Origin of the sequence: Paenibacillus sp. FSL H7-0690 (assembly GCF_037980415.1) — a bacterium.
Lineage (GTDB): Bacteria > Bacillota > Bacilli > Paenibacillales > Paenibacillaceae > Paenibacillus_AQ > Paenibacillus_AQ odorifer.
Genome location: NZ_CP150281.1, coordinates 3,806,317 through 3,863,987 on the forward strand (window position 1 = coordinate 3,806,317; position 57,671 = coordinate 3,863,987).

The 57,671-nt window shown below is 43.9% G+C and carries 49 protein-coding genes and 1 pseudogene (2 of these 50 only partly in view); 9 read left to right on the top strand and 41 right to left on the bottom strand.

All coding sequences use genetic code 11. The annotated features are described in order from the left end of the window. The 6 genes from MHI32_RS16760 to MHI32_RS16785 form a co-directional block, all read right to left on the bottom strand. Positions 1 to 44 carry the start of a DUF350 domain-containing protein gene (locus MHI32_RS16760; RefSeq protein ID WP_036687618.1) on the bottom strand. The gene continues 361 nt to the left of window position 1, outside the view, so the window shows 44 of its 405 coding nt (coding positions 1-44); it begins with the start codon at positions 42 to 44; its stop codon lies off the left edge, out of view. Positions 45 to 167: 123 nt separating this feature from the next. Then, positions 168 to 836, bottom strand: a complete 669-nt coding sequence (locus MHI32_RS16765) for a PspA/IM30 family protein (protein ID WP_036687619.1) — start codon at positions 834 to 836, stop codon at positions 168 to 170. Positions 837 to 906: 70 nt separating this feature from the next. Next, positions 907 to 1,245: a hypothetical protein gene (locus MHI32_RS16770; protein WP_076279329.1), complete on the bottom strand. Its 339-nt coding sequence runs from the start codon at positions 1,243 to 1,245 to the stop codon at positions 907 to 909. Positions 1,246 to 1,269: 24 nt separating this feature from the next. Then, a complete protein-coding gene (locus MHI32_RS16775) occupies positions 1,270 to 2,202 on the bottom strand; it encodes a dihydroorotate dehydrogenase (RefSeq protein ID WP_076098788.1) in 933 nt (310 codons plus the stop codon). Continuing rightward, positions 2,195 to 2,899 (bottom strand): dihydroorotate dehydrogenase electron transfer subunit, encoded by a 705-nt coding sequence (locus MHI32_RS16780; RefSeq protein ID WP_076098787.1) that lies wholly within the window; start codon positions 2,897 to 2,899, stop codon positions 2,195 to 2,197. The genes MHI32_RS16775 and MHI32_RS16780 overlap by 8 nt, the downstream gene beginning before the upstream one ends. 87 nt (positions 2,900 to 2,986) lie before the next feature. Continuing rightward, the gene (locus MHI32_RS16785) at positions 2,987 to 4,021 is read right to left on the bottom strand and encodes an NADH:flavin oxidoreductase/NADH oxidase (RefSeq protein WP_340010322.1); all 1,035 of its coding nucleotides are present in this window, start codon (positions 4,019 to 4,021) and stop codon (positions 2,987 to 2,989) included. A gap of 187 nt (positions 4,022 to 4,208) precedes the next feature. Here MHI32_RS16785 and MHI32_RS16790 point away from each other — a divergent pair, with 187 nt between their 5' ends. Then, positions 4,209 to 5,090 carry a polysaccharide deacetylase family protein gene (locus MHI32_RS16790; protein ID WP_076130048.1) on the top strand — a complete coding sequence of 294 codons (882 nt, stop codon included), beginning with the start codon at positions 4,209 to 4,211 and terminating at the stop codon, positions 5,088 to 5,090. A gap of 100 nt (positions 5,091 to 5,190) precedes the next feature. Here the strand turns inward: MHI32_RS16790 and MHI32_RS16795 are convergent, their stop codons facing one another. Then, positions 5,191 to 5,847, bottom strand: coding sequence for a 3D domain-containing protein (locus MHI32_RS16795; RefSeq protein ID WP_076130047.1), 657 nt, complete (start codon positions 5,845 to 5,847; stop codon positions 5,191 to 5,193). A 400-nt stretch (positions 5,848 to 6,247) separates the two neighbouring features. Here MHI32_RS16795 and ppk1 point away from each other — a divergent pair, with 400 nt between their 5' ends. Continuing rightward, positions 6,248 to 8,362, top strand: coding sequence for a polyphosphate kinase 1 (gene ppk1, locus MHI32_RS16800; RefSeq protein ID WP_076130046.1), 2,115 nt, complete (start codon positions 6,248 to 6,250; stop codon positions 8,360 to 8,362). Here the strand turns inward: ppk1 and MHI32_RS16805 are convergent. The 5 genes and pseudogenes from MHI32_RS16805 to glgB form a co-directional block, all read right to left on the bottom strand. Continuing rightward, positions 8,310 to 9,839: a Ppx/GppA phosphatase family protein gene (locus tag MHI32_RS16805; protein WP_076130045.1), complete on the bottom strand. Its 1,530-nt coding sequence runs from the start codon at positions 9,837 to 9,839 to the stop codon at positions 8,310 to 8,312. The two genes, ppk1 and MHI32_RS16805, sit on opposite strands and share 53 nt — an antisense overlap. Before the next feature lie 162 nt (positions 9,840 to 10,001). Continuing rightward, positions 10,002 to 10,724, bottom strand: coding sequence for an amino acid ABC transporter ATP-binding protein (locus MHI32_RS16810; protein ID WP_076130044.1), 723 nt, complete (start codon positions 10,722 to 10,724; stop codon positions 10,002 to 10,004). Next, positions 10,711 to 12,174 (bottom strand): annotated as a pseudogene (locus MHI32_RS16815) (ABC transporter permease subunit); the annotation flags it as partial. The gene MHI32_RS16810 and the pseudogene MHI32_RS16815, both read right to left, overlap by 14 nt. A 452-nt stretch (positions 12,175 to 12,626) precedes the next feature. Continuing rightward, complete coding sequence (gene glgA, locus MHI32_RS16820; protein WP_076308327.1) at positions 12,627 to 14,051, bottom strand: glycogen synthase GlgA; 1,425 nt, start codon at positions 14,049 to 14,051, stop codon at positions 12,627 to 12,629. 47 nt (positions 14,052 to 14,098) lie between these two features. Further along, positions 14,099 to 16,036 carry a 1,4-alpha-glucan branching protein GlgB gene (gene glgB / locus MHI32_RS16825; RefSeq protein WP_076302596.1) on the bottom strand — a complete coding sequence of 646 codons (1,938 nt, stop codon included), beginning with the start codon at positions 16,034 to 16,036 and terminating at the stop codon, positions 14,099 to 14,101. 216 nt (positions 16,037 to 16,252) lie between these two features. Here glgB and MHI32_RS16830 point away from each other — a divergent pair, with 216 nt between their 5' ends. After that, positions 16,253 to 17,476: a glucose-1-phosphate adenylyltransferase gene (locus MHI32_RS16830; protein WP_076130041.1), complete on the top strand. Its 1,224-nt coding sequence runs from the start codon at positions 16,253 to 16,255 to the stop codon at positions 17,474 to 17,476. A 100-nt stretch (positions 17,477 to 17,576) separates the two neighbouring features. Here MHI32_RS16830 and MHI32_RS16835 read toward each other — a convergent pair whose 3' ends face one another. The 6 genes from MHI32_RS16835 to MHI32_RS16860 form a co-directional block, all read right to left on the bottom strand. Beyond that, positions 17,577 to 18,635 carry a GNAT family N-acetyltransferase gene (locus MHI32_RS16835; RefSeq protein ID WP_081387749.1) on the bottom strand — a complete coding sequence of 353 codons (1,059 nt, stop codon included), beginning with the start codon at positions 18,633 to 18,635 and terminating at the stop codon, positions 17,577 to 17,579. 6 nt (positions 18,636 to 18,641) lie between these two features. After that, positions 18,642 to 20,108, bottom strand: a complete 1,467-nt coding sequence (locus MHI32_RS16840) for a HAMP domain-containing sensor histidine kinase (RefSeq protein WP_051491526.1) — start codon at positions 20,106 to 20,108, stop codon at positions 18,642 to 18,644. Continuing rightward, entirely contained in the window at positions 20,105 to 20,803 is a 699-nt protein-coding gene (locus tag MHI32_RS16845; RefSeq protein WP_036687642.1) for a response regulator transcription factor, read from the bottom strand. Before MHI32_RS16845 ends, MHI32_RS16840 begins: the two co-directional genes overlap by 4 nt. Continuing rightward, the gene (locus MHI32_RS16850) at positions 20,796 to 22,076 is read right to left on the bottom strand and encodes a hypothetical protein (RefSeq protein ID WP_248548717.1); all 1,281 of its coding nucleotides are present in this window, start codon (positions 22,074 to 22,076) and stop codon (positions 20,796 to 20,798) included. The genes MHI32_RS16845 and MHI32_RS16850 overlap by 8 nt, the downstream gene beginning before the upstream one ends. Before the next feature lie 34 nt (positions 22,077 to 22,110). Continuing rightward, positions 22,111 to 22,836: an ATP-binding cassette domain-containing protein gene (locus MHI32_RS16855; protein WP_339168107.1), complete on the bottom strand. Its 726-nt coding sequence runs from the start codon at positions 22,834 to 22,836 to the stop codon at positions 22,111 to 22,113. Between the two features lie 90 nt (positions 22,837 to 22,926). After that, positions 22,927 to 24,081 (bottom strand): MFS transporter, encoded by a 1,155-nt coding sequence (locus MHI32_RS16860; RefSeq protein WP_076130060.1) that lies wholly within the window; start codon positions 24,079 to 24,081, stop codon positions 22,927 to 22,929. A 159-nt stretch (positions 24,082 to 24,240) separates the two neighbouring features. Here MHI32_RS16860 and MHI32_RS16865 point away from each other — a divergent pair, with 159 nt between their 5' ends. The 3 genes from MHI32_RS16865 (at position 24,241) to MHI32_RS16875 (ending at position 26,757) form a co-directional block, all read left to right on the top strand. Further along, complete coding sequence (locus MHI32_RS16865) at positions 24,241 to 25,158, top strand: helix-turn-helix domain-containing protein (protein WP_076213494.1); 918 nt, start codon at positions 24,241 to 24,243, stop codon at positions 25,156 to 25,158. A 36-nt stretch (positions 25,159 to 25,194) separates the two neighbouring features. Beyond that, positions 25,195 to 25,941 carry an HAD hydrolase-like protein gene (locus tag MHI32_RS16870; protein WP_076281727.1) on the top strand — a complete coding sequence of 249 codons (747 nt, stop codon included), beginning with the start codon at positions 25,195 to 25,197 and terminating at the stop codon, positions 25,939 to 25,941. Positions 25,942 to 26,049: 108 nt separating this feature from the next. After that, the gene (locus MHI32_RS16875; RefSeq protein ID WP_036687653.1) at positions 26,050 to 26,757 is read left to right on the top strand and encodes a DsbA family protein; all 708 of its coding nucleotides are present in this window, start codon (positions 26,050 to 26,052) and stop codon (positions 26,755 to 26,757) included. A gap of 142 nt (positions 26,758 to 26,899) precedes the next feature. Here the strand turns inward: MHI32_RS16875 and MHI32_RS16880 are convergent, their stop codons facing one another. The 13 genes from MHI32_RS16880 to MHI32_RS16940 form a co-directional block, all read right to left on the bottom strand. Then, a complete protein-coding gene (locus MHI32_RS16880) occupies positions 26,900 to 27,856 on the bottom strand; it encodes an ABC transporter ATP-binding protein (protein WP_076130038.1) in 957 nt (318 codons plus the stop codon). Then, positions 27,846 to 28,832: an ABC transporter ATP-binding protein gene (locus MHI32_RS16885; RefSeq protein ID WP_036687658.1), complete on the bottom strand. Its 987-nt coding sequence runs from the start codon at positions 28,830 to 28,832 to the stop codon at positions 27,846 to 27,848. Before MHI32_RS16885 ends, MHI32_RS16880 begins: the two co-directional genes overlap by 11 nt. A 1-nt stretch (position 28,833) precedes the next feature. Further along, positions 28,834 to 29,736 carry an ABC transporter permease gene (locus MHI32_RS16890; RefSeq protein ID WP_081383373.1) on the bottom strand — a complete coding sequence of 301 codons (903 nt, stop codon included), beginning with the start codon at positions 29,734 to 29,736 and terminating at the stop codon, positions 28,834 to 28,836. Positions 29,737 to 29,772: 36 nt separating this feature from the next. Further along, positions 29,773 to 30,735 (bottom strand): ABC transporter permease, encoded by a 963-nt coding sequence (locus tag MHI32_RS16895; protein ID WP_036687660.1) that lies wholly within the window; start codon positions 30,733 to 30,735, stop codon positions 29,773 to 29,775. Positions 30,736 to 30,810: 75 nt separating this feature from the next. Beyond that, entirely contained in the window at positions 30,811 to 32,952 is a 2,142-nt protein-coding gene (locus MHI32_RS16900) for a peptide ABC transporter substrate-binding protein (RefSeq protein ID WP_076302598.1), read from the bottom strand. Positions 32,953 to 33,501: 549 nt separating this feature from the next. Further along, on the bottom strand, positions 33,502 to 34,368 hold the full coding sequence (locus tag MHI32_RS16905) for an SDR family oxidoreductase (RefSeq protein ID WP_312148827.1): 867 nt from the start codon (positions 34,366 to 34,368) through the stop codon (positions 33,502 to 33,504). Between the two features lie 2 nt (positions 34,369 to 34,370). Next, a complete protein-coding gene (locus MHI32_RS16910; protein ID WP_248548720.1) occupies positions 34,371 to 34,874 on the bottom strand; it encodes a hypothetical protein in 504 nt (167 codons plus the stop codon). A gap of 116 nt (positions 34,875 to 34,990) precedes the next feature. Continuing rightward, complete coding sequence (locus MHI32_RS16915) at positions 34,991 to 35,551, bottom strand: MarR family transcriptional regulator (RefSeq protein WP_076279322.1); 561 nt, start codon at positions 35,549 to 35,551, stop codon at positions 34,991 to 34,993. Positions 35,552 to 35,751: 200 nt separating this feature from the next. Beyond that, on the bottom strand, positions 35,752 to 36,618 hold the full coding sequence (locus MHI32_RS16920; protein ID WP_076218224.1) for a GNAT family N-acetyltransferase: 867 nt from the start codon (positions 36,616 to 36,618) through the stop codon (positions 35,752 to 35,754). 499 nt (positions 36,619 to 37,117) lie between these two features. Then, the gene (locus MHI32_RS16925; RefSeq protein WP_076130033.1) at positions 37,118 to 38,110 is read right to left on the bottom strand and encodes a helix-turn-helix transcriptional regulator; all 993 of its coding nucleotides are present in this window, start codon (positions 38,108 to 38,110) and stop codon (positions 37,118 to 37,120) included. Between the two features lie 524 nt (positions 38,111 to 38,634). Beyond that, positions 38,635 to 39,090, bottom strand: coding sequence for a DinB family protein (locus tag MHI32_RS16930; protein ID WP_076130032.1), 456 nt, complete (start codon positions 39,088 to 39,090; stop codon positions 38,635 to 38,637). Positions 39,091 to 39,247: 157 nt separating this feature from the next. Next, positions 39,248 to 39,736, bottom strand: a complete 489-nt coding sequence (locus MHI32_RS16935; RefSeq protein WP_076130031.1) for a YfbM family protein — start codon at positions 39,734 to 39,736, stop codon at positions 39,248 to 39,250. A gap of 510 nt (positions 39,737 to 40,246) precedes the next feature. Continuing rightward, positions 40,247 to 42,502 carry a DNA topoisomerase 3 gene (locus MHI32_RS16940; protein ID WP_339168121.1) on the bottom strand — a complete coding sequence of 752 codons (2,256 nt, stop codon included), beginning with the start codon at positions 42,500 to 42,502 and terminating at the stop codon, positions 40,247 to 40,249. Positions 42,503 to 42,666: 164 nt separating this feature from the next. On the opposite strand from MHI32_RS16940, the gene MHI32_RS16945 reads away from it, so the two are divergent. Beyond that, positions 42,667 to 43,530: a pentapeptide repeat-containing protein gene (locus MHI32_RS16945; RefSeq protein WP_339168123.1), complete on the top strand. Its 864-nt coding sequence runs from the start codon at positions 42,667 to 42,669 to the stop codon at positions 43,528 to 43,530. Positions 43,531 to 43,545: 15 nt separating this feature from the next. On the opposite strand, the gene MHI32_RS16950 is transcribed toward MHI32_RS16945, so the two are convergent. The 9 genes from MHI32_RS16950 to pdhA all read right to left on the bottom strand — a co-directional run bounded on the left by MHI32_RS16950 (position 43,546) and on the right by pdhA (position 55,431). Next, a complete protein-coding gene (locus MHI32_RS16950) occupies positions 43,546 to 45,258 on the bottom strand; it encodes a proline--tRNA ligase (RefSeq protein WP_340010328.1) in 1,713 nt (570 codons plus the stop codon). 399 nt (positions 45,259 to 45,657) lie between these two features. Further along, positions 45,658 to 47,145, bottom strand: coding sequence for a glutamate synthase subunit beta (locus MHI32_RS16955; RefSeq protein ID WP_076130028.1), 1,488 nt, complete (start codon positions 47,143 to 47,145; stop codon positions 45,658 to 45,660). A gap of 235 nt (positions 47,146 to 47,380) precedes the next feature. Further along, entirely contained in the window at positions 47,381 to 47,872 is a 492-nt protein-coding gene (locus MHI32_RS16960) for a dihydrofolate reductase (protein WP_076130027.1), read from the bottom strand. A gap of 81 nt (positions 47,873 to 47,953) precedes the next feature. Then, positions 47,954 to 48,934, bottom strand: coding sequence for a thymidylate synthase (locus MHI32_RS16965; RefSeq protein ID WP_076190191.1), 981 nt, complete (start codon positions 48,932 to 48,934; stop codon positions 47,954 to 47,956). A 141-nt stretch (positions 48,935 to 49,075) separates the two neighbouring features. Further along, positions 49,076 to 50,050: a S66 peptidase family protein gene (locus tag MHI32_RS16970; RefSeq protein ID WP_076130025.1), complete on the bottom strand. Its 975-nt coding sequence runs from the start codon at positions 50,048 to 50,050 to the stop codon at positions 49,076 to 49,078. Positions 50,051 to 50,202: 152 nt separating this feature from the next. Further along, entirely contained in the window at positions 50,203 to 51,615 is a 1,413-nt protein-coding gene (gene lpdA / locus MHI32_RS16975) for a dihydrolipoyl dehydrogenase (protein WP_036687684.1), read from the bottom strand. Between the two features lie 2 nt (positions 51,616 to 51,617). Beyond that, on the bottom strand, positions 51,618 to 53,264 hold the full coding sequence (locus MHI32_RS16980) for a 2-oxo acid dehydrogenase subunit E2 (RefSeq protein WP_076184428.1): 1,647 nt from the start codon (positions 53,262 to 53,264) through the stop codon (positions 51,618 to 51,620). A 106-nt stretch (positions 53,265 to 53,370) separates the two neighbouring features. Next, positions 53,371 to 54,348 (bottom strand): alpha-ketoacid dehydrogenase subunit beta, encoded by a 978-nt coding sequence (locus MHI32_RS16985; RefSeq protein WP_038571553.1) that lies wholly within the window; start codon positions 54,346 to 54,348, stop codon positions 53,371 to 53,373. 15 nt (positions 54,349 to 54,363) lie between these two features. Next, a complete protein-coding gene (gene pdhA / locus MHI32_RS16990; RefSeq protein ID WP_038571556.1) occupies positions 54,364 to 55,431 on the bottom strand; it encodes a pyruvate dehydrogenase (acetyl-transferring) E1 component subunit alpha in 1,068 nt (355 codons plus the stop codon). A 265-nt stretch (positions 55,432 to 55,696) separates the two neighbouring features. On the opposite strand from pdhA, the gene MHI32_RS16995 reads away from it, so the two are divergent. Next, positions 55,697 to 56,428, top strand: a complete 732-nt coding sequence (locus MHI32_RS16995; protein ID WP_076190189.1) for an alpha/beta hydrolase-fold protein — start codon at positions 55,697 to 55,699, stop codon at positions 56,426 to 56,428. 137 nt (positions 56,429 to 56,565) lie between these two features. Here MHI32_RS16995 and MHI32_RS17000 read toward each other — a convergent pair whose 3' ends face one another. Next, entirely contained in the window at positions 56,566 to 57,030 is a 465-nt protein-coding gene (locus MHI32_RS17000) for a low molecular weight protein-tyrosine-phosphatase (protein ID WP_076184504.1), read from the bottom strand. A 165-nt stretch (positions 57,031 to 57,195) separates the two neighbouring features. Here MHI32_RS17000 and MHI32_RS17005 point away from each other — a divergent pair, with 165 nt between their 5' ends. Then, a protein-coding gene (locus tag MHI32_RS17005; RefSeq protein ID WP_036687693.1) for a thiamine diphosphokinase crosses the window boundary here: on the top strand, positions 57,196 to 57,671 show its 5' portion. The gene runs 166 nt beyond the window's last position; the window shows 476 of its 642 coding nt (coding positions 1-476); the start codon lies at positions 57,196 to 57,198; its stop codon lies beyond the right edge, outside the window.

Here is a 57,671-nt window from a genome sequence, read left to right on the forward strand (position 1 = left end):
CTCACCGTCCACACGACCATGGACACCAGAATATGGAGATCCATTCTATAGCCCCCGCTTAATCATTTTGCATGCCTTTCATAAGCATAGATAAAGCGAAGAAGAAACGAATTTCTGTCTCCCCTTCGCCTGTGAACACCAGCCGTGAACCGGCTAAAGATCAAATGTTATTGCTTCTCGTATTGTTTCATCAGAGCCGCCAGTTCATCTTCAACCGCTTGATCTTTGTTCAGCTTCTCGAATTCATCATCCAGAGATTTATTGCCTGAACTCATCTCATTGCTGGCTTCAGCCTGAGCTTCTGCTTGCAGCATTTTATCTTCCATACGTTTGAGTCCTGCAGACGCTGAATCGGAACTAAATCCGCTCATTGCCTTGTTGATCTCGGTTTGAGCTTTGGCAGCATTATAACGTGCAACCAATGTCTCACGTTTGTTCTTCATTTGGGTAAGCTGTTTGCGCATCTCTTCAAGCTTGCCACGAAGGTTATCCGCAGAGGCTTTGTTCTGATCAAAGCTGGCTTTGTATTCTACCAGTTTAGCTTCAGCAGCATTTTTCTCTTCCAGAGCGCGGCGAGCAAGGTCAACATTACCCGCTTGAGCTGCTGCATGAGCCTGTTGGGTACGTTTGTTAACAAGCGCTTCTTGTTCTTCATACAGCTGTTTGAATTTCTTCTCAATGGCGATTTGCGCCGCTACAGCTTTTTCTGCATCTTCTAAATCTTCGGTCATATCACGAATGTATTGATCTGTCATTTTAATCGGGTCTTCTGCTTTGTCAATAATCGCGTTCACATTAGACATGGTTAAATCGCGCAATCTTTTAAATATAGACATGGTTTCATTCCTCCAAAAGATAATTTAATTCCTCACATGCTATCTTTTACGTAGAATTGCCACTACCGTTTCATATTTGTTGCGCTAAATATTGATTTACTTTTAAATTCACAATTTCCACGACTTCCATAATACCTTCTTTCGTGAGATTGTCGTAATGAATCCCCATCACTACTGTGACCGTCTTGTTCAGCGCTTCAGCTACTCTGATCGCAATGGGCTCGCTTATCGTGTGCTCTTTATGATGAGGAACCGCTGAAGTCAGTACTTTAACCTGCTCCCCCTCCAGATAAGCAGTACTCGTCGCACCAATATGCCGAACCCCTCCACTAATTAAGAGCAAGAGATCACATCCGACAGCCGTCGCCTTCAGCTCAATATCCTCAGGATCAATCTGGTTAGTAGTCATTAGTATTCCCCTCACTACTTCACTTTATATAATGCCCCGTATTTCCTCTAGTGATTGAATATTTTCTTCAACCATAAATTGCTCAAGCTCTGCAACTAGCTGACTACCTGCACGCAAGTTCATAAAATTATAAGTTCCCACTTGGATAACTGCAGCACCTGCCATAATAAACTCGATGATATCCGTTGCTGAAGTGATGCCACCCATTCCGATCACGGGAATCGTTACGTTTTGTGCGACTTGATGCACCATACGCAGAGCGACAGGCTTAATCGCAGGTCCAGACAATCCAGCATATAAGTTATTGAATACACTGCTTCTGCGCCGGACATCAATCTTCATTCCTGAGATAGTGTTGATGAGCGAGACAGCGTCTGCACCCTCCTCCTGACACATTTGTGCCATTTCAACGATATTTTCGGCTCCCGGCGACAGCTTTACAGCGAGGGGCAGTTTAGTTGCGCGTCTAACAGCCTGTACTACTTTTTGAGCTTCTGAAGTTTGGATCCCAAACGCAATGCCGCCCTCTTTAACATTTGGACAAGAAATATTCAATTCAATCATGTCTACTGCTGTCTTACCTGCACTCGCACGAGCATCTGCATCCCGCTGAATCATCTCAGCTCCAAGAACATAATCTTCAAGTGTGCCTCCACCCAGGTTGACCAAACGAGCGGTGTCGAGTGTTTCCCAATAAGGGCATTCTTTATCTAAAAATGCAGCTACACCCGGATTCTCGAGTCCCACACTATTCAGCATACCAGAAGCTGTCTCGTATACACGAGTGCCGGGATTCCCCGCTTTCGGATTGAGGGTTAACCCCTTGCCAGAGATTCCGCCCAGCAGAGACACATCATACAGCTTGCCATATTCACGGCCAAAACCAAACGTTCCAGAGGCCATTATAATTGGATTTTTAAAATGAACGCCAGCAATTGTTGTGTTCAACTTAGTCATGGAAAAGCACCTCCTCAGAAAGAAACACAGGTCCGTCTGCACAGGCCTTCTTTTGACCATCACGGCAGGATACACTGCAGACCAGACAGGCTCCAATCCCACAAGCCATTCGGTTCTCTAGAGAAAGGTATACTTTCGTTCTACTGCCTGCTTCTTCAGCAGCAATGCCTTTACGTTGAGCAGCTTTAAGCATAGGGTGTGGGCCGCAGACAAAGACATGATCATATTGGCTGAAATCCACACTATCCAAAATTAAACCGCCAACATCGACTACAAGTTCACTTGCAAGTGGGCGAAACGCTTCTGTCCGGTAAGCTTCACGGCTAAAGCCCAAAAAAATATCACTCCCCGGAAGCTGCTTCGCACAATAATATAGCGGTGCAATTCCGATCCCACCACCAATGAGCGCAACCTTCCCTTCGACCTGTGGAAATCCATTTCCAAAAGGGCCCTCAAGCTCTACCGAATCACCTGAACCCAGTCGTGAGAATATCTCCGTACCTTCCCCAACTACGTGATACAGAAATTCAACACTATCCTCGTGTACTTCATGTATACTTAAGGGTCTGGATAGGATGGGGTAAGCTCCCCATGCCCGTAACATGTAGAATTGACCCATTGCTCCGCCACTATTCGTCTCTACCTTAAGGTGATACACACCATCTGTCAGCCGTTCGTTACTTAGAACCGTCCCCACGTTATCAAGCTCCTTCAAATTTTATCTTTATTAAGATTGCCTTAGAAGGAGCATAAAATCTGTGACAAACTTCACACCGAAAATGGTCTAGCCTCTTTTCCAAATCCCACGTTCATAAGGTTTAGGTACATCATGTACGCCACCAAGCGCTTCTTCAGCATGTAAAGCCCAATAAGGATCACTTAACATCCCACGGCCAATAGCTACAAGCTCCGCCCTTTTTTCTGCAATGATGGACTGTGCCTCAGAATAGGCTTCAAGCCGTCCTACCGCAATTACTGGCACTTGTAATCCACTGCGAATATATTCTGCCAGATCTGCTTGGTAGGCTGGGCCCGCATTAGGTCCACCATTAGAGCCAATGGGACCTTCACCACCTGAAGACACATGGAACATATCCACTCCAGCATCTTTATATCGGCGGCAAAACGCCAGGGCATAGTCAGCATCATATCCACCATCAACATATTCTTTCGCGGAAACCCTCATGATCAAGGGCATATCTACTGGCACTACTTCTCGGATTGCTGTAACTACTTGTACTCCAAAAAGTGCTGGATCTTGTCCATATTCATCCAATCTGATGTTGGTCAGAGGTGAATGAAACTGGTGAATTAAGTAGCCATGCGCACCATGAATCTCCACAGTATCAAATCCTGCCTCCACAGCTCTACGAGCGGCAGCACGAAAGGCTTCTATCATCTCAAGGATGCCTTCCTTAGAAAGCGCCTGTGGCTGCTTAGAACGAGCATCAAATGGAATTGCAGAAGGGGCAACCGGCGGTTCAGCATCGACTGCTTTACGTCCAGCATGACCTAGTTGAATGGCTATTTTTGCCCCATAGGCATGTACACTATCTGTGAGCTTACGATAAGCCTCTATATGTGTATCACTCCAAATCCCTGTATCCCGGTTCGTTATTCTACCGTCCGGATGGACTCCAGTCATCTCAACAATAATTAGACCAGTACCTCCAATAGCACGGCTTACATAATGAACAAAATGCCAATCATTGGGAATGCCATCCTCTTTATCCACCGAATACTGGCACATAGGCGGCATAACAATACGATTTTTCAGCGTTAAACCCTTCAATTCATAAGGTGCAAACAATTCTGACATCCTTGTCCCCATCCTTCCACCTGTCTATAATTGGCCCGGGAATATCCCGTTCTATTTAGTATACACGCATTAGGGTGTGCAAGAAATCTTTACCAGAGCCCTTGAAGAAACGGCATAAATTCATCCTTCAATGGAGATAACAATGAAGAATATGGTGATGATCAGGTAGTAAAGGAGGCATATGGGGATGTATGATCAACGGAGAGTCCAGAAACTGCTAGTAGTATTAGGATCAATCATTGTCCTGCTATTTCCAACCTCTTCAGCAGAGGTTGCTTCAGCCCCAGCTCAGAGTCAGAAACCCTCGCAGGATCAAATTAAAAGCACGCAAACCACTGACGAAGACAAGGCGATATCTGCGGGAACTTCTACTACAAATAATTCAACGAGCAGCAACAATAAGAACACTAAGGGCTTGTCTCTGAGTCAGCTATTACACAAATATCCCGAGACCTTTAAGACCAGCGGTCCTCGGAATAAAGTCATCGCCTTAACTTTTGATGATGTGCCTGACCCAAGGTTTACACCCCAATTGCTAGATGTTCTTAAGAAATATCATGTCAAAGCTACCTTCTTCGTGGTGGGAAGCCGAGCTGAGAAACATCCCGCTCTAGTGAAGAGGATGATTAGAGAAGGACATGCTATTGGAAATCACTCTTATGATCATCCTCAGTTTGTGAAGCTAAAGATGCATGATTTCAGATCACAGATCATTGAGACCGAGAACATTATTCAAACCTTAGCCGGATATAAACCACGCTTGATTCGTCCACCCTATGGAGATATCTCTGAGCAACAGTTGAGATGGGCAAAAAATCATGGTTATAAGCTTGTAAATTGGAATGTGGATTCGTTGGACTGGAAGGGACTTTCCAAAACTCAAGTTAGAAATAACATCTTAGCTAATGCTGGAAAAGGAGCAATTATCCTTCAGCATGGTGGAGGTGGGCCGGGTAGTGATCTTCGCGGAACGATTCAGGCTTTACCTGAGGTAATCACGATTATGCGTAAACGTGGCTATTCTTTTGTTACCGTTCCTCAATTGCTGCAGGTCTCTAAAAATAAATAAACAAGAAACGGAGGCAGCCGCTAAGGACTCCCTCCGTTTCTTGTTTAACCTTTTTAACCCATTTCATATCTTTATAATAAATCTCTATATTTTTATCTAGCTATTTAACAATGTATAATTGTACATATTGATAACCAAAATCGGCTACAAAGCTTTGGCTGCCTGGGATAAAGATATCGATCCGGTTACCTTTAATGGCACTTCCCATATCGGTTGCAGTAGCCAGAAAAGCTTCTTTAGGCAATCCTGCGTGTGAATGTCCGGTAACCAATACTTTTGTTCCGAGAGGAATTACACTTGGATCAACTGCGATGGTTCCTAGCTTGAGTGGGTTCCCGAAATAATCAACGGCACCCCAGCCTCCATTCTCACTAGCCGCTGAGGAATAAGCAGAAGCCTTAACTTGTATCGATTTCTCGTAGTTAAAGGACTTGCCCCATGCTTCAACTGTTTTTGATTCTGGAGTAACATTCAGGCTTGGTGTAAGCACTGGAGTTTCTGTCGTAGCCACAGACTCTGCTTGCATTTTACTTGGGATCGTTATTTTAAGTCCATCGTAAATATTAAGAGCAGCAACGTTTGGATTAGCTTTCATTAAATCATTAACACCGACATTGTATTGCTGAGACAGAGTATAGAAAGTATTGCCTTCCTTTGCAATATGAACGCTGTCTGCAAAAGCAGGAGCGGTGTGCAGCAATGCACTAATTCCCATAACTGCAGCAAGGGTTTTAATGGTTCTGAACTTGTTCTTCATAAATGCCTCCTCTTTAGATGGGCGTAAGCGGTATGACTTCCGTATACGCTCGTGTACATTTCCTGTACTTATGTACATCTTGTGTGATGTCCTGATGTATTGTTGTCATTTGTAAAACTGACAGGACTTAATATATCACAATTTTGTAACCTATGCGTATGTAATTGTTACCATTCTGAAATAACATGTTTAATTATTGTCTTTTGTCCATTAAGAAGTTAACGTAATTTTGATTATGTTAACTAAATAGCGACAATCACATCCTATTATATAAGATAATTAAATAATATTCTTTGAGATTTTACATAGATTTAACATTTCGTGCCTCATCCAATAGTAAAATGATAGAATATGATAAATAGATTTGAGATATAGACATCGAAGCATATTTGGAGGTCCCATGAATACAGAAGAGATTAAAAACAATCAGAGCAGTCCAGCCACTGCTTACCTCAATAGGGATTTGAGCTGGATCGAATTTAACCGCCGCGTACTCAAGGAGGCGCAGGACCCTGATAACCCTTTAATGGAACGTGCCAGATTTCTGGCGATCGTCTCGAGCAATCTGGATGAATTCATAAGCGTTCGTGTGGCGGGAATTCAGGATCAGATCCGGGCGGGCTATACTAAAAAAGATTTCACAGGCTACACCCCTTCCGGGCTGTATAAACGCCTCATCAAACGCGTAACCAAAATCATTGCCGATCAATACCGGACGTTCCGTGATATTTCGCGGAGTTTGCATAAAGAAGGCATCGTATTTGTGGATTATGAGGATCTTACCCATGCCCAAGAGCAGTCCATAGAACAGTATTACCGGGATATCATCTATCCTGTACTAACGCCAATGGCTGTTGATCAGAGCCGGCCGTTTCCACTCGTGCACAGCCAGTTTATCTACCTAGCTGTTGTTCTTACTCGTAAGAATGGTCTTGAGGAGGAGCCTTATTTTGCTATCCTGCAAATTCCTTCGAATCTGCCAAGATGTATCCCTCTTCCCCACCGCTCTAATAGTAAGAAAAGACAATTTGTATTTATTGAAGATGTGATCCGCCATCACATTCAAACCTTATTCAGCGGTTACGAACCTGTTGCGGTTAGTGAGTTTCGTTTGACTCGTAACTCAGATCTTACGATCGATGAGGAAGGTGCAGAGGATCTGCTGGAAGAGATCGAAAAAGAGCTGCGCAAGCGTCGTCGCGGGGTGCCAGCCCGTTTGGAAGTACAAAAAGGTATCCATCCCTATGCTCTTGAGCAGCTGCAAGCGGAATTTGAGCTGGAGGACTTCGTATTTGAAATTGAAGGTCCGCTTGATCTAGGCTTTCTTCGTAATTTTGCCGGAAGCTTAAAAGGTTTTGGTTACATGAACTATCCACCTATTGAGCCGGTTTATCCTGCTGAATTTCAAGAAAACGAGGATTTCTTCGAGGTGCTGCGTGAACGGGATGTATTAGTCTACCACCCTTACGAGTCTTTTGATGCAATGACAGACTTTATCATTCAAGCTTCAGAGGATGAGCAAGTGATGGCGATTAAAATGACCTTATACCGTGTCAGTGGAAATTCTCCACTTATTACTGCACTAGCCAATGCTGCAGAGTCTGGTAAGCAAGTTACAGTGGTTGTAGAGTTAAAAGCTCGATTTGATGAGGAACGGAACATCGCTTGGGCACGCCAGCTTGAAAAATCAGGCTGTCATGTCGTTTATGGTCTGATCGGACTCAAAACGCATGCCAAAGTGACCTTGATTGTCCGCCAGGAAGGCCCTGAACTGCGCCGTTACGTGCATGTAGGCACAGGAAACTATAATGACAGTACAGCCAAGGCCTACACGGATCTCAGTCTATTCACCGCCCAAAGCGATATCGGACTGGACGCTTCTGAGCTGTTTAATCAAATGACTGGATATTCGGCTAATTTTGACTGGCATTCCTTCATTGTTGCACCGACGAATATGAGCTTATCCTTGCAAAAGCTAATGATGCGTGAAGCTGAACATGCACGGGCAGGCAGACCCGCTCGCATAATCGCCAAGATGAACTCGCTCTCTAATCAGCAAGTGATAGACGATTTATATAGCGCAGCCCAAGCCGGTGTCTCCATTGACTTAATCGTGCGAGGGGTTTGCTGCCTACGTCCGGGAATAGAGGGCTTAAGCGAAAACATTACCGTACGCAGTATTGTAGACCGTTTTCTGGAGCACTCCCGGATCTATTATTTCGAAAATGGCGGCAAACCTGAGGTGTATTTATCCAGTGCCGACTGGATGACTAGAAACCTAACCCGCCGGATTGAGCTGATGTGTCCTGTCAGAGACAGCGGCATCCGTAAACAGATCGTCAAAATTCTAGAGTTGTCTCTAAAAGATAATGTTAAAGCCAGCTTCTTGCAGGCTAATGGATATTACGAACAACCAGACGACAAAAAGGCCCCTTTCCGGAGCCAGTTTGCTGCGATGGATGTTACACGTTGGAAGGGAAGCCGAGTTTTACCTTCACCGCCCAAGCATTCTTAAATGCTTTTATCGCGTTCTCAATGTCCTCTAGGCCAATTAGCAGTGACGATGCGCCCTCTAAGTCCAGATGAAGCGTATTGCCGTGCAGATTGGCCTTCAGGCCGCTTACAATTCCAATCTCCGTGCTGTCCAGCGCAATGCTAAGCTGGACAAGCGATCCGAGCTTATGAATCCACTCTTCGTCGGATGGCAGCAAAATGTCCTTATGTTGTTGGGACAATTTCTGCTTCCGGCTTTTTGTGCTGTATGAGGCAATCATAGCGCAAAGAATAAGCTGACGGTGGGTAAGTCCACGAATTGGTGAATTCATCAACCAATACAAAGTATGTCTTTTGGATTGGTAATAGTTAATATTCGTTCCCGTACGATGCAGCATGATGGACACGTAAATTAACATCTCGTGCTCTGCTCTATTCGATTCATCTTTAAATGCGTCAAACAGGCTGAGTGCTAGCTTGTTGATATGATCTAAATACCGTTTAGAAGTATGAATATCAAAGCGAATGATCGTGTTTAAGCTATATTCCAATGCACTATCACGCACTGGCTGCTCCGGCTCCAGCAGATCATGCAGCAAGCCTTCTCTGAGCCCTTCCCCGCTGATTACCGCCTCACTCGCCCCAATATACTGATACACCGTATGGAAAATAATCAACCCGGATACAATGATATCCGCCCGACTCTTAGATAATCCATCTAAATCCTTACGTTTTTCGTAAGGCATTGAAGGTAGGGTGTTCATAAAGTGCTCGATCGTCTCACTGGTCATCGTATAGCCATGGGAGTTAGGCAATGAGTATGCTCGTGTCTTCTGATCCAGCTTCCCTAAGGAACGAACCGTCCCTCCTAAACCGAATAAAGGAAGCCCAGCTTTGGCATTTAGCCAATCATGCTCAACCAGTCTGCCGAGAACAAAAGTCTGCAGCTTGTGAATCTGCTCATCGCTCCAATTCCCACCTTGGCCAAACATTAGGTTGGTATTTACTGCCCCGAACGGGAAAGAAATGCTGTGTTGATAACGCCGCTCACAAAAAAGAGTGATTTCAGTACTCCCGCCACCAATATCAATGACATAACCATCCTCTACATTAAAGGCATTAATAACACCCAAGAAGCCATAGTATGCCTCCTGGTGGCCACTGATCACCTCAATCGGAATGGAAGAGGATTGTGACAAAAAGCTTATTATTTCACTTGAGTTAGCCGCATTACGAATGGCTGCCGTTGCACCCGCCCGAATGGTTTCCACTGCAAAAGCGTTGCAGATTTCCTTAAACTGCCGCAAGACCGGAACAATCGTTTCCATGTCCTTTTGTTCCAGTCTATTCTCCTTCGTAATCTTCTCACTAAGGCGAGCGGAGTACTTACACTCCTTGATGATCTTATAGCCTCCTTCGCGCGTTGTATCATAAATTACAAGACGAATGGAGTTCGAACCAATATCAATAATGCCTATCCGGCGTAGATCATCTCTCATTATGTATGTACTCCTTTTCCTGTTGATTGACTGACCATCTATTATACATGGTTTACATAAATAAATGAACTCAGCCCCCAGCGATATATTCCCACATTACCCTCAGGACCCTATAACAAAACGGCCACTGGATACTTGTCCAGGGCCGTTTTGACGAATTCTTTATAATACTTTACTTAAAAAATCCTTAGTCCGAGCATGTGTAGGATTACCAAATACTTGTTCAGGAGTACCCTGTTCAACGATGAACCCGCCATCCATAAACAGAATGCGGTCACCCACTTCACGGGCAAAGCCCATCTCATGTGTAACAATAACCATTGTCATTCCGTCTTCGGCAAGCTTTTTCATAACCTCAAGTACCTCTCCTACCATTTCCGGATCAAGCGCTGAGGTAGGCTCATCAAAAAGCATCACATGGGGCTGCATGGCTAATGCACGAGCAATCGCGATCCGCTGCTTTTGTCCACCGGACAATTGAGCTGGATAAACATCCTTTTTATCTTCAAGCCCTACAGTCTTGAGGAGCTCCATTGCGAATTTATCGGCCACAGCCTGCTGCTGTTTTCTTACTTTAATCGGTGCGAGCGTAATGTTTTGCAGAACGGTTTTGTGCGGAAAAAGGTTGAACTGCTGAAAAACCATCCCCATCTTCTCACGCGTTGCATTGATATCATGCTTCTTTGAGGTGATCGATTCCCCTTCAAAAGTGATCTCTCCACCTGTAGGCTGCTCCAATAAATTCAAGCAGCGCAGAAAGGTACTTTTTCCCGAACCACTGGGCCCGATTACAACGACAACTTCACCCTTTTTAATCTCCAAATCGATTCCCTTGAGAATCTCCAGCTTTCCGTAATGCTTCTGCAGGTTCTTAACGGCGATCATCGGTATTCAGCCTCCTTTCGAGTCTACCTAGGATCTTGGAAAGCGTAAATGTTAGAACAAAATACATAAATGCAGCAATCACGAGTGGTGTCATGCCATCATACGAAATCGTTGTAACTGTACGAGCTTGAAACATCAAATCCGTTACTCCGATAAATGAAATAATCGATGATTCCTTGATAATGGTAATGAACTCATTACCGATTGCCGGAAGTACACTTTTAAGTGCCTGAGGAAGTACAATATGACGCATGGTCATCCCTTGTTTCATTCCAAGTGAACGTGCGGCCTCCGTTTGTCCACGATCGACACCCTGAATCCCGGCACGAAAAATTTCTGCCAGATAAGCAGAACTGTTAATGGAGAGTGTAATCGCCCCGGACTGAATCGGAGTAAACTCAATCCCAAACGTCGCCAGCCCGTAATGGATGAGAAACAATTGCACAAGCATTGGAGTGCCCCGCAAAAATTCAACCCAAGCTGTGGCTAAGAAACGTAACACTCTCCATTTTGACATGCGTAGTAGAGAGACGATAATCCCAAGAATGAAGCCAAATAATACACCAAGAACAGCAAGTAGCAAGGTATATTGTAGTCCAGTCAAGAAAAGATCACGATAATCATAAGCCATTCTAAATAAAGTAATATCCAATATCTTATCCTCCTATCTCCAAAAAAATAGAAAATAGCAAAGTTCCGCTATTTTCTGTAATACACATACATTTTACTTCAGCAGACCTAAAACAATATACATTCCTTACTTCGTGCTTTCAGCAAGCTCGCTGGCAGCCGCTACATATTCATCAATCTTACCTTCTGATTCTAGACGTTTAAGTGTAGCATTTACTTTATCCAGAAGCTCTGTATTGCCTTTTTTAATCCCAATTGCGTATCCATCATCTTCTACTTCAGGCTTAGCATCGGTAATTACAAGACCCGCTAAATTCTTAACAAAAGATTTGGCTACAGGTCCTTCAATAATTGCTGTATCGATACGATTAGATTGCAATTGCAGAACGATCTCGGAGATTTTACCAAGAGAGGTGATCTTTGCGCCTTCAATCTCTTTGGCGATTTCTTCTTGAATAGAGCCTGTCTGTACACCAATTTTGGTACCCTTCACCGCATCCATAGTGGCGTATTTATCTTTATCTGCTTCGCGCACTACAATAGCTTGCTCTGCTTTGTAATAAATATCTGAAAGTTCAACCGCTTTTTTGCGTTCTTCAGTCGGGCTAAGGCCGGAAATTACCATATCTACGCGTCCACTGGACAATTCGTTAAGCAGTGAATCAAAAGGCAGATCCTTAACTTCAAGCTCAGCGCCCATGTCGGCAGCAATTTCCTTAGCGATGTCGATATCAAAACCTACGATGGTATCTTTTCCGTCCACTACTTTATGGAATTCGTACGGAGGAAAATCTGCACTTGTTCCCATAATCAGCTTTTTAGTAACTGCACCGGAATTTGCATTACCACTAGCAGCGGTATCATTATCATTTTTATTTTGACCGCAGCCTGAGAGCAGACCTACCGCTAATACCATTCCTAAACTAAGTTTACCCCATTTGTTCATTTCTATATCTCCCCTATTCATATGAAAAAATCTAAGTTGACCCAATGACTGACTTATTATAAATCAGAACGCATGAATATGCAAAGGCATAATTGTGACAATAACTTCCTTTTAATGGATTTCTATGAGGGGAATTCTATAATACGCAGTTAAAAAATCACTTTTATTCACGTTGAAGCTAAATTTATACATTTTTACTATCCCCTATACTAGCTAAATCATTCGACTGTTTATTCCTAATTTCATAAAAAAAGGACTGCTCCCAGAGTATTTACCATACTCCCAGGTGCAATCCCTTATTAACCCATTACAGAATTCGTTAAACTTTATTTGGTTATATCATCGTAGATATCCATGTACTGCTGAGCGGATACATTCCAGCTATAATCTCCCGCGAAAGCATTTTTTGTGATCTTTTTCCAATGTTCAGGCTGCTTGTAAAAAGAAAGCGCCCGGCGCAGCGTAAACATCATATCGTGTGCATTATAATTGCTGAACGTAAAGCCATTGCCTTCACCGGTTTCTTCATTATAAGCATGCACAGTATCATTTAGGCCACCTGTCTCACGGACAACGGGTATGCTACCATACCGTAAAGCGAGCAGCTGACTGATGCCACAGGGCTCAAACTTAGACGGCATAAGGAAGATATCGCTGGCAGCATATATTTTTCGTGAGAGTGCATCATTAAATAAGATCTGTGAAGACAGCTTGGTCGGATACCGCCATGCCGCTTCCTTGAACCAACGCTCGTAGGATTCATCACCTGTTCCAAGCAGCACAAATTGAATATCCTCGTGATATAGCAGCTCATCCAGCACTCGGGTAAGCAGATCTAAACCTTTGGAGTCCACGAGACGCGTGACCATGGCTACCATTGGGATATTAGCATCCACAGGTAATCCCAGCTCTTCCTGCAAGGCTACTTTGTTCTCCGTCTTCTTGGTCAAATTAGAACGATAACGGGTAACAAGGCTCGAATCTGTCGCTGGATTATAACTTTTAGTATCAATGCCATTCACAATCCCACTTAAAACATCTGACCGTGCGTTCAACAAACCATCCAGGCCGTAACCATAATAAGGTGTGCGAATTTCTTCTGAATAAGTCGGACTGACGGTCGTGACCCGATCACTGAATACAATCCCGCCTTTTAAGAAATTCACATTACCATAGTACTCCACACTACCAAAATAGCTGCTATCCAGACCTAACAGCTCTCCAAGTACCTCATAAGGAAACACTCCCTGATACAACAGGTTATGTATTGTAAATACACTCCGCATTTCACTGTAAAATGGATTGTGGCGATAATGCCCCTGTAGCAGCATTGGAATTACGGCCGCGTGCCAATCATGGCAATGCAGTACATCAGGCTGGAAATCAATGGCTGGCAGACACTCCAGCACTGCACGATTATAGAACGCAAACCGTTCACCATCGTCCATATAACCATAAATTCCATCACGGCCAAAATAATACTCGTTGTCGATAAAATAAACGGGGATACCCTCATAGATAATGCGTTCAATTCCACAGTATTGTTTTCGCCAGCCAATTGGAACATACACTTCCGTTAAATGCTCCATTTGAGCGGTGAACTTGTCAGGAATCCCACGATATTTAGGCAAAATCACTCGTACATCTACCCCGGCAGCCTTCAGCGCTTTAGGTAATGCTCCAATGACATCGGCCAAACCACCCGTTTTGACAAAAGGATGGGCTTCAGCTGCGGCAAATAAAACTTTCATGATTATTTCCCCCTTAAACTGTACGGATTCTCTATTCGTACTTAGATCTATAACTCTTTTGCCTCTTTATTCTTACCCATTCGTGACGTTTTTTTAAACACCAGGAAGCTAAGGGGCGGAAGAGTCAGCTCTATGCTGTTCACCTGATTGTGCCATTCCAGCTTAACGCTCTTTTGAGGGACATTGTGCAATCCGGAGCCACCATACTCTACATTTTCTGAGCTAAAGAGCTCTTCATAAGTCCCGGCCCGTGGCACGCCTATACGATAATTGTGCCGTTCTGCCGGTTGAAAATTGATGACTATAAGCAGCGTATCTCCTGGTTTCTTCCCTCGGCGTATATACGAAATCACACTTTGATCATTGTCATCCGCATCAATCCACTGATAACCCTCTTGAGAATGATCCAGCTCCCACAACGCTTTTTCGGAGCGATACAGTTTATTAAGTGCAGCCGTGTAGGCAAGCATACGACGATGGCTCTCATAATCCAAAAGCAGCCAGTCCAGCTGCTCCTGATCCTTCCACTCGATAAACTGACCGAATTCCCCACCCATAAACAGAAGCTTTTTACCGGGATGAGAGATCTGATATCCCAGCAGCTGCCTGAGGCCTGCGAACTTTTGTTCATAAGCACCCGGCATTTTGTCTAACAAAGACTTCTTGCCGTGAACAACTTCATCATGCGATAGCGGCAATGCGTAATTTTCGGCATAAGCATAACATATTGGGAACGTAAGTAAATTATGATGATAAGGGCGCCCACCAAAATCATGTTCTATGTAGCCTAGCGTATCATTCATCCAACCCATATTCCATTTGTAATTGAAGCCAAGGCCCCCTTCATGCACTGGTGCAGTAACCCCCGGCCAAGCACTGGACTCCTCAGCCATCATCAATGCTTTTGGGAAATAATGAAAGATAGCCTTGTTCAGATTCTGGATAAATTTGATGGCCTCCAGATTCTCCAATCCACCATTAACATTCCGCCGATATTGATGATCCCGCTTTTCGAAATCTAATCGAAGCATACTCGTAACCGCATCTACACGCATTCCGTCGATATGATAATACTCGAACCAAAACAGCGCATTAGAAATAAGAAATGAAGAAATCTCCGGCTTACTGAAATCAAACGAAAGTGTCCCCCAGCCTGGTTTTTCAGCTAACATTGGATCGGCATATTCATAAAGTGGCGCTCCATCAAACATACGTAATCCGTGTGCGTCTTTGGCAAAGTGAGCGGGAACCCAATCTAAAATCACACCGATACCTGCCTGATGCAGCTGATCGATCAAATACATCAACTCATGGGGTTCGCCATAACGGCTGGTTGCCGCAAAATACCCCGTCCCTTGATAACCCCAGGATAGATCATATGGATGTTCTGCCAACGGCATAAATTCCACGTGTGTATAGTTCATCTCCACCAAATAAGGAATTAACAGCTCGCTCATTTCCCGGTAGGTATAGAACTCACCATCCTCTTTTTGACGCCAGGTACCGAAGTGCATTTCATAAATGTTCATTGGCTGTTGATATGGAGCTTTGCTTTTCCTACGCCATGCTGCATCTCCCCAGCGGTAGCCATCCAGTTCTGTTACTACCGAAGCCGTTGCCGGTCGAACCTCAGCTTTGAAAGCAAAAGGATCCGCTTTAAGGAAACTTGATCCATCTGAGGCAAGAATCCTGTATTTGTAAAAAGTTCCCGGCTGTATTCCCGGAAAAAAACGACTCCAAAATCCTGAATCGGGTATCTTATATAACGAGTCCACGCCCTGTGTTCCGTCCCAATCATTATGATCACCAGCTAGTCCTACATATGTCGCATGAGGAGCCCACACGGTAAAGCGCACACCGGTAACGCCTTCTTCAGCGGCAGTGTGTGCACCCAGCATAGAATAGCTGCGATAATTGGTGCCCTCATGGAACAGATAGATATCAGCAGCTGACGGAAGGGTCTCGATTTTTGCTTTTTCAGCCAATTCTACACCACCTTTTTCAATGTGCTTGTACCTATTACCTTACCCGAATATTACCATTTTGAAAATGTTTTGATGTTAAAAGAAAAGATTTTCTGATAAAGAAATATTAATTGTAATTTTTCTGTTTACAAAGCAATATATTTCACCTATGTCGTTTCAAGCGCTTGTCGTAAGTTTATATTACAAGCATTGACAAAATAATGGGAGGGATAACAAATGAACAACAAAAAAGATTGTATCGCCATGTTATTGGCAGGAGGGGAAGGCCGCAGATTGGCTCCCTTGACTTCCAGTATGGCTAAGCCTGCAGTCCCTTTCGGTGGACAGTATAAAATTATTGATTTCCCGCTAAGTAACTGTGTAAATTCGAACATTGATACAGTAGGTGTTCTGACACAATACGAAGCTGACTCTTTGCATAATCATATCGGTGAAGGTGAGCCTTGGGGCTTAGTTAGTCAAAAGGATAAAGGTGTCACACTGCTTCCTTCAGGTGTTGAAGGCAGAGACAGTTATACAGGGACTGCTGATGCGATTTATAAAAACATTGACTTTATTGATAGCCGCAACCCAGAACATGTGCTCATTCTATCCGGTGACCATATTTACCATATGAATTACCGTAAGATGCTGAATTATCATATTGAAAAAGGAGCAAAAGCAACCATCTCCGTAATGGAGGTTCCTTGGGATGAGGCTAGTCGTTTTGGAGTAATGAACGTAAACGATGATCTGAAAATTTCCGAATTTGCGGAAAAACCTAAAGTACCAAAAAGTAATCTTGCTTCAATGGGTATCTACCTGTTCGAGTGGGCTTATCTGAAGGAGCACTTGTTGCGGGATGCAGCTAATCCTAATTCCAGTCATGACTTTGGTAAAGACGTAATTCCTACCATGCTGGATCAGAACGATGATTTATTCGCTTACCGTTTCAAGGGTTACTGGAGAGATGTAGGTACAGTCGGCAGTCTCTGGGAAGCACATATGGACCTTCTGCAAAAAGACAATGGCATGAAGTTAGACAAGACTCATTGGCCTATGTATAGTCGGGTTCGCCGGACTAAGCTTGCAGTTCATAAACCACGTGTACAGAACCCAGCAACGGACTCTCTCGTGAATGAATCCTGCTCCCAAGAAGGTAGTCTACAACGTTCTGTAGTCTTTAATGGGGTAGAAATCGGTAAGATGAGCCAGATCAAACAAAGTGTTATTATGCCTGGAGTTCGCATTGGCCGTGGAGTGCTGATTGAGAATGCCATTATTGGTGAAGGGGCAATCATTAAGGATGGAGCAGTCATCAAGGGAAGCATAAATAATATCGTTGTCGTTGGACCACATGAGACTGTGGCTGCCAAGCCGGCGGTCCGAAACCAACCTTCCCGTCTGTTTCAGGATGTGTATGAGAAGACAGGACGTTTGCGTGAAGTTCTTCCTTCATAACAACCATTATATAGAAAAATACTTTATATAAAAAGGGGCTGTTGTCCTGGTCGATCATGACCAGAGCAACAGCCCCTTCGGTTGTAAAGAATTAGTGATTTTATGAATTACGGCTAGCCGTCCATTCTCTGTCTAATATGCTCATTTCCACACAATCTACATATTGCTCACCGAATAAAGCAGACTCACGTTGAACACCCTCCCGCTTAAAGCCAACAGCTTCATAAGCTTTCAGGGCAGCCGTATTGAAATCGAAAGCACCCAGAGACAGACGATGCAGGTCCAGACCATCAAATCCGATTCGAAGCATTTCTTGCATCATACGTTTGCCAATGCCTTTACCTTGAAACTCAGGATCTACCACTACCCTGCCGATACGTGCAGAACGATTAACCCGGTCAATGACTGAAAAGCTAATATGGCCCACTACCTGCTGCGTAGCTTCTTGAATTGCACAGAAGATAAGGCGATCGGATAAGCCTGGATGATTAGCATCCTTTAAGTATTTAACAAGCTGCTCATCATCTAAAGGATAAGTTAACGAAGGTCCTGCCCACTGCTTCAGATACTCTGGAGAAACACTCCAGCGCTTTAAGTGTTCAAAATCAGATTCCGATATAAACCTTAGGATCAGACGGTCTGACTCAGCACCTTCCTCAAAATGTTCATATAAGTTCACTAAACGACCATTTCCCATATCGTTAGTGCCCATGTAGTGAAAACCCATGCTCTGATAATAACGATTAAGCTTAATGTTATGTGCCACAGTGTCAAACCTAAGACTCTTACAGCCTAGATCTTTGGCTAGAACTACTGCATATTTAAGCATTTGCTGTCCAAGTCCTCGGCCGCGGTGGGAGTCTTTCACAGCCAATCGGTGCAAATAAGCGTAGGACTCATCATTTTTACGGCCCCAGTACTGTGGATCACTGAATTGCAACGTGAACATGCCAACTACAGCCCCATCGTCAAGGGCTAAATAAACATGTCTGTCAGCGAAATATCCTGCAATATCGGTCTCATTAAATTGTCCGGGTGTCCATTGGTTAATCCCGTTACGCTCCATCCATCCTGCCGCTTCTTGCAACAGCCTCAAGATGTCGTTAACCCGATCAGGCTCTCCACGAACTATACGGATCGAATTCTTCGTTATCCCCATCTCAGGTCACGTCTCCCAATCATCTAATTCAGGAAAGGTAGCTGTAATTTGAGTTACCTCATCTGAGTTAACTTCCGGCTGTGGTTCAGTAAGAGGCAAGATGACGGTTACTTCCGTTCCCTTTCCAAGCTCACTTGCCATATCAAGTGTCCCATTATGAAGTTCTACAATCTGCTGTGAGATCGCTAACCCCAAGCCTGTTCCTCCATTAAGTGCATCCACTTGAAAGAAACGGTCCTTAACTCTGGAGATATGCGCTTCACTAATCCCTATCCCGCTGTCTCGTACCATAATCGCTGTTTCTGTAGCAGACAGCCTCTTTGCTGACAATTCAATACTGGAATCTTCATGTGAGAATTTTACTGCATTGTCTACCAAGTTCAAGAATACCTGTTTTAATCGATTGGCATCCCCTTTAACAAAGATCGCGTCTTCACATTCCAGCAGCAGATGAATTCGTTTCTTTTCCGCTTTAGCCCAAACATTCAGTATGGTCTCTTGTAGCAGCACCTTTACATCTACAACCCCAATCGACAGCTTCATTTGGTTCTGCTGCAGCTTAGAAAAGTCGAGAATTTCCTCCACCAGCCCAATCAGACGTTCACTTTCTTTGGAGATGATGCTGACTCCAAGTTTTGTCTCCTCCGGATCATACCCACCGGAAACCAAGGTTTCGCTCCAGCCCTTGATACTTGTAAGAGGTGTCCGCAGCTCGTGAGAAATGGACGAGATAAAATCATCCTTGATCTGATTACTGCGTACAATCTCCTGAGCCATATAATTCAGCGTTGAAGCCAAATCACCAATCTCAAATTTATAGTCTCCCTTAATCCGTACGTTGAATCTCCCCTTGGCCATCTGGGCTGAAACTGCCGTAATATTATTCAGCGGCTTCACAATCGAATTGGCCAATCCGAAGCTAAACCCAACAACTACAGCCATAACAGCTGCAGCAATAGCAGTAGACAATAAGGTAAGATTAAGCAAATCATTATTGATTTCTTCTAGTGAAGTAATATACCTTAGGACATACTTATCCTGTCCATGAATCTGCAGCATTTTGGAAACCGCCATTACGCTCTCATTCGTGCCTGCCTGACGCCCTACCCAGCGTCCAACGCTGCCGCCAACGGCTTCTGGTACATCACTGGTCGTAATGGTCCGATCCGGCTGAAAGCCAGTGGAACTAGTGATGATATCCCCATTTAGCGATAAGATTTCCAGCTCCGTCTTGCTCAATGAGAACCTCTCCAGTACTTCTTGTAGCAGATAGATGCTATTATCGCTGGGTATCATGTTCTTTTGAAAAAACGACTCTGAAACAGAAATGTGATTTTTAATCTTGCTGTATACACTGTCATAATAATATGTTCTGATGGCCAGCAGGAAGATAACTTCTACGAGGAGAAGCGCCAAAAAAACTACAAGAATGTAGTGCAGAACAATCTGTCTGCGCATCCCCTTCTTAATCATTGTCCTTGGCCTTTCCATCTATATCCGTGCCCCCATACAGTCTGCAAAAATTCCGGCTCCGAAGGATTGTTCTCAATCTTCTGGCGTAAGCGCCGGATATTTACATCTACAATTTTGGGATCACCCATATACTCCTTGCCCCACACATGATCCAACAGAAGATCGCGGCTAAGTGGAGTGTTTTCTTTTTCAAGAAAGAATTGAATCAGAGAGAACTCCGTAGGCGTCAGTTCAATGGCTACATTATCACGTTTGAATTGTTTGGTAATAAGATCCAAGCTGAAAGGCCCCGAATGAAAAGAAACCTTGGCCGACTGTTCACGATGCACATTTACTCGGCGCAGCAAAGATTGAATACGCGCAATTAGCTCCGTTGGGCTAAATGGCTTACTAACATGATCATCTGCACCTACGGACAAAGCGTAAACTTTATCCTGCTCCTGAACCTTGGCGGTAAGAAAAATAATTCCCAAGCGTTCATTAGTCTCCCTAATCCGTCTACAAACTTCAAATCCATCAATGCCGGGAACCATAACATCCAATAACGCAATATCAATATCAGGTATAGTGGTTAATTTATGCAATGCTTCATTCCCGTCAGCAGCCTCCAGCACTTCGAAACCATTACGCTTCAAATTAATGACTATGAAACTGCGAATGGACTCTTCATCTTCCAATATCAGAACTTTACTCATCTATTCCCTTCCTTTCAATAGGGGAGGCAATCTTATTGCTTCCTTCTTTAGTTGTACTTTGTTCTAGCTCACCACGGTAGCCGATGACTTTATCTAAATCCCGTCCAAGCAGCTCCCAGCCTTCATTCTTAGCCTTATCCCATTCCGAAGGAGAAAAGAAGGAAACCTCAGCAAAAGTCTCTCCGGTATCGGTCATGATGAACTTAAGGTTTTTATCCAGAACAGATTTCGTATCAATACTTACCTTTCCATGCAGCTCTGGATCAAAATTAATAGTAAAGCGATCCGATGGATCACGATATAGCTGGACTGCAAAGGTTAGGCCATCTTTTCCATCCCATTTATAATAGGAGGTGAAATAAGGAATATCTGCGGGGTCGAAATACTCCCATCCTTTTGGCGCTTCAAGCAATCCAACTTCAATAATGCCATCATGATCGATATCTTCGCTTGCAATCAGACGATCTTTGTAAGTCCTCGTATCACCTGGCAAAACCACGCGCAGCTTGTTATGCTCCATAAGAACAATTAAGCTATAGGCGGATTGGAAATCCACCGAAGCGTCCAATACGATTCCTTCTTTATCCTTGGCAATCTTTCCTGCGACAATATTGTAATAATTAAAAAAATACGGATCGATATCCTCGATCTTATCGAGCACCTTAAAGCCATCATTGTACTGATAGATCGAAATGGTTGCAAATTCATTTCTTTTAAAATAAACAACGGTGATGTCTTCAATTCCATCCTTGTTAAGATCATCAAGCATATATTTGGTGTAAGGAAGTGAAAGCACTTCTTCCAATGATCCGCTGGAATAGCTATACACGACGAGGCCTTTTTCTTCCCCGCGTGAATAACCTGTAATGATATTCAGCTTCCCGTCACCTGTCATATCTTTCAGATCGACGGACTCCAGCATAGTTCCATCCCCATCAAAAACAAGCTTTTTGACCCAGGCATCTCCTTGCTTCTCTAAGATCATCCCGTGAATCTCTACAGCTTCGCTTGGCGTTCTATAGAACACCAACGACTCCATAATTCCATCGTTATTGAGATCCTCTGTGAAAATTGAGCTCTCATCATTAACCGGGCGGATCAACTCCGTACCCGCTGGAATATGTGAATTAATAGCAGCCATAAGTGTTGCTTTGTCAGCAGACAGCTGCGGAGCTTTCATCTTCGAAACGGGATCACTGATGAAAGTACAACCCGAAAGTACGGATAACGACAGTGTTGCAGCTGCCAGGCACCTAAGACTTTTTATACTCAACCTCATCACTCTTTTCCTTATCCGTGTCCGAACTTTACAAATTCGCGCGTTCCTGAGACGTTAATCTACGTCCCTTTATATCATGCTTAATTCGTCCATCTTCTAGTACCCATATACGTGAAGCGAAACGTTCAGCCAGTTCAATAGGCAGCACCGTCACTACGATAAGACCCGTCTCTTTACACAGTCTGCGCAAAGTTTCCAATACACTTTCTGCCGATTTGGGGTCCAGACCCGTAACCGGTTCATCCGCTAAAATAACTTTTGCACCATGAGTTAATGCTCTAGCAATCGCTACACGCTGACGTTCACCACCGCTTAGCTGGCTAGTCTTCATCTTCGCTTTGTCAAGAAGTCCAAGGGCATCTAATTCATCCATCGCACCCATATAATCATCTGAACGAACCATCCCTGTAACCATACGCCACATTGGCGTCTGTGCGGACTGGCCGATCAGCACGTTTTTCAGCGCTGTGCGGTTAGGATTGAGCTCTGCATTCTGCTCCAGGTAAGCCCACTCCCGGCGAATTTTTCTTTTTCCGGAAAAGGCACTCGCCATAATATCCGTACCGTCCACTCTAAAATTCCCTCTGTCCCACTTCTCTCGCAGCGCTAAACAGCGTAATAAAGTGGTCTTACCGCTCCCACTCGCTCCAAGTATGGCTACGAGTTCACCCGGCTCTAATTGAAATCCTATATCCTGCAGGACCGGATTTTTGTCTTCCCCAACTGCCTTGGCTAAGTGTTCAACTGTGATCATAGTTCAGCCTCTCCCTGTCTTCATCTATAATCTATAGTGTACTCTGAATGTGAGTTCAATTTCCATGCGAGCACTCGTTCTTATCTTACCTCAATTTCTAGGTTGTGGCGAGAATAATAACCCCAGCAAGCCGAACACGATATATAAACCACCCATCAGGGCGAAAATACCGCCGCTTAAGCCCACTTGCAGCAACAAACCACCAATGCCGGGGCCGATAATACTGCCAATACTAAAATGGAAAGAAGCAACCACATTGGCAGCAGGCAGTAGATGTCTTGGTAAAATATCCGCAGCCAGACTTAGACCTAAAGAGAAAAAGGAACCTACTAGTCCTCCTGCGATCATCAGAAGCACCATTGTCAATGTAAAATGATCACCTGCCAGCGGCAACATCGCAAAGGCGATCCCGCCTCCGATCCCGGCAATAATCAGTACCCGCTTGCGGCCAAACCGGTCGCTCCACAGACCTAATGGAAACTGCAGAAGCAGTCCTCCAATCCCCGCAAAAGGCAATAACGCTGCAATTTGATCTGTGCTGTAACCGATACGTAGACCATATACCGGAAAGCTGCTATTTAAGCTGGCTTCCATAAAGCCATATAAAAGGGCTGGAATTAAAGCGAACCAGGCTAAGCTGTAACAACGACCGAAACGGCGAACCTGGCTTTCACCACTCTCCGCTTTATCTGGCCGGGAATCCGGCAGAATTGTAGTCACAAGGATTAAGACTAACAAAAATAGAAATGCGAGAACAATAAAAGGCACGGCCTGTCCATAACGCAGCAGACTAATCCCAAGTGGTCCCAAGCTAAAACCCAGACCATAGGACATGCCATATAGTGAAAGATTACGCCCTCGATGCTCGGCAGGTGTCATAAGCAGAACCCAAAGCTGGGCCCCGTAATTAATCGCAGCATCGCCTACACCCACAAGCAGACGCAATACAAACCATACCTTGATCCCTGTAAAAAAGGGAAACATGAGCAAGCTTACTAAGACTAAACTAATCCCACCAGCTATCAATTTTTTAAATCCAACCGCTCCAAGAACACGTTCAGCAATCAAGGTCATCCCAAATGATCCTATGTATAGTGCAGCAGCATTCAATCCGTTCAGTGACGAGGAGACTCCTTTTTGCTCCAAAAGAATGGATAGAATGGGCAGCAACAGCCCTTGGCTAAGCCCTGCGGCTATAGTAGCGGTAATAAGAATCATGAAAGTCATTTTGCTATTACTTCGTATAGATACTTTAAGCCGGTCTGACACGGATGATATCCCCCTATAATAAAAACAATGATGTGATCTAACGCCAATTGGCAAACACCGAACATTATAGTGGACAACCCTCTTCAAAACAAGAGATAATATGAGAAGTTACGGATTTCTGGGGGTGCATGTTACATGGATTACGAATTAAAAATCGACGTATCGCCGGTTTATGAACTGTTGGACAGTTTTATGATATATGTAACCAGAAAATGGATCTCCAATTTAGACCTCGGTCCCCACTGGGTTAGTGATGTGGAAGATCGCATTACTCCTCATAAAGTAACAGCTCTCATGCAAGCTGCCGAGTGGCCATTTACAGATTATGATGTGTTATATGCTTGGGTTTACAGCCGAGGGCCCGCAACATCAGTGCTGCATTTCCTGGATGATCTGGATTCAGCTTCTATAAAAGAGTGTTATCAGCAGATCGCACCGTTAATTCATGATTTCACCATAGATGAAGCTTCCCGGATCAAGAGCAGCTATAGTCCGCTACTTAGACTCTGGTATGAGCAATATTTTCGTCATGTTGAACACAAGATTTTACCGTTATTAATTGAAGATGCCTCTGAGAAAAAAATGCTGGAAAGCAAAATGGACCCTATTTCTTTAATTGAATATGCATCCGGTGGTGTAGTTTTCGAGGATATACGGGATCTTAAGACTATAGTATTATTGCCTACCGTTCATAATCGACCAATCAACACCTACTGCTTCTACAAAACTATGGTGATTGTACAGTATCCTGTAGATGTGCCATTGGAAGATGAAAATGAACCACCGATGGTGCTATTGCGCATGACCAAGGCGCTGTCAGATCCAACCAGACTCCGATTGCTTCGGTATGTCGCCCATGAACCCAAATCTCTATGGGAGATGCAGTCCGATCTAAATCAATCCAGAGAAATGCTTATGCATCACCTAATGATCCTACGCGTAGCCGGTTTACTCCGTATCCATCTTCGCGGGGAACAAGACGAGCGCTTCAGTATCCGTCCAGACGGCGCTTCTGAGCTTCAAATGTTTCTAGAATCTTATATTCACCTATAGAACACTATACAGATACAGATCCAAGGAGTGAGAGATATGAAATACACAACTCAACAAGTAATTTTCGATCTAGATGATACGCTGGTTCATTGCAACAAATATTTCGATTTAATTTTAGGGCAATATTTCGAGCTCATGACTGATTGGTTTAATGAATTTGGTCCAAGCACCAGTGAATTACGCAGCAAGCAAATAGAAATTGATGTTGATACCGTCAACACAAGTGGCCTGGCCAGCGACAACTTTCCCAAATCCTTAATCGCCACCTACCGTTATTTCTGCGCCAAATATAACCTTCCGACAGATCGCTTTCAAGAGCAGCAATTACACAAGCTCGGCCTAAGCGTCTATGACCAAGAAATTGAAGCTTACCCTGGCATGGTTGAAACACTCGATACGCTGAAGCAAGAGGGTCACCATTTATTCTTGTATACTGGCGGGGACGACACCATTCAGCAACGTAAAATTGAACAAATGAAGCTGGATGCTTATTTTGACGATCGTATCTATATTCGGAAGCATAAAAATGTTGAGGCGCTTGAAAATATTTTGGCTACCCAAAGCTTTGACCGCAAACGTACCTGGATGATTGGCAACTCGTTACGTACAGATGTACTTCCCGCAGTTACCGCAGGCATCAACAGTATTTACCTGAAGCAGCAAAATGAATGGAGCTATAACCTTATCGAGCTGGAGCAAGAGATGCAGCAAGCCGTGATGACTATTTCGTCCATCCACGAGGTGCCCCCTGTCATTCGCTCAGCCGCTAAATTCAAAAACTAATAACTAGCTACAACGTTACGTAGCATTGTTACAAATGACATATCTTCACTACCTACTGGATGATTATACTATTTTTATAGTATTCCTATATTGTCTAGGAGGTGAGATATGAATAAGAAAGTGTCAGCTAAACAATCTCAGACCAAAAGACCTTTGCTTCCCATGATATTAGGTGTCGTTGTTGTAATCCTTCTCGCTGTAATTGTTTTCATCTTAAGCAATAAGACTGATGATACAGCAGATCTACCCAACTACACCGACGTAAAGGGAAGCATTGTTGTTGATGGGCTGAAATATGAGAAGCAACCTCATCTTGGAAGTCCTGATGCCAAAGTTAAAGTTATCGAATTCGCAGATTTCAAATGTCCCGCCTGCAAAATGTGGACTGAAAAGTATCTGGATACTTTTATTAAAGACTACGTAGATACCGGAAAAGTGGAACTTTTCTTCATGAACTTTGCATTTTTGGACCGGGACTCTTATCTTGCCGCTAGCGCCGGCGAAGCCATCTACAAGCAAAGCAACGAGAAGTTCTGGGAATACCTTCATAAGCTGTACGCTAATCAAGGCGATGAGAGCGAAATTTGGGCCACTCAGAAATTCATTTTAAAATTCGTTAAGAATAACATCGAGGGCATTGATTACGCCCAATTTGAAACAGATCTCAAGAATCATACCTATATGTTCGATGTAAAAGAAGACTTTAAGATCGCTGGTTCCTACGGAGTCAACGGTACTCCTAAATTTATGGTGAACGGAGTGCTGCTTCAGGATTCTTCGTATGAAGGGTTAGCAGCAGCGATTGACAAGCAGTAATCAGTCTTTAAACTGCGCCCTATAAGCTGTTCACTTTGAAAAAAGTGGCCTTCTTACAGGGCTTTTTTGTGTGTATGAATTAAAAAAGATGACTTCTGTGATATACAGAAGTCATCTGCTGATTACTTAATTAAGCCACTGCTTATTCTACCAAATGACACACGGCACTATGGCCTTCTGACACGATTTTCCGTTCAGGCTTGACAGCCATACATACATCCGAGGCAAAAGAACACCGCGGATGAAAAGTGCAGCCACTTGGTGGATTAAGCGGTGATGGCACCTCGCCTTGAATCGATACCATCTGCTGCTTCTGCTCCACACTATCCGGAATCTTCAAAATCGAATTTAGCAGGACCTGCGTGTAAGGATGCGTAGGTTTCTTGAACAATTCATCCGCCGGAGCTTGCTCAACCACCTCTCCTAAATAAAGAACCGCGATATCATCACTCAAATACTCCACTACTGCCAAATTATGCGAAATAAAGATATAAGTCAGGTTAAACTCCTTCTGCAAATCCTTTAGTAATTGAATGACTTGAACCTGAATAGATACATCCAATGCGGACACCGGTTCATCACAAATGAGCAATTTGGGATTCAGTGACAACGCTCTGGCAATCCCAACCCGCTGCAATTGTCCACCTGACAGTTCATGCGGATAAGCGTATTGGACTTCAGAAGGCAAACCGACCCGCTCAAGTAATTCGATCACACGCTCATGCCGGCTTACTTTAGTTCCAATTTTGTGGATAGCCATTGCATCTTCAATAGCGTCTCCTACCGTCATTCTCGGACTGAGACTCGCCTTGGGATCCTGGAAAATAATTTGCATATCCCGGCGCATCGCCCGCAGCTTCTCTTTATTTGCCTTTGAGAGCTCCACGTCCTCAAAAAATATTTTTCCTTTGTCAGATTCGAGTAGACGCAGAACCATTCGCCCTAAGGTTGATTTTCCTGAGCCACTTTCCCCAACAAGCCCCAGTGTTTTCCCCGCTTCCAGGGTAAAAGAAACATTCTCGATGGCATGCAGCTTTTTTCCTTGTACCCGAAAAGTTTTCGAGACATTTTCTACGCGCAAGAGCGGATTATTGGGCATAGGAAGCGACCTCCTCAGCATGATGGCAGGCGATCTGATGATCGGTGCTAAAATCACGAAGCTTGGGAACTTCATTCTGACACCGTTCAGTTGTATAGAAGCAACGATCGGCAAATGGGCAGCCGGTCAATGTCTGTGTAAGTGTCTTTGCCGTCTTTGGAATAGGCATTATTTCTTTTCCCTTGTGGCCCACTTCGATAATGGAGCGTTTCAATCCAAGTGAATAGGGATGCGCCGCCTCACTTATGAACTTGTCCGTAGTGGCTTTCTCCATGATTTGGCCCCCGTACATCACGATGATTTTGTCACAAAAGTTGGTCGCAAGGCCAAAATCATGCGTTACCATAACTACGCTCATCCCATGTTTTCTGCGTAATTCCTGCAATAGTGCAAGAATCTGCATCTGCACAGTGACATCAAGCGCGGTTGTTGGCTCATCGGCAATCAATAATTGCGGTTCACATGCCAAAGCAATAGCAATCATGATACGTTGGCGCATACCACCGGAAAATTCGTGAGGATAACTTTTAAACCGTGATTTAGGATCCGGAATCCCCATTTCATGCAAGAGCTGAATGGTTCGGTCAAAAGCTTCCTTCCGGTTTGCATATTGATGTGTCAGCATGGCTTCCATTATTTGATCCCCGATACGCATGATCGGGTTCAAGCTGGTCATCGGATCTTGAAAAACAACGCCGATGTCACGCCCACGAATATCTTCTAATTGTTTGGGACGCATTTTAAGTAAGTCCTTACCATTAAACTGAGCTGTCCCCGATGTTATTTTTCCATTTTCACGGATGAGCCCAATTGATGACATCAATGTAACAGACTTACCGGAGCCACTTTCACCAACAATCCCCAAGGATTCATTTTCATTGATCGAAAAACTGACGCCGTTTACGGCATAAACTTCATCTTCACTGCGGGAGAACTTCACATGAAGGTCATCAATAGAAAGTAGCGGTTCACCCATATTAATTGCCTCCTTTCGGACTGAATGCTTCCTGGAGACCGTCTGCTACAAACAGAAACGAAAGCAAGGTTATTGCAAAGATACCTGCCGGAAAATACAGCAGCCATGGAAAGCCGAGAATATTCTCACTGGCTTGAGCAATCATACTCCCAAATGAAGGGATTGGCGGCCGAAGCCCCATGCCAAAAATACTTAAGCCTGCAATCTGGATGAGATCACCGGGAATCCCGAAGGCGAGAGAGACACCCATACTGCCGATAACATTCGGCAACATATACCGTCTGGCAATATGCGCCTGAGATGCGCCTAACGCTCTTGCCGCTTCTACCATCTCCCCGTCCCGCATACTTAGGACCAGACTTCGGATCAAGCGTGCATATCCCGCCCAACCCGGAATTCCAATTGCTAGAATCAAAGATAAATACCCACGTCCCAGCATAATGACTAATATCAAGGCGAACAAAAACCCCGGCAAGGTCATCATAAAATCCACAGCACGCATAATAATCATATCGGCGATTCCGCCGCGCAATCCGGCCCACAAGCCCAATATAATCCCGATAATGAAGCTGACCAAAGTCGCGCCAAAAGCAATAATCAGAGCGCTTCGAACACTGAACAGAATCTGGCTGAACATGTCATGCCCCACATTATCCGTACCAAAAATATGCTGCCAGGTCGGCCCTTGATTGATGGCCAAAAAATCTCCCGTGCGATAGTCATATGGGGCCACCCAAGGTCCAATGATCCCCGCGATCAAAAAAAGGATAACCCAGACCAAACCAATAACGGCAAGACGATGTCTTTTAAATCGCTTCCAACCTTGATAAAACTGGGATCTCTGAAGATTCTTTTTTCTCTTCAAAGCTACATCCGATTGAGTTGCTGCAACTGTGCCAGCCAATTGCTCCCCCTCCTAGGTTCGTATAGTCTGTGCCGCTTATAATCTGACACGCGGATCAATAAAGGCATAAATAATGTCAACGAGTAAATTCATAATCATAATCATGGATCCCAGCAGAAATACAGATGTGATGGCGAGCGGATAGTCGAAACTGGTAAATGCCGTCTGCATCACCTGACCAAGCGCTGGAATGGCGAAAATTTGCTCCACCCAGATCGTGCCCATCACGGTAAAAGCAAATTGTGGTCCGATGACGGTTATCATCGCAGTCAGCGAGTTTTTGACACCATGCTTAAAAATCATCGGCCAATATTTGACACCCTTAGCTTTTGCGGTTCGCATAAAATCCGACCTCATGGTTTCGATCAGACTGCCCCGCATATATCTGGCAACAACACCGACATTCGCCGCAGATAAACAAATAATCGGCAAAATTGCTTGCCTCCAGTGACCCCATCCCGTTACGGGCAGAATCCCTTGAAACACAACACCAAATAACAAAACCATAATCACCGCGAGAACAAATGCCGGAATAGCCTGACCCGTCAATGAGATGGTGCTTACCACATAATCAATCCAAGTGTTACGTTTGAGTGCTGCAATAATGCCAAGCGGAACCCCGATAATTACCGAAAGAACAACAGATCCAAAGGCCAAAAGTGTACTGATCGGCAAAGCCTGCTTCAGTTGAGTCGCAATTTGCAAAGACGGATTCTGCATCGAATTACCGAAATCGAAGGTTAATTGATGCCAAATATACTTCATGATTTGTTGCCACAGCGGTAAATTCAAACCATACCGGCTTTGAAACTGGTCCATGACTTGTTGATAGAGAACAGGGTTTTGCCCTTGCAGCGGAGCCAGTGCCGTAGCCATGGTATTCGTATTCATGAAACCGCCAGGTGAATAATACATCATGGTATAGCTAACTGAAATGACCAAGATTAAAGTGATAATAATTTGTAAAATGCGCTTTGAAATAAATTTCAATATGGTCAAATCCGACCCTCCTTTACCGATTCACGGGCACCATAATTGGCGCCCGTGATTGGTAATTATTCAACCCATTTAGGATTATTCTACAGATAAAAGATGTAGCCCATAGAAGTTGCCCCATGCCCAAGGATTTGATTGCACTCCTGTAATGCCGGGTTTTACCAAGAAGTATTGCTGTTGATAATACAACGGAACAGCATAAGCTTCTTCGAGCAGGTTATTAACTACCTTAGCCGCGATAGGAGCAGCGTCTTCGACGGTCAGCGCATTTACGAATTGCGCTTGCCACATTCTCAAATCTCTTAAGGTATCAGATTGATAACTGTTGTAATATACCTGTACATCAAGTGCATTTTGATTCAACTTGCCACCTGGCGCGTTTGGTGCTACGAAGGTCCAAGCGGTTACAAAGGCGGCATGTTTTTCATCGTTATTTTTAGCATTTTTCCAAAGGTCTACAATCTGTTGCCATTGTTCAGCGGCCGTTGGAAGCCCCGGTTGTTTCAAATAAGGCTGCCAATCTGCAGGCTGCTCTGCTGTCCATTTATCCAAAAAGGCGATATCCTCATTAGCAGCTTTTTCTAATGCTGCCCATTCGCTCCATTCCACACCGGCGTTCTTATTATCCGGATCCCCATATTTTTCAATGGCCGGTTTATAATAAGTTTCCTTGGTCCAATCCACGAATTGTTTCGTAGCTTCTAGCGGGGCATCCAGTGTTCCTATGGAATATAGTTGCTGCGTTGCACCCATGTCCAAACTTCCTGGTTCACTCCAGTTGGTTGCGCCCGACGCCAGAATAAAGCCTGGTTTTGCATCGCCCTGAGGTCCGCTGTACTGATAAGCGTTAAACTGCGCCTCATTGAGCTGAACTAGCTCTGTTTTGATACCAAGATTTTGTTGCAGTAATTGACCTAACGCCAAAGCGATTTGTTCACCCTGAGCATCTACTTGCTTGACCCCAACATACAACGATAGGGTTGGCAGACCTTTACCGCCTTCATAACCAGCATCCTTCAATAATTGTTTGGCTGCCTCGAGATCTTCCGGAAGTCCTTGCTCCAGTTTTTCCGTTGGCCAACCTGGTGAAGCAAAGATATTGGTCGCCCCGCCCATGCCGTTCAGCACCGATTCTACGATCGGTTTACGCTGGATCGCTTTGGCGATAGCCTGGCGCACCTCTTTTTTGTCATATGGAGATTCCGTTGTCGGGTTGCTCCAGAGCAAATATTTGATCGCATAAGTCGCTGCAGTATACAGCTGGGACTTTAGCTCCTCCGTTTTCTTCACGTATTGTAAATCAGACGCGCTTTGGATTAGAACGACATCTGCATGGCCGGACATATAATCCTCCACCGGCACGGTTGTCGCCGGAAGAACATGGATGGTCTCTACATTGCCGTGATTAAGCTGGCCGGCTGCACCTACATAATTCGGATTGCTCACCATGACGAGTTCACCGTTAGGTGTAAAAGATTTAACCATGTAAGGGCCGTTGCTCACAAAATTCCCCGGTTCAAACCACTTACCAGGGTTCGCTTCGACCGCTTTAGGATTCATAGGCATCGACCCGGAAAGAACCATATCCCCCAGAATAGCGTGAGGCAGCGTGGTCGTAATTTCCAGCGTGTAATCATCAACTACTTTTAGACCAACTTCTTCTTTACTTACAGATCCGGCATGGTATGCATATCCGTTCTTCACAAAATTAAGTACGCTTAGCCAAAGTTGTGCGGTTGTGTTAGCTGGATCCAATTGATACATATAAGAAAAATAAAAATCATGGGCGGTTACTGGATCGCCGTTTGACCATTTGGCATCTTTACGGAGGGTAAATGTCCAAGTTTTTTTGTCATCGGAAACGGTATAACCTGTCGCAATTTTCGGAACGATTTCATTATCCTGATTGTAGCCATAAAGCCCTTCGAGCAAAGTTCCTTGCCCTACCAGAATTTGTCCTTGCCATTGTGTAGGATCGAGCGTCGGGATCTTTGGATTGAAAACGGTTACCGAACTTCCCGCTTTAATTTCAAGATCAGAAGCGCCCTCATTCTTAACTGCCGTTTGACCCACATCACTGGTTGCTTTTACCGAAGTATTGCTATTACCTGCAGCATTTTTACCGTTCTCATTGGCACTATTAGAGGAATTACTGCAAGCAGTCACAGATAACAAAGAAAATGACAGAAGTAGAGCTAAGAACGCGTTCTTTTTTTTCATCCTCAAGTGAACCCCCTCATACATAGTCATGAAACAAAAAAACTAACATTTTATTATCTTGTTATCTATGATGTTATCCTTCACCTTTTCATGCTTTGCCCCCCTAAATTTAAACTCCGATGTTTGTTGGTGAACTTACGAATATCTTCTTTTGAATATCACTCAGGAAACTAAGAGTAATCGCTTACATTCTAAAATTTTCCACAAAGATTGTCAAGAAAAAATGTTACGTTAGTTAGCATAACTAGTTATTATTAATATAACTTAATCTTATAATATGAATTTTTCGTTAATTTTTTATTAGCTTTTTTAGTGTTATTTCGTAAATAACACTAACTTATTGACGAATTTTAGCTTATTTCTTGTAATACTGATATAAATGCTATAGAAGAACTAGTTCTATGAGTTGAGTTCCTTAGGACATAATAAAAAGAGTGCATCCCGGCAGTCATTTTATGACCTTTGGGATACACTCTGAACCATTTAGATATGGGAATCGGAATAAAATACTGTTATCGATACAAATATCAGAATAGGTGGACTCCGCCTCTACCGGAAATTATCTACACACTCATGTAGAAAGGCGTCTAGTGTGCGTGGATCTCTGCCGAGTAAACGCTTCACAGTGTCATTTGGACTTTCTGGCACCATCCTAGACATGGTTTGAATTTCCACAACGTGGTTCGCGAGCCAAGGAGGCAGATTCCCATGCTCAATAAGATTACGGAGTAGTACTTGAGGGTCCATGTTGATGTAACTTATCGGCCGATTAAGCAGGGCAGATAGTCGACTCGCGATCTGGGGATAACTGAAAATCTCCGAACCAGTAAGCGTATATATATGGCCTGATACCTTGTCGTTGGTCAGAACTTCTGCGGCAACGTCTGCAATATCGCGACAGTCAATAAAGTTACACGGTGAAACGCCCATAGAGCCGAAGAAAACATTTTGGGTTGTGATCGTTGGTGCAAAGCGCATTAAATTTTGCATGAACGCATAAGGGCGCAATACGGTATGGGTGATACCCGATACTCTCAACGTGTTCTCAATTTCTTGATGCCACCCCGCCACTGCCACTGGAGCGCTCTGCTCAAAGGCTGGACTGGATATTTTTACGATATGTTTGATTCCAGATTCGGTGGCAATCTGAATGATTGAGGTTTCCAATTCGATTTGTCTTGGACTGTTGGACATGGCAAGGAAGAGCTGGCTAGCACCTGTAAACGCGCGGCGCACCGATGTAGGGTCAGAAGCATCCACAAAAGCGACCTCGATAATTGATCGGCTTTTTTCTCCGATTTGATCACGCAACTTCTCTGGCTCTCTGCTCAGCGCCCTGACAGGTACACCAAGATCAACCAAACGTTCCAAAAGCGCACTTCCAATCGTACCTGTTGCTCCCATAATAACTATCATTTTTATCTTCTCCTTTTGGATGAAAAATCAGTTGTGACGGCAAGTCGCCACCGCCATGTCACTATCGTGCTCGCTATGAATCCAGACAACGGGAAATCGATCCAGACACGATTTACCCAGACCAAGTGATTACTCGGAATCATAATTTCTACTACAACAGATGTCACCCATGCAGCGTATAGCCCAAATGAGGACCCGGCCATTGCGAATACCCCTACCACAACCAAGTGAGGTGCACCGATGACCCATCGCAAATGGCCCACTCGACTATGCAACAAAAGTCCAATCATCAAGGCCATCAAGGCGGATGCACCGCCAATAGTGGTCAATGCCGCTATTTGAAGCCCCCTATCTGCAGTAACCAATCCCCCGATACCTGCCATAATGGCAGGAGCAGCATAGGCCATTACAACTTCACGCCATAGTACAAAAGTCTTTTTCTTGGAACCAACAGCCTTGATGCTGTAAACATCATCTGTCTGATTCGGGTATTTCATCTGGTTCATTTACTTGCTCCCTTCTTCTTTGAAATAGTTCAACGATTGATTTCAGCGAACTATAATTAGGCGCCTAACTATATAAGAGTAAAAATAGGCTAGCTTCACTAGCCCAATTCTACTCATTACTGATGTTTCCCCTTTGGTTTCGAGCCTAATTCGCCCGTAAGTGCTGAAATGCCTTGTGTAACTCGACCTAACAAGTCGAGAAATACGCTGCGTTCTTCGATGTTGAGCAACCCCACCATAGCTTCCAGCCGAGCGAAATGCTCAGGAGCCATTTCACGGAGCTTCTTCGCTCCTTCTTCCGTTAAAACAACTGATTTCTGACGGCCATCGTCTGAGCTTAATCGCCGAGATACTAGCCCATCTCGTTCAAGAATGTCGATAAGACCAGTCACTGTAGCACGTGTAACTCCTAGATGCTCCGCTAATTGCGAAGGCAACTCTTCTCCTTCGTTATCTTCAAGATCTGCCAATAAACGATAACGCCCTGTTGATAAACCGAATCTAGAGAAATGAATCTCCGAGGCGTGTCCAAGCATGGCTCCCGCTGCCATTAGCCTAGACGCGACGAGTATAGCCTGTGCGTCTATGTCTAGGTTATAGCGATCAATCTGACGCTTGGATTGTACAAGCGAGGGAATAGCCTCAATGTCGTTTATTTTTTTATTATTGTTGTTCATATATGTAGTATGGTCCCTAACTACTTTTATGTCAACTCATTTTTTTATACCTCGTCAACCCTGGAGTTAAACAGTTGCATTTGGTTGTAACTCTATATTTCTCCCAAAGCTTGATCAATCGACCTTCAAGATCTTCAATCCGTAGTGAATATTCTGCTCTTATTTTCAAAAGTAGTAGAAGTTCTGTCCGCATCATTCTACTATTCAAATTTTAACTGAAGCGAATCACAGATTGGCATATAGCCTATCTTTTGATAAATGCTATTAGATGTGGGATTTGCTAAGTCGGTATATAAGACGCATCTAGTAAACCCTTTATCCAATGCAAGTTGGCTTATTTGCGCCACAATTGAAGTTGCGTAACCCTTTCCGCGCTCATATGGAGGGGTATATACAAATGCCACGCCAATAGCCGTCTGCATCTCCCTTGTATATCCTGCCATAGAAACGGGTATCCCGTTGTCCTCTAAAATATATAGTTTTTTCGATGCTATTCGGTAGAGGTAAGGGTCTGCATCTTGCGGGATGGACATTTCTGTTTTACCATAACTCCCCGCTGCATAAAATGCTTCAGCCCAGTAAGGGAAAAAGTGAATATCCTTTTTATCTAGTAATCGAACGATACCAACCTTTTGAATGTCTGGGTTTACTGCCGTAAGTTCATATATACGTTGGGTCATGATTGTTTTAAAGGTTGTTCCCTTGCGCAAAGTATATTCTTTGGCAAAATACTCTGCCAAGGTTTTTTCGGTCATCACACCTGGAATTTCACGGTCTTTCAGCCCATCTACCAGACAGTTTATAGCTTCTGGGTTAATTATGTTGTCTGTTGCATAAAGCGTAATATTGTGTGGCGGTGTCATTATGGCGGTAAGTTGTATGCCCTTAGCATCCGAAATAGTTACCATAAGCCAATTTACAGGGTCACGCCAGTCTGTTTTGTCTTTTCCTTCATGTCCAATTATGATATTGCCAAGAGGAATCAAATTTTGTGCTTCATGACGCATCAGCATACCATAGGTATCATTGTAAAACTCATACACATCCGTATACAACTTGAATTGCATTGCAATATCCCCCTTTCATCTGGTCAACGTTTTTCCGGATTTTTCGAACTAATCGTTCTTCTTACGGTTTGTTGATTTTTCGCCTGCCAATTTAATAATTAATTTATGAAGACGCAAAAAAAACCATCCCATTAGGGACGGAGTTGCTCCGCGTTACCACCCTGATTGACGTTTATAATAAACGCCCTCTTAGCCATCGTCCAACAACGATGCTTCTTTGTAACGGTAGAATCCCGGTCCCATCTACTATAATTCAGGGGACAGCTCTGAGGTGATTTTTGGATTCGGATATCCGCTGCCTCGCACCAACCGGCAGTTCTCTGAACGGCGTTTCCAGATCTATCTGTCAATAATTCAAACAACAATAAAGACCTTTAAACTTATATTGCTTCTAAAGCAGATAATCTAACTAATCATACGACGATATGAATGCGGAGACTACACTCCAGTCTGCTTATTTTCTTCATCAGCACATAGCACCAACCTTTTACTTACCTGCTTAATCTGTTTCGATTAGCTTGGAGGTCAACTTCACTACTGGCCTGATATACTTCAAAAACCGCTCCGGATCGTGATAAACGTATATGATTCTCCCAGGGGAAGTATCAAAGCAGTAACCATTGTCTGCAAAATTAAAAGTTGCCATTGCCCTTTCCATCTTTTCCTCTACACTACGATTTTCCTGCTCATAATTGAATGGTCCATGTTCAAAAACAATATACTCGGCTTCGAGAACATCAATCATAAGCATTTGTGGAGGTACTTCACCTTTATAATCAAAAGGAAGACGTACACCAAAACACTCTGTACGTGGAATACCCCAATCGCAGAGTCTGCCATCCGGGTCATTAATGTAAGCCATAATCTGACCGCTGCCACCGTTAGATTCACTCCCGCCATCGTCATCCAATTTGCCCTTGATACTATCGAGTAAGCCGCAAATTGTTTCGCAGTCCTGTCCCGTAATAAGACTTTGCTTTTGCCAAAAATCCCAATACCCATTACTCTCATAGTTTTTAATGTGCAAAAATTTGTGAGTGGGAATGGTTACAAAATAAATGTTAAGATCATCTGTAGATTTCATCATACCAATCTCTCCAAATCCGAAAAAGTAGCGGTCGAAAGAGTTTATTTTTGTACGAAGGGCGACAGGCATAGGCTTTTTCCGGTATTCACTTGGAGTTACACCATATGTTCCCTTGAAAGCCCTGGTAAAAGCTTCATGTGATGAAAAACCATAATCAAAAGCAATATCCAAAATGCTCTTTTCACTATCCCGAACCTCTTTTAGTGCAAAGGCTAATTTTCTATGCCGTAGATAATCCCTAAATTGCATTCCCGATATTTCCTTAAATTTTCTCGTAGTATGAAATTCGGAATAACCTAACTTGTGAGAAAGAAATCGTAGCGTTATTGCTTCACTGTTACGATTCTTAATACACTCGTCAATTTCATTAACGATTATTTGGATTTGCTTGTGCCACTCGTACAATTGGTCTGTTCACCTCGTTTCAACCACTCTATAGTCATTGTAGGGTAATGGAATTTGCATTGCTTGATTCTACTTGCGGAAAAGAGATGACAATTCAAACGTTTTGGTCCTGCTATTTCGGAATCTCATCATGAAACGGTACCACCATTTCGTTTGGATCGTTAAGGAATACATATTGAATCTCAGATTTCCTCTTTGCATTTAGTGGTCGGTGTATAACCCTATCGTTCTGTCAAAGTTATTTCCGCAAGCAGCTTAAGCGTGTCATGCATTCGCAGGATGGACAAGAAGCATGGAGTATCGGGAGGCATTAAACAAAAGGGCTCGGACCCGTTGAGACATGGGAGTGAAAATCACATGCCCTTACAGTTGTTCCAAGCCACCGCCTCTTCAATTTCCTTCTTATCTCACATTTAGCTAAAGGTAAAATCCTACGAATTCATGAGCCTGCATGAGTAAACTAAATCATTTCGGAGGAGTTCAATGCCCATCTCATTCCAGGTAATGGTGATGATTAGGCCCTGTTAGAGTCTGGCGAACGTGATGTAATCGACTTGGACAGGTTCTGCCAATTCCATCCGAAGTGCCCGGTTGATCTGTCCCCGGTGATATTGCCCATGTAAAATGACCTGCGACAAGATGTCCCGGACGGACGTTTGGAACGGGACTCCGTTCTGGTTCGCATAGTCGATCATCACGTCCAAATCAAATTCCTCGAGCCCTTCGATATACACACGATATTGCTCGGCGTTTTCTTCGAACATCGTTCGGATCGCCGTCAGATCTTCCGCTTCCTCCCATAATGAATATTGCGCACTACCCTTGCCCTGCAATCGGGACAGCCAGACTCGTTCCGCAACCGCGACATGCCGAACCAGCTTCAGAAGGTCCTTGTTCTTCATCTCATTCTCCTCGAGCGCTTCTAAGATTCGTGCGTCCGCCCAGTAAAGGTGGTCCATCATACACTTGATCGTCTTCATTTTTGTTTCCCCCTATTTGTCTCATTGATTAATTGAACCTACCGTTTCCCGTAATTGGTCATTATTTCTCAAATCGTCATAATCTTCATCAGTCCAAGGTTCTATTTTTTATCTCGCTCAATGGAATCAGGAGACGTGTATCATCTTTTGGTTAGAATCAGAAAATATAAAAGATGAGGCCTTTGCCCTCGGCTACAGTTTGGCTGTAGAAGCGCCGGATTTCGTTAAAATGCTGTAGCAGGTAGGCAAAGAACGCATCCTTATCCTCGTCTGAAACAATATCAGGTTCAAGAGGATATACTTCTTCCTTAACCATGGCCGGGAAATCATACCGCAAGCGGAGCTGCGCTTCATCCAGCTCAGAAATAACCTGATGCGCTTCTGCAACTTGCTTGGCACGTAAGGAAAACGCCCCGAATGAGCCAAAATCGATGCCTTTGTCTGATGTCAGCGGAACAACATAACTAAGAGGGGCATCTCCATCGGAAATAACTCCACAAAGCAAGTAGTGAATCGCCTCCCAGGATCTATCAATGTCCAGTCCGGGATAATCGTCTATTTTCAAGCTATTCAATGCAATGTCGCCTGTAACAATTTGCTGCACTAGGTTGTCATCCATAGCAAAGTAATATCCACGCATTCCCATGTTGTCATCCTTCCTTCCATTCTAGTAGTGACTATAATGCCCTATCAAAATGTAACCTCTGGATTTATCCCGCAGGATAGAAAAAGAGTGAAGATCAGCCCCCTACGTAATCATAATATCTTGTCTGCACAAGTTACTACATCCCGTTTAAGATAGGTATGTCCTACACTCTTTAACTAATGAATTTTATGTGGAAAAGATATGGTCAAGCACTGCTGTCACCGAAACCATATCCCATATACGGCGAGTCCGACTAATAGTCTTGACTACGGACCCAGCTGAAGCTATTGGCGAATTTATTGCCGTTGGAGCAAGTTTGCGGACTCCAGTGCTGCTATTCTCCCGCAAGCGGTGCATATATAGCCCTTTTCATGCCAATAACGACTATGCGGTCCGATAGCAGTCCAAAAAGGACGTATTGCCGCGTTTTGGGTCATCTGTGTCCGCTAGCGGCTTCGTACATGCAAATGTGATGTAATCACCCGTGATCCATACAAACTTCCAGTTAGACTATGACTCCACTGTTAATTGACCCGTATCCATATTATTAAGCACAAGTTTGCCTTCCAGCGGGGTGCCGTCTTCGCTCGCAAGCTTCAGCTTACCCGTACGGCCCTTTTCAATCAATGCCTTTACTTGTGTATCTGTAAGGGTACGCCCGTGGTTCTCTTTCCAGATCACGAACTTGCAGCCTTCTTTGTAATGAGAGCAGCCGTAGCCTTTTTTACCCATAAAAATCATCCCGCCACAGCCAGGACGCGGGCAGTTTCCGATAATTTTCGGACCTGAATTTGCTGATTCTTCTTCGTTAGCTGGTTTACGTTTTCTTGGCGCGGCAGGTTTATCGCTGGTTTTACGAGATGTACCTCCACCACTCCGACCTTTAGCCCCTGTATTCACAGAAGGAGTTTCCCCTTCAAAAGAAGTTTTGGACGCCCGAGACTGCACACGAACCTTGTCCACGATCATACAGGCAAATCTTTTTACATTCTCCATAAATTGTCCGTCCGACGCCGTTCCTCTTGATATTTCGTTCAAGCGACGTTCCCACTGGCCGGTCATTTCAGGTGAAGTCAACAGCTCGATGCCCGCTCCACGTATCAGTTCAATAGCCGTTCGTCCTTTTTGCGTGATGGCGATTTTTTTGCCTTGCATTTCAATGTATCCGACATTCTTAAGCCGTTCAATGGTTGCTGCTCGTGTGGCTGGAGTACCCAGCCCTGAATCCTTCATAGCATCCCGAAGCTCTTCGTCTTCAATCTGCTTTCCGGCACTTTCCATCGCTCTAAGCAGCGTGCCTTCCGTATAGTGTTTTGGCGGCTGTGTATCTTTCTCTTTAACGATAGCGTCACTACAGATCACCTCATCTGCCGGAGCAATTGCGAACGGTTCATTCACTTCAATCTCTTCGTCTTCCTCATCATCCTTGTTTTTTCCCTTGGACGACTTCGCTTTATCTTTTTTCTGGTCCGCGTAAATGACCTTCCAGCCGAGGCTTAATAATTCCTTAACAGTAGTTTTGAACTTTTCGTCCTCTACATCAGTCATAACCGTATGCACTTTATATTCCGCAGCCGGATAGAACTGTGACAAAAAGCGCCGCACAATCAAATCATACAGCTTTCCCTCATCCGCACTAAGCCCTGTTGCTTTCCGATATGTAGGCAAAATCGCATGGTGATCCTCTACCTTGGAGGGATTGCAGATAAATTTGTTTCCTTTATGAACGAGATTACGATTCGCGCCCTTCACCCATTCATCATAAGCCGTCCCTTGGAGCGCAGATAAAGTCTTATGCATCTCCGGAATATTTTGTTCTGTAACATAGTTAGAATTCGTCCGCGGATAGGATATCACCTTATGCTTTTCATATAAGGCTTGTGCGATATCGAGTGTTTTTTTAGCGGAAAAAGCGTACTTCCCATTCGCCTCCCGCTGCAGCAGCGTTAAATCATACAGTTTATTCGGATACTCTTTCGTTTCCTTAACCTCATAAGAGTCAATTCGTCCCGGTTTTCCTTTGACCTTGTCAGCCAGCGCCTCCGCCTTCTCACCATCAGTGAGGCGGTCACCCTGCCACATACCTTTATAAGTCATTTCATTTTGTGTAAAATGGCCCTCCACCTCAAAAAACTTAAGGGATGAGAACGCCTCAATCGTCTTCTGGCGATCATAAATAAGTGCAAGTACTGGGGTCTGAACTCTCCCCACAGACAGCAGAACATTATGTTTCGTAGTAAATGCACGTGATCCGTTCATACCGATTAGCCAATCGGCTTCACTGCGCGCTTTTGCCGCTTTAGTTAGATTCTCGTACTCCGCCCCATCCTTTAGCTCTTGAAAGCCTTTGCGGATTGTCTCTGGTGTCAAATCGGAAATCCACAGCCGTTTCACAGGATGTTCAAGCTTCAAATGCCGCTGAATGAGCGAAAATATATGCTGGCCTTCTCGCCCGGCGTCACAAGAATTTACCAGCAGATCGCTTCGTTTAGCCAGCTCTCCGATTACCTTCAGCTGATCAATGGTCCGCGCATTAGGAACCAGCTTGAATGGGTCCGGAATAATGGGAAGATCATTAATATTCCATTTTTTGTATTTCACATCATATGCATCCGGCTCAGCCAATCCGATTAGATGCCCTATTGCCCATGTAATAATGTACTGCTCCCCTTCAAGATAGGAACGGTAATTTTTAGCCTTTGGTTCTATTGCGGCGGCGATATTCCGCCCCATGTCCGGTTTCTCCGCAATAATAAGTGTCTTCAAAAACATTCGCTCCTTACCTTCTCGTTCTTAAGTCCAAAACAGGTCCAGTACTCTATTATAACATTAACCTCGGTTTTTTTTAATCGACCGGACTTTTCATAGTCTTTCGTTTGATTTAAAATAAGTTGGTATAAGCGTATTCATGTATCGGAGGGAAACAAACCTTGTATGAGAATCACAGATTTACAGAACCTTTTTCAGATCGAAGCCTCACCGCCCTGAAGGCGGATTGTGAGCAGTGCTTTGGCTTGTGTTGTGCCGCATTGCCTTTTGCTGCTTCCATAGATTTCGCTAGAGACAAAGACGCTGGACAGCCCTGTCACAATCTACAGTCGGACTTTCGCTGTGGTGTACATACAGAGCTAAGAGAATTAGGCTATCGTGGTTGTACGGTCTATGACTGTTTTGGAGCTGGGCAAAAGATTTCTCAAGTCACTTATGCTGGAGAAGACTGGAGGAAAAAGCCGAAAACTGCGAAGCAAATGTTCGAGGTATTTCCGATCATGTGGCATTTGCACGAGCTGCTCTGGTATTTACATGAATCTTTAAACTTAGAAATAACCCGTACAATCCATACGGAGCTGCAAACAGCTCTCGATGAAACGGAACAGCTCACTTTACTTAATCCTGAAGCACTTGTAAAAGTGGATGTTGCCGCTCATCGAGCAAAAATCAATATGTTACTGTTGCAGGTCAGTGAGCTTGTACGAACTGAGGCTCGCCGTAAACTAAAGAAATCAGCGAAGAATTTCAGTCGAGGTGCCGACCTTATGGGAGCTAAGCTCAAAGGAGCCGATCTTAGAGGCGCCAATTTGAGAGGAGCCTATTTAATAGCCGCAGACCTTAGGGACGCTGATCTCAGAGGTGCAGACCTTATTGGGGCAGACTTTCGCGATACTGACCTTAGAGGTGCTAATTTAGCAGAAGCTCTCTTTCTCACTCAGGCACAGATCAATGCGGCAAAAGGCAATACTCTCACAAAATTACCAGCAACACTCTCCTGCCCTGATCATTGGCATTCCCATTAAATGAAAAAAGATCATTTATATCAGCTGTGAATAGAATTGTTTGATCCGAGACACAGCTTCCATAATTTCTAAGACTTCTTTCCCCGCTGTGTTTCGGTTCAGATACTCTACTCTTCCCTGTGATGCTTCCTTGCCCACAACTATTGATAGAGGTATCCCGATCAAGCTTGAATCTTTAAATTTCACGCCAGCGCGTTCATCCCTATCATCAATCAGCGTCTCTATGCCAAGCTTGGTTAGTTGATCATAGAGACCTTCGGCAACCGTCCGCTGCTCACTATCCTTGACGGACATTATCAAGATATGAACCTGATAAGGTGCCAATGCTGCTGGCCACATTAATCCATCCTCATCATGATGCTGTTCAGCAATAGCGGATAAAAGCCGTGAGATACCAATTCCGTAACAGCCCATAATCATAGGTTGACTTTTGCCTGAAGAATCTAAGTAAGAAGCGCCTAGCTTTTCACTGTATTTAGTACCTAATTTGAAGACATGACCCACTTCAATCCCTTGATGAAAATGCAAAATACCCTCCAAACAATGCGGACAAACTTCACCTTCTGCTACATTCCGAAAATCCCCCACATGCCAAGGCGAAAAATCTCTGCCGGGTACGACATTACGGAAGTGATAATCTTTTTCTCCCGCCCCTGTAATCCCTTGAGTCATATCAGCTACTGCCGCATCTGCTAGGACAGTAAGCGTTAAGCCTACAGGTCCTACAAATCCACTTTCAACGCCCGCTAAGGATTTCACAGACTCGTAGTCAGCAAGCTTAATCTCATTCGTTCCTAAATATTTACTTACCTTTATTTCATTGACTTCATGATCACCCCGGACCAGTACAGCAAAAATCTGTCCGTCACCTTCATAGATTAATGTTTTGATAATCTGGTCTGGCCGGATATCTAGCTCCTGCTCTAGTTGCTCAATTGTGCGCAAATCAGGAGTGAGGAATTTCTCTATCTCCGGTACTTGTATGACAACTTCATTTTTTACAGGCCGCACGGACTCTGCCTGTTCCAGATTGGCCGCATAATCACAAACGGTGCATGCAGCAATCGTATCCTCCCCAATATCAGCCAGCGCCATAAATTCATGACTGCCGCCCTCGCCTCCAATCGCACCGGAATCCGCATGGACAGCACGGAATTTCAATCCACATCGCTCAAATATCCGGTGATAAGCCTCGAACATTTGGATATATGATTTATCTAGACCTTCCAGGTTTGTGTCAAAAGAGTAAGCATCCTTCATCAAAAACTCTCTGCCTCTCAGCAGTCCAAAACGTGGTCGGCGTTCATCTCGGAACTTGGTCTGAATCTGATATACGGTAATAGGAAGCTTTCGATAGGAGCTGATCTCATTCCGTACGAGTGTGGTTACTACTTCCTCATGTGTAGGACCTAGTATGAATTCCCGCTCATGACGATCCCGCAGCGTCATCAGCTCCTTACCGTATACCTCATACCGGCCTGATTCTTTCCAGAGCTCCGCAGGCTGCATAGATGGCATCAATACCTCCTGAGCCCCAGAGACATCCATCTCATGCCGCACAATCGCTTCTATTTTCCGTAAAACTCGTCTGCCAAGCGGTAAATAAGTATACACACCCGCTGCTAATTGGCGGATATATCCCGCACGCAGCAGTAGCTGATGACTGCTTGTCTCCGCCTCTGAAGGTGCCTCACGCAGAGTTGTTAATAAAAGATTACTTTGACGCATATTTGTACCCTCCCTAAAAAATGAACGCTCTAAACGCAAAAAGACACATTCGTCAGGGACGAATGTGTCGTGATACCACCCTTATTTAACCGCCAGCCCGTACATAGTCTACACTTGATTTGGCGATCCTCGATCGAATAACGGCCGATTCCGGCAGCGGTTATACGCTGCAGCTACCCAGGCAGGATACCATCCACACGTATTTGAGGAACCTTTCAGCCGGTGAGTTCCCTCTCTGTTCTAACGCTACTAGGATCGTAAGTCCTTGGTCAATGCTTTTGTCATTTAAATATTGTATTAAATCTATATGAAAATAATATTTCCGTCAAGCGTCAGCTCCAAAAAAAGCCGCTTCTCCAGCAGGTAAACTGCTTTTGAAACGGCTTCTTGAATTAATGCCTAGACAAGAACGCTTGAGCCCATCAGGTATTTATCCACTTCACGTGCAGCTTCGCGACCTTCATTGATGGCCCAGACCACCAAGCTTTGACCACGACGCATATCGCCAGCAGCAAACACTTTATCCACGTTCGTATTGAATTTGCCGTAACGTGCTTTCACATTGGTACGACGATCAGTCTCCAGGTTAAGCTCCTCAACAATATCTTGCTCCGGTCCATCGAAACCAATAGCGATGAGAGCGAGTTGAGCAGGATATACAGCTTCCGTTCCAGGAACGGGCTGGTAGATTTTACGACCTGTCTCATCCACGATCCGGCGGATCTGCACCGTATGAAGCTCCTTCAAGTTCCCCTCTTCATCCCCAACAAATTTAGTGGTCATGATAGAGAATTCACGCGGATCATCGCCAAAAATAGCTTTCGCTTCTTCTTGCGCATAATCCAAGCTGTACACATTCGGAAATTGTGGCCAAGGATTAGCAATCGGATCCCGTTGCAGAGGCGCTTTTTCATGTGTACCAAATTGAGTGATACTGCCGCAGCCATGACGAAGCGCTGTGGCAACACAGTCAGATCCTGTATCCCCGCCACCCAAGACGATTACATCTTTACCTTCAGCGGATACATAGTTACCATCCTCCAGATTGGAATTCAAGTAACTCTTGATCGTGCCATTTAAATAATCCATGGCATACATAACGCCCTTAAGCTCACTGCCTTCAATGTTGAAACGGCGTGCTTTAGTAGCTCCACCACACAGAACGACCGCATCATACTCATCAACAAGCTGCTGAGCCGGAATGTCTTTACCAATCTCAGTGTTCACTACGAAGTTAATCCCTTCAGCAGCCAGCAAATCTACACGACGTTGTACAACTTTTTTATCAAGCTTCATAGTAGGTATTCCATATGTCAGCAGTCCGCCAATGCGGTCACTGCGCTCAAATACAGTTACAGAATGTCCAGCCTTGTTAAGCTGTGCTGCTGCGGCAAGTCCAGCAGGTCCAGAGCCTACGATTGCAATTTTTTTGCCAGTCCGTTTCTCCGGAGGATTAGGTACAACCCAGCCCTCTTCAAAACCCTTATCAACGATCGCAAGTTCAATTGTTTTGATGGTTACCGGCTGTCCGATCAGGCCCACTGTGCAAGAGCCTTCACAGGGAGCGGGACAAATACTGCCTGTGAATTCAGGAAAGTTGTTTGTCTTATGCAGACGTTCCAGTGCTTCTTTCCAGAGTCCACGATACACCAAGTTATTCCATTCCGGAATTAAATTGTGTACTGGACAACCTGAGGTCCCGCCAGCCATATCAATACCTGTATGGCAATAGGGGGTTCCGCAATCCATACAACGTGCGCCCTGTGTCCGAAGCTCGTCCTCGGATAAATGATGGTGGAATTCTTCCCAGTCCTTTACCCGCTGCTCAGGATCCCGATCACCTGGGAGCTGCCGTTTATACTCCATAAAACCTGTAGGTGTAGACATGTTTACGTTTCCCCCATCCGTTCTCTTCGTGTTGAAGTATAGTACATTGTAGCATATTGCGGCTTCGTATGGTTGTCAGCAACGCAATGAAGTACCTGCACATTCTATTCTATACCTATACATAATCATTTCTAATTTTAATTATAGTAACATTCATCACTTTTGCACAGTAATGGATAAATCTACTGATTATTTGTACTATTTCACATGTTATGTCAGAGAAAACGTTTTATTGCTATTCCGTACGTTCATAAACAAGGAAACGGTAATCATACGGATTCTTCTCATCACGAATTCCCTTGATATTGGAGACCTCTTTCCACATCCTCCAGTCAATCTCAGGAAACCGGGTATCTCCTTCAAAATCCTGTTCGATCTGCGTCAACATCAACTTGTCAGCATACGGCAACATCAACCGGTAAATTTCCGCACCACCGATTACCATCAGCTCATCTTCTTTTCTACCCTCGCTGAGAGCCTCTTCAAGCGTGTGTAGAACCTCTGCACCTTCAGCTGAATAATCAGTATCCCTAGTTAGAATTAGGCTCGTTCTGCCCTTCAAGGGCTTGCCTCCGAGCGAATCCCATGTTTTGCGGCCCATTAGCATTCTTTTGCCCAATGTTTCTGCTTTGAAATAAGCAAAATCCAGCGGCAAATGCCAAGGCATATCGTTATCTTTTCCTATGACATGATTGGCACCCATTGCCCATATTAAGCTAATACTCATGAAGTTCTCTCCTTCCTCCATACTAAAGTAAAAAACTATATTGCCAAAAATTATATTTGCGAATCTTCATTTACAATTACGTTATACTGCGATCGGCGCTTTTATCGAAGGATGCGGATTGTACCCCTCAATGACCAGATCTTCCAGTTCAATATCAAAAATTGATTTCTTCTGTGAATTAATAACCAGTGTAGGCAATGCTCTTAATTCTCTTGATAATTGCTCTTTCACTTGCTCAACATGGTTTGAATAGATATGCGCATCACTAATGCTGTATACAAACTCGCCTACTTCTAGCCCACATTCGTATGCGATTAAATGTGTAAGTAAGGAGTAAGATGGAATATTGAAGTTTGCCCCGAGAAAAGAGTCCGCACTGCGTTGCAGCAAGTGACAGCTTAGTTTACCATTTGCAACGTAGAACTGGAACATAACGTGGCAGGGCGGTAACGCTGCTTTGCTTCCTTTCGTCCCAGCATTTATAACATCTTCCGGGTTCCATGCGCTGACAATTAAACGCCGAGAATCAGGATTTGTTTTGATCTGATGAATAACGTCTTGTAATTGGTCAATTGATTCGCCAGTTGAAGATGTCCAATTCCGCCATTGCTTACCGTAAACGTTTCCTAGCTCGCCATATTTCGCAGCAAACGCATCATCTTCTAAGACACGATCACAGAATGATTTCATCTCTGCTTGATATAATTGATTAAAATCTTCATCAACTAAACAACGATTCCCGAAGTCTGTCATATCCGTGCCTGCATATTCGTCCGATTCAACCCATCTTTTAAAAGCCCATTCATCCCAAATATGATTATTATTTTTCAATAAATAACGAATGTTGGTATCGCCTTTAATAAACCACAATAACTCACTTGCAATTAAGCGAAACGGTGTACGTTTTGTTGTAAACAGCGGGAAGCCTTTTGATAAATCAAATCGCATCTGATAACCAAATACACTAATTGTACCAGTTCCTGTACGATCTTCTTTTTTCACACCATGATCCAAAATATATTGTAAAAAATTCAAATAGGTTTGTTCTAACTCATTCGTCAAAGTATTGCACCTCCGTAATATTTCACCTCATATATTATATCTGAAAAATCCGATTTTTGTAGAAGGTAAGATAATTTTTAAATATATTTAATAATCGGGTTACCTATTCAATTATAAAGGATTGATTCAGCAATTGTATCTCTACTCCGCTATCCTAAGCTCCACTCTTGCCCCATAAGCCCGAAGGCTTGCTTGTCCACCCACAGGAAAGGTAATCATCGGCGATGTATGTCCAAAGTCCACGTCTGCAATCACAGGAATATCGGATAATTCTTCTTTTGAGCGGATAATTGTGGTCAGCAGCTTCTTTGACATACGCGATTCTTTTTGGAACCTGCCGATCACCAACCCTTTGACCTCTTCAAACTCAGGCTGATGAATTAGGGATTGCAGATCTCGATCAAAGGTTGCAGGTGCTGACTCATAATCATCCTCAATGAACAAGATAGAATTTTTTAAACTTGGCATATACTCTGTTCCCTGTAAAAGATTTAAAGTGCATAAATTGCCACCAATAATCGTTCCTCTCGCTTCCCCATCATTGATAATGAACGGACCTTCATTTTTAATAAATATCCGGTTTTCCTGATCCAGATACCACTCATCATCACTCCAATGCCTGGAAGGCTGCACTAGAATTTCTTTATTGTCCATCATCAGCTTGCGGAAATATTCGATAGTATATTCATTATCGTGGAGCATCGCAAATGTGGAAAAATGCGGTCCGGAGTATGTAACTAATCCTGTTTGAGCATAAATCGCATTACTTAGTGCAGTAATATCCGAATAACCACATAAACGCTTTGGATTCTCTGCAATGATTGAATAATCGATATAACGCAGCAGCTGGTTACTATTGAAGCCCCCAATGGTCGTTAATATTCCTTTCACTTTGGGGTCTAAAAAGGCTTCGTGCAAATCCTCAATTCTTGAATCAATAGAAGAGGAAACAAAATCATCCATCTCAAAAGAATTTGTTGAAATGGATATCCGAAAACCTAACCGTTCAAGCTGCTCTTTAGCGATTTTTCTTTGCTGAGCATCGATTAATGACAAACTTCTGGAAGGAGAGATAATACGCAGCTCATCTCCAGGCTTTAATTTATCAGCTCTCATCATTGAACCTCCCTATATTTATAAAATACAGATTAAGTAATTGCTCTTCCTCCCAGTATATCTCTTTTCAAAAAAGTGGAAAACACAAAAAAAGGCGGAACGCATTTGCGTCCGCCTTTCTGTTGCCTGCTAGAGCAATTTTTGGAGAAAAATTATTTCATTACATGAATTGGGTGACCTTCAACCAATTCAGCAGCTTCCATGACGATTTCGCCAAGGGTTGGATGCGCATGAATAGTCAAAGCGATATCTTCAAGCGTTGCGCCCATTTCGATTGCCAAACCAAGTTCAGCGATCAAGTTAGAAGCTTCGATACCAACGATTTGAGCTCCCAGTACCAAATTGTTCTCGGAGTTAGCAACAATTTTGATGAAGCCTTCTGGGCTGTTCAAAGATACTGCGCGACCATTTCCTGCGAATGGGAATTTGCCGCTTTTCACTTTGTAGCCTTTGTCTTTTGCTTCTTTTTCAGTCAAACCAACGCTTGAACACTCAGGATCTGTAAATACAACAGCTGGGATGACTTTGTAGTCAACAACAGATGTAAGTCCTGCAATTGCTTCAGCAGCGATTTTACCTTCGTAAGAAGCCTTGTGAGCCAAAGCAAGACCTGGAACAACGTCGCCGATAGCGAAGATGGTAGGAATGCTTGTGCGTCCTTGGTGATCAACTTTGATCAATCCGCGCTCGTCGAGCTCAAGACCGATCAGATCCAGACCAAGTTCACCGTCAGTGTTAGGACGACGACCTACAGTTACAAGCAAGTAATCTGCTGTAACTTCTTTGGACTCGCCACCAACAGAGTATTTCACGGTTACTTCTTTGTCGTTCTGAACAGCACTTTCAGCTTTAGCGTTAGTTACGATTTCGATGCCAGTTTTAGCCATGTTTTTCGCAACAAGACGAGTCATATCTTTATCGAAGCCTGGAAGTACAGTATCCAAACCTTCGATGATTGTTACTTTAGTGCCAAATTTAGAGTACATTTGACCAAGCTCGGCACCGATGTATCCACCACCGATTACGATCATGCTCTTCGGAATTTCTGGAAGTTCCAGAGCTTCAGTCGAAGACAGAATACGTCCGCCGAATGGGAAAGGTTTAAGTTCAATTGGACGGGAACCTGTAGCAATGATGCAGTGTTTGAAGCGGTAACGTGGAGATTCATGATCATTGAACACACGTGCTTCTGTGTCGCTGATAAACATGCACTCACCGTTAAATACTTCAATTTTGTTGCCCTTCATCAAGCTAGTCACGCCGCTAGTCATTTTTTTAACTACGCTGTTCTTGAATTCTTGAGTTTTGGCAAAATCCACTTTAACATTCTCAGCTGTAACGCCGAAAACTTCACCATGCTGTGCGGATTCAAATTGATGCGCAGCAGCGATCAAGGCTTTAGAAGGAATACATCCACGGTTCAAACATACACCGCCGAGTTCCGATTTATCCACGATGAGGACTTTTTGGCCGAGCTGGGCGGCACGAATTGCCGCCACATACCCACCAGGACCTGCACCGATGACCAATGTATCAATATCTAGTGAAGCGTCTCCTACTACCATAATTATACCTCCATAACCAGCAGCTCAGGATTATTGAGCAGCGATTTAATGTAGTTCATAAAGTTTTGAGCAGTCGCACCATCGATAATACGGTGGTCAAAGCTGAGTGACAACGCCATTACTGGAGCAACTACGATTTCACCATTTTTCACAACTGCTTTTTCACTGATACGGCCAGTTCCGAGGATAGCCACTTCAGGGAAGTTGATGATTGGAGTAAAGAACATACCGCCAGCAGAACCGATGTTACTGATGGAGATCGTGCTGCCCTTCATTTCGTTAGCAGACAATTTACCGTCACGGCCACGAACGGCCAAGTCAGTGATGCTGCTAGCAATCATCCAAATGCTCTTACGGTCAGCGTCTTTGATAACTGGAACGATCAAACCGTTTGGTGTATCAGTAGCGATACCGATATTGTAGTATTTCTTGTAGACAATTTCGCCTGCTTCTTCATCAATCATAGCATTGAGTGCTGGGAATTGACGGGAAGCTGCAACAAGTGCCTTAACGATGAATGGAAGGTAAGTAACCTTAACGCCTTTTTTCTCAGCAATAGGTTTCATACGTGTACGGAATGCTACCAGTTCAGTAACATCTACTTCATCCATGATGGTTACGTGTGGAGCAGTGTAAGCCGATTTAACCATTGCGTTGGAGATCGCCTTACGAATACCCTTGAATGGTACACGTTCTTCTTCAAGACTAACGTTACCGCTAGCTGCTGCAGGTGCTGCTTTAGCTTCGGTCTTAGCAGCCTTAGGAGCTTCAGACGACGCTGCTGCTGCAGGAGCTGCTGGTGTAGAACCACCTTTCAAGAAGGCTTCTACGTCTTCACGAGTGATTTTACCACCTTTACCAGTTCCGTTCACTTTGGAAATATCCACTTTTTGCTCACGAGCAAATTTGCGAACGCTTGGTGTAGCCAAAACATCGCGGTCAGGAGCTGGTGTTACACTTGCAGATCCGCCTTCTTTAGCATCAGCAGGGCTTGTTGCTGCAGGGGAAGAAGTAGTGTTTGCACTTCCTTTTGCTGCATCGGCTTCAGCAGATGCATGACCTTCTTGTTCAGGAACGTCGCCTTCAGCAGCGATAATAGCTACAACTTCGCCTACGCGGCAAACTTGGCCATCTTTAGTCAGAACTTCCAATACAGTACCATTCACTGGACATGGAACCTCAACTACCGCCTTGTCATTTTGAACTTCCATGATGATGTCATCATCCGTTACCTTGTCACCGGCTTTGATATGCATTTTGATGATTTCACCTTCATGCAGACCTTCACCCAGCTCAGGGAAGCGATATTCAAAATTCGATGCTTTGTTAGATGCTGGAGCAGCTGGTGCAGCTGGCGCTTGAGCAGCAGGAGCTTCAGTAGCAGCACCCTCTTGATCAGGCACGTCACCTTCTGCTTCGATAATAGCCACTACTTCACCGACACGGCATACTTGACCGTCTTTTGTCAGAACTTCCAATACAGTACCGTTTACTGGGCAAGGCACCTCAACTACCGCCTTGTCATTTTGAACTTCCATTACGATATCATCATCCGTTACCTTGTCACCGGCTTTGATATGCATTTTGATGATTTCACCTTCATGCAGACCTTCACCTAGTTCAGGAAATCGGTATTCAAACTTTGCCACTTTGAAAACCTCCTCGTGAAATTGGGACTAACCTTATGATTTAAACTTTATAAGATGAAACAACGTTGTCATCCATATGGATGACAACTGTTTCTCGTAAAAATATTTAGAATTCCAAAACTTTCTTCACGCCTGCAATAATACGTGCAGGGTTTGGAAGCCATGTATCTTCTATTTGTGCGAATGGATACACAGTATCAGGACCTGCGATACGAAGCACAGGTGCTTCCAAGTGCAGTAGTGCTTTTTCATTGATTTGTGCGATAACTTCAGCAGCTACACCCGCACTCTTTTGTGCTTCTTGCACCACGATAGCACGGTTAGTCTTCTTCACAGACGCTACAATAGTATCGATGTCGATTGGACTTACAGTACGAAGGTCGATAATTTCAACATTAACGCCTTCTTTTTCGAGTTGCTCGGCTGCTTTGGTAGCTGTATGTACCATCAGCCCGTAAGTAATGATCGAAACGTCAGAACCTTCACGTACTACGTTCGCTTTACCAAGTTCAACTGTATATTCACCTTCTGGCACTTCAGCACGGAATGCATGATAAAGGTTCAAGTGCTCCATGAAGAATACAGGGTCATTGTCGCGAATAGACGCGATTAGAAGTCCCTTCGCATCATATGGGTTTGAAGGAATTACAACTTTAATCCCTGGGCTTTGTGCGATCAAACCTTCGAGTGAGTCAGTGTGAAGCTCAGCAGCCTTAACTCCGCCACCAAAAGGAGTACGGAATACTACTGGAGCGTTATATTTACCGCCAGAACGCCAGCGCAAACGCGCTGCTTGAACAACGATTTGATCCAGTGCTTCAAAGATAAAACCTACGAATTGAATTTCAGCAATCGGACGGAAGCCTTGTACACCAAGACCAAATGCCAGACCGCCGATAGCGGACTCAGCTAGTGGTGTATCAAAAATACGATCTTCGCCAAATTCCTTTTGCAGACCTTCAGTTACACGGAAAACGCCGCCTACATTACCAACATCCTCTCCGAAGATAAGAACGTTAGGGTCACGATTCAGTTCAACGCGCATCGCGTCGCGAATCGCTTCTTTCATATTCATTTGTGCCATTGCCTGATATCCCCCTTATTCAAAATCGGCTTTTTGCTCTTCCAGATGTTTAGGTGTTACTTCGAACATGCTGTCGATCAAGCCAGGTATTGTCATTTTTTCGGTTTGTTCAGCTTTTTTGATCTGCTCGTTAACAGTAGCTTTCGCTTCATCTTTCACGCGCAGTGTATCTTCTTCAGTCCAAAGACCTTTCTTCTCCAAATACTTGGCAAGACGGGCGATTGGATCCTTTTCACTCCATTGTCCTTCTTCTTCTTTCGAACGATATTTACTTGCATCGTCAGAAAGGGAGTGTGGACGGAAACGGTAAGTTACAGCTTCGATCAATGTAGCACCTTCGCCGTTACGTGCACGTTCTGCAGCATCACGTACAGCACTGATTACTGCAAAGATGTCCATACCGTCAACCTTAATCCCTGGAATACCAGCTGCAACCGCTTTGTGAGCGATCGATTTGGAAGCCGTTTGTTTAGCGAACGGAGTCGTAATCGCATAACCGTTGTTTTGAACAAAGAAGATTACAGGCAGTTTAAAACGACCAGCAAAGTTCAAGCCTTCGTAGAAGTCACCTTCTGAAGAACCGCCATCACCAGTGTAAGTAATTGCAACATTCTTTTGTTTTTTCAATTTGAAGCCCATAGCAATACCAGTAGCGTGCAGGATTTGCGCACCGATGATAATTTGTGGCATCAATACATTAACCCCGTCAGGAATAGCTCCACCATGTTGGTGACCGCGGGAATATAAGAAAGCTTGGTACAATGGAAGTCCGTGCCATACTAGCTGCGGAATATCACGGTAGCCTGGGCATAAGAAGTCTTCTTTCTCCAAAGCGAACTCACTACCAATCATGGTAGCTTCTTGACCGGATACCGGTGCGTAGAAACCAAGGCGACCTTGACGGCCAAGGTTTACTGCACGATCATCCCAAGTACGGGTAAATACCATACGATACATAATTTCTTTCAGTTGATCGTCGGTTAAATCGGGCATCTTATCCTTATTGATAATTTCTCCATCCGGGGAAAGTACCGATAGAGCCTCGACGTCCTCTGTATACACTTCATAAGGAACTTTACTCATTATCTTCACCTCAATAAAAAAATTTGAATATCAGCTGCCTCTGTTATAATATTATTATACACCTGTTTAGTTACTTTCGTCAAAGAAATACTTATAAAATTTATATTCCTTCAAATTTTGTATGTATAACAGGTGAGGAAATTTTATATAACAGTTTAACACTTTTCCAACAAGTAAATGATTAATAACACAGTTACACATTTAATAATTTTAGCGTAACCCTGTGTGTATTGCAAAATTCGACAAGAAAGGTGACGTGACAACGATGAGCGATTCTGTTTTTCTGAAACGCACAATTGTAAAAGAAACGCTTTGGAGTGAACATCTGCAGGAGGAACGTAAATTACGTATCTATCTGCCCCCAGGCTACAATGAAGTTCTGAGTTACCCCGTGGTGTACTGCCAAGACGGAGAAGAATTTTTCAACTTTGGACGCATTGCTACACTTGCTGGACAACTTATTATAGAAGAAGATGTCGAGCCCTTCATTATCGTTGGTGTAGAAGTTAACGTCGCTGTTCGGACTCAAGAATACGCTCCGTTCGGCAGCCGATTCAACGAGTACCTATCTTGCTTTTCCGAAGAGATTATTCCCTTCATTGAAAAAAATTATCCCGTACGCCGTACACCCGACGAACGAATCTTAGCCGGTGATTCCCTTGGAGGCAGCGTCTCCCTCCATCTCGCTCTTGCTTATCCAGCTATCTTCACACGTATCATCAGCCTATCCGGTGCATTCTATCCCGAATCACAAGCCATGCTGGCTAAAGAAGAAGATCTCTCCTGGCTCAACATTAATATGGTCGTTGGACTGCAGGAAACAGATTACCAGACTGATACAGGGACCTATGATTTTGTTCAGATGAACAGAGAAACAAAAGCATTGCTTGAAGCACGTGGAGCTACCGTATCCTACCGGGAGAAAGACGGTCGTCATCTCTGGGGTTTTTGGCAAAAGGAACTCCCTGAATCTCTACTCTATTTTTTAAACACATAATGCCTTATTGATAGAAGCAAAAAATGAACATCTAAAGAACGTATGTAGATTTCAGCCGTGTTTACGCTTACAGTTTAATCCAGCAAATTTCCTTAATTTACTTTAATACTAATCAGAGAGGCTGGAACCCAACCGGGTTACAGCTTTTCTCTTATCACCATTTCTAGCAACACGTCACAGCCTGCATTGATCAAATCATATACCTGTTCAAAATTACCTGTAAAATAAGGGTCTGGTACTTCTCTCAATTCTTCCTCAGGCAATAAATCCATGAAGAACAAAAGCTTAGCCTCTTCTCCACCAGGAACCTTTCGAACATTCTCTCCATTAGACTTGTCCATGCAGACGATATAATCAAACTTCTGAAAATCCTCGCTACTGACCAAACGCGCTGCCATATTTGCATAGCTAATCTTGTTTTGATCAAGTATACGTCTAGTCCCTTCATGCGGTTCCTTACCTATATGCCAATCTCCAGTTCCTGCAGAGTCAACCAGAATCTTATGTGAAAGCTCTCGTTCATCAATCTTATGGCGCAGAACGGCCTCCGCCATTGGTGAGCGACAAATATTACCCAGACAGACAAATAGCACGTTTACGATTTCATTCACCTCCCAATTGTTAAAACATTAGTAAATATGAATTTATGCACATAAAAAATCGCACACTATCATTTTAGCGTTGTCTTGGTCAATTGTGCAACTTTTCGATCTGCATTATACTGGGACAGGATAACCAACTAGAGTTTTAGAGGAGGAATGGATGTTATGCCATCCAAACGAGTTGTTATTTTTGCCGGTGGAGAACTATCTCCGGATTATTTCGCTCTATTAGATGAAGAAGATTTTATTATCGGTGCGGACCGGGGTGCATTATTCCTCATCTCACATGGATATATACCCGATATTGCGGTAGGTGATTTTGATTCTGTATCGCCTGAGGCTTTTCAGGATATTCAATCCAAAAGTAAAAAAACAATCACTTGTGACGCCGTGAACAAGGATTTAACCGACAGTGAGATGGCACTCGATATTGCAATGAATCAGCAACCTGATTCTATTTTACTATTAGGAGTTACAGGCACTCGAATTGATCACTCCTTAGCCAGCATTCAAATGATGACAAGGGCTCTGCAACGGCAAATCAATTGCTACGTGATGGATTCTAATAACTATGTGACACTTACCGGATCCCAAACAGTCATTGAAGATTTGGGCTACACCTATGTATCTTTGCTTCCATT

Bases quoted from the DNA above. Each gene is read 5' to 3' on its own strand.
- MHI32_RS16985 (WP_038571553.1), bottom strand. From the start codon at position 54,348: ATGGCACAAATGAATATGAAAGAAGCGATTCGCGACGCGATGCGCGTT.
- MHI32_RS16770 (WP_076279329.1), bottom strand. From the start codon at position 1,245: ATGACTACTAACCAGATTGATCCTGAGGATATTGAGCTGAAGGCGACG.
- MHI32_RS16790 (WP_076130048.1), top strand. From the start codon at position 4,209: ATGTATGATCAACGGAGAGTCCAGAAACTGCTAGTAGTATTAGGATCA.
- MHI32_RS16785 (WP_340010322.1), bottom strand. From the start codon at position 4,021: ATGTCAGAATTGTTTGCACCTTATGAATTGAAGGGTTTAACGCTGAAA.
- MHI32_RS16995 (WP_076190189.1), top strand. From the start codon at position 55,697: ATGAGCGATTCTGTTTTTCTGAAACGCACAATTGTAAAAGAAACGCTT.
- MHI32_RS16765 (WP_036687619.1), bottom strand. From the start codon at position 836: ATGTCTATATTTAAAAGATTGCGCGATTTAACCATGTCTAATGTGAAC.
- MHI32_RS16840 (WP_051491526.1), bottom strand. From the start codon at position 20,108: ATGATTAAGAAGGGGATGCGCAGACAGATTGTTCTGCACTACATTCTT.
- MHI32_RS16960 (WP_076130027.1), bottom strand. From the start codon at position 47,872: ATGAGTATTAGCTTAATATGGGCAATGGGTGCCAATCATGTCATAGGA.
- MHI32_RS16885 (WP_036687658.1), bottom strand. From the start codon at position 28,832: ATGGGTGAACCGCTACTTTCTATTGATGACCTTCATGTGAAGTTCTCC.
- MHI32_RS16875 (WP_036687653.1), top strand. From the start codon at position 26,050: ATGAATAAGAAAGTGTCAGCTAAACAATCTCAGACCAAAAGACCTTTG.
- ppk1 (WP_076130046.1), top strand. From the start codon at position 6,248: ATGAATACAGAAGAGATTAAAAACAATCAGAGCAGTCCAGCCACTGCT.
- MHI32_RS16810 (WP_076130044.1), bottom strand. From the start codon at position 10,724: ATGATCGCCGTTAAGAACCTGCAGAAGCATTACGGAAAGCTGGAGATT.
- MHI32_RS16935 (WP_076130031.1), bottom strand. From the start codon at position 39,736: ATGGGAATGCGTGGATATTACTTTGCTATGGATGACAACCTAGTGCAG.
- MHI32_RS16855 (WP_339168107.1), bottom strand. From the start codon at position 22,836: ATGATCACAGTTGAACACTTAGCCAAGGCAGTTGGGGAAGACAAAAAT.
- MHI32_RS16915 (WP_076279322.1), bottom strand. From the start codon at position 35,551: ATGAACAACAATAATAAAAAAATAAACGACATTGAGGCTATTCCCTCG.
- MHI32_RS16950 (WP_340010328.1), bottom strand. From the start codon at position 45,258: ATGCGTCAAAGTAATCTTTTATTAACAACTCTGCGTGAGGCACCTTCA.
- MHI32_RS16905 (WP_312148827.1), bottom strand. From the start codon at position 34,368: ATGATAGTTATTATGGGAGCAACAGGTACGATTGGAAGTGCGCTTTTG.
- MHI32_RS16910 (WP_248548720.1), bottom strand. From the start codon at position 34,874: ATGAACCAGATGAAATACCCGAATCAGACAGATGATGTTTACAGCATC.
- MHI32_RS16955 (WP_076130028.1), bottom strand. From the start codon at position 47,145: ATGTCTACACCTACAGGTTTTATGGAGTATAAACGGCAGCTCCCAGGT.
- MHI32_RS16835 (WP_081387749.1), bottom strand. From the start codon at position 18,635: ATGGGGATAACGAAGAATTCGATCCGTATAGTTCGTGGAGAGCCTGAT.
- MHI32_RS16795 (WP_076130047.1), bottom strand. From the start codon at position 5,847: ATGAAGAACAAGTTCAGAACCATTAAAACCCTTGCTGCAGTTATGGGA.
- MHI32_RS16870 (WP_076281727.1), top strand. From the start codon at position 25,195: ATGAAATACACAACTCAACAAGTAATTTTCGATCTAGATGATACGCTG.
- MHI32_RS16830 (WP_076130041.1), top strand. From the start codon at position 16,253: ATGAACAACAAAAAAGATTGTATCGCCATGTTATTGGCAGGAGGGGAA.
- MHI32_RS16880 (WP_076130038.1), bottom strand. From the start codon at position 27,856: ATGCCCAATAATCCGCTCTTGCGCGTAGAAAATGTCTCGAAAACTTTT.
- MHI32_RS16775 (WP_076098788.1), bottom strand. From the start codon at position 2,202: ATGACTAAGTTGAACACAACAATTGCTGGCGTTCATTTTAAAAATCCA.
- MHI32_RS16805 (WP_076130045.1), bottom strand. From the start codon at position 9,839: ATGAGAGATGATCTACGCCGGATAGGCATTATTGATATTGGTTCGAAC.
- MHI32_RS16930 (WP_076130032.1), bottom strand. From the start codon at position 39,090: ATGAAGACGATCAAGTGTATGATGGACCACCTTTACTGGGCGGACGCA.
- pdhA (WP_038571556.1), bottom strand. From the start codon at position 55,431: ATGAGTAAAGTTCCTTATGAAGTGTATACAGAGGACGTCGAGGCTCTA.
- MHI32_RS16900 (WP_076302598.1), bottom strand. From the start codon at position 32,952: ATGAAAAAAAAGAACGCGTTCTTAGCTCTACTTCTGTCATTTTCTTTG.
- MHI32_RS16970 (WP_076130025.1), bottom strand. From the start codon at position 50,050: ATGAGAGCTGATAAATTAAAGCCTGGAGATGAGCTGCGTATTATCTCT.
- MHI32_RS16845 (WP_036687642.1), bottom strand. From the start codon at position 20,803: ATGAGTAAAGTTCTGATATTGGAAGATGAAGAGTCCATTCGCAGTTTC.
- MHI32_RS16865 (WP_076213494.1), top strand. From the start codon at position 24,241: ATGGATTACGAATTAAAAATCGACGTATCGCCGGTTTATGAACTGTTG.
- lpdA (WP_036687684.1), bottom strand. From the start codon at position 51,615: ATGGTAGTAGGAGACGCTTCACTAGATATTGATACATTGGTCATCGGT.
- glgA (WP_076308327.1), bottom strand. From the start codon at position 14,051: ATGAAAGTTTTATTTGCCGCAGCTGAAGCCCATCCTTTTGTCAAAACG.
- MHI32_RS16920 (WP_076218224.1), bottom strand. From the start codon at position 36,618: ATGCAATTCAAGTTGTATACGGATGTGTATGAGTTTTACAATGATACC.